We start from the raw sequence: 56,775 nt of genomic DNA, 5'->3' as shown, positions 1-56,775 counted from the left end.
GGTCGTGCGCTTCAGTCGGTCGGCGATGGCCGGGTCGAGGGACGTCACTCCCCCATCATCCCAGCCGGGTCACGCAGGCGCTGGAGCGGTGGTCGTGCGGTTCGCCGAGGTGCCGATCGCTAGCCCTGCTGCGCGGTCCAAGAGGCGTGCAGGCCGGCGTACACGCTGCCGGCCTGCCGGGCCAGCTCGGCGTGCGGACCGCGCTGGACGATGCGGCCCTCGTCGACCACGACGACCTCGTCGGCCGCCTCGGCCGTGGAGAGGCGATGCGCGATGGTGACGCTGGTGCGACCCCGCATGAGGCGCTCCAGAGCCCGGCCGATCCGCATCTCCAGCTCGGGATCGACCGCGCTGGTCGCCTCGTCGAGGACGAGGAGGTCGGGGTCGGCGAGCTGGGCCCGGATCAGCGCGACGAGCTGGCGCTCCCCCGCGCTCAGCGACTCACCGCGCTGGCCGACCTCCGTGGCCAGGCCCGCGGGCAGGCCGGCGAGCCAGTCGCCGAGGCCGAGCTCGTCGGCCGCCGCCGTGATCGCGGCGTCGGTGGCGTCGATCCGGCCGTAGCGGGCGTTCGCCGCGAGGGTGTCGTCGAACAGGAAGCCCTCCTGCGGGACGAGGACGACGCTGCGGCGCAGGCTGTCCTCGCGGACCTCGCGCAGGTCGACGCCGTCGAGCCGGACGGTGCCGGTCGTGGGGTCCATGAGGCGGGTCAGCAGCTTGGCCAGCGTCGACTTGCCCGAACCGGTCTCGCCGACGACGGCCACCCGGCGACCGGCCGGGATGTCGAGGTCGATGTCGCGGAGGACCGGCGTACCGCCGGGGTAGGCGAACGCCACACCCTCGAAACGTACGTCGACCGGGCCGTCCGGCAGGCTCGTGCCGGACTCGCCCGGGTCGACCAGGTCGGCCGGCGTCTCGAGGATCCCGATGACGCGGCGCCAGCTGGCCAGGGCGTTCTGGGCGTCGGTGAGGATCTGGGTGCCCAGCTGGACCGGGTTGACGAAGAGGCTGACCAGGAACGCGAACGCGAGGATCGTGCCGACGCTCATCGGGCGCGGCGTGAGGCCGCTGTGGTCGGACAGCCACACGCCGCCGAGCACCACGCCGATGTTGGCCAGCCCTCCGCAGAGCCCGCCGAGGCTGAAGCTGACCACGCTGTAGCGCTGCGCCCGCGTCTGGGCGTCGCGCGCCGCGTTGACCGCCTCGTCGATGCGCACCTGGGTGCGCTCCTCGATCGCGTAGGCCTTGACGACGGCAGCCCCGACGACGGGCTCGGAGATGACACCGAGCATCGCGCCGACCCGGGCCCGCACCTCGGCGTACGCCACCGAAAGGCGCTTCTGGAACCACTGGAGGCTGAGGAACAGCGGCAGGAACGCGAGCCACACCACGAGCGCCAGCACCCAGCTGTAGACCGCCATCACCACGGTGGCCACCAGGATCTGGCCGATCGAGATGACCAGCAGGAGGCCACCGTTGACCAGGAACTGGCTGATCTGGTCGACGTCGCTGGTGACCCGGGAGACCAGGGCGCCGCGGCGCTCGGTGTTCTGGGTGAGCAGCGGCAGGTCGTGCACGTGCCGGAACGCGGTGGTCCGCAGCGTCGCCAGACCGCGCTCGCTGGCGACGTACAGGCGCGCGGTCATCAGGTAGTTGGCATAGCTGGTGAGCAGGAGCGCAACCAGGCAGATCGCAGCCGCGGCCGCGGCGATCGCCATCGGGTGCGGGGCGTCCACCGCCCGGTCGAGGGTCTGCTGGACGGCGATGGGTACGACGACCTGGCCGATGCTCGCGATCACCGCGAACAGCGTCGTCAGGCGCAGGCCCACCGACAGCTCGGGCGAGTGCCGGAAGCCGCGGCGGATGGTGTCGAGCGCGCCCAGCTCGGCGCCGCTCTCGATGGTCCCGGCGCTCATGCGCGCACCGCCTCGGGCTCGCCGGCCTCGTAGGCGTTGACCAGACGGAAGTAGTCCGGGCTGCGCTCGAGCAGCTCGGCGTGCGTGCCGCGAGCGGCGATCCGGCCGTCGGCCAGGTGGACGACCTCGTCGGCCAGCCCGATGGTCGCCTTGCGGTAGGCGACCACCACCATCGTCGTCGCGTCGGCGATCGAGCCGTGGCGCGACCTGATCGCGGCCAGGATCCGCTGCTCCACCTCCGGGTCCACGGCACTCGTCGCGTCGTCGAGGACCAGCAGCCGCGGTCGGCGTACGAGCGCGCGAGCCAGGGAGAGGCGTTGTCGCTGGCCCCCGCTCAGGCTGGTGCCGCGCTCCCCCAGCCGGGTGTCGAGACCATCGGGGAGCGCTCGCACGAACTGCGCGGCCTGGGCCGTCTCCAGCGCCGTCCAGACCTCATCGTCGGTGAACGCACCGCCAAGGGTGACGTTGCCGCGCACGGTGTCGTCGAAGAGGAACGCGGTCTGCGGGACGACGGCGACCGACCCGGCGAGCTCGCCCGCCGCCAGCTCGCGCAGGTCCACGCCGTCGACGGTGATGCGGCCCTGGCCGGGGTCGACCAGGCGGGCCAGCAGCGTGGTCAGCGTCGACTTGCCGGAGGCCGTCGCACCCACCAGCGCGGTCGTGCGGCCCGGCGCGACGTCGAAGCTGACACCGTCGAGGACCGGCTGGTCGGGCAGGTAGGAGAAGGCGACCCCATCGACCGCCAGCGCCACTCCGCGGTCGCTGTCGGTCAGGCGCCGGTCGCCGTACGGCAGGCGGCCGGAGGCCTCCAGGACGCGCGAGACCCGCCCCCAGCCGACGACGCTGCGCGGGAACTGGCCGAGCAGCCAGCCGATCGAGCGGATGGGCATCGAGACGACCGTCAGCAGGTAAGCGACCTCGACGACGTCGCCCGGCTGGACCTGGCCGTGCGTGGCACGCATGACGCCCAGCAGCAGCACCGCGAGCACGCCGATGTCGGGCAGTGCGGCGAGCGCGGGATCGAAGGCGGCCTGGAGCCGGCCGGCCCGGATGTTGACCTCGGCCAGCTCGTCGGCGACACGTCGGAAGCGCCGCGTCTCCTCGGCCTCACGGCCGAGCGTCTTGACCACCATGGCGCCGTCGAACGACTCGTGGGCGACCTCCGAGAGGCGGCCGCGCAGCTGTTGGGCCTGCATCATCAGTGGGCTGGTGAAGCGGCGGAAGACGATGTTGGCGGCGGCGACGGCCGGGAAGACAAGGACACCGACCACGGCGAGCACGGCGTCCGCGAGGAACATCTGGACCACGGCGATCACCATCATCACCAGCGTGCCGACCGCCATCGGCAGCGGCGCGATCGGCGACCACGCCGCCTCGACGTCGGAGTTGGCGTTGGACAGCAGCTCGCCGGTCGGGTGGCGCTGGTGCCACTCCATCGGCAGCTCGAGGTAGCGGCGCGTGACGTCTCGCCGCGAGTGCGCCTGCATCCGGTACTGCATGACGCCGGCGCCGATCCGTCGCGCGATCACGCCGACCGCGCGCAGCACGGCGACCCCGCCGAAGAGCGCGACCACGGCCCAGCGCAGCCCGGGCCCGACGTGCCCGTCGCTGAACCACGGGATCAGGACGTGGTCGGTCGACCAGCCCAGCACCCAGGCGTCGGCCGCCGCCAGGGCGCCGAAGAGGGCGGCACCGAACGTCGAGACGGCGAACATCCACGGCTCACGCCGGATCGCCACCCACAGGACCGCGAGGCCTTCGCTCGTCGTACCTCTCGGCCTGCCTGTGCTCACTTCTGCCCGCAACCGTCCGTCGGAGCGGGCTATTCCCTCTGTACGGCGTACGAGCCCGGTGCCATGCTGCGAGACATGGTCGTGGCGGTGCTCGTGCTCCTGGTCGTCCAGTCCCTGCTCGGCGTTCTCGCGCTCCTGAGATGGCGTCGCGCGCTGCGCACGGGCGCGTCGTTCCCGTGGCCGCTGGTCGCATCGCATGTCCTCGTCGCGGACATCGCCACGGCGCTGTGGATCGCACGGCTCGTCACCGACGCGGGCGGCTGGGGCTGGGCCTCCTTCGGGGTGCTGCTGGTCGGCAACGGTCTCGGCGACCTGGTGCTGGCCGGCCGCTGGCGCCTCGACGCGGCTGTCGGCGGCCGCTGGCTCACCGGCTGGGTCTCCGGCGCCAAGGGCCTGCTCGACCCCCGTCGCCGCGTCGGCGCGCTGCACGCCACCGGCGCCGGGGTGGTCACCGTCCTGGTGCTCGTCGCCTGCATCCTGGGCTGACGCTCCCTGACCGATCGAACGCTGACCGGGTGGGCTGGGTGTCACCAGGTGACACCGAACCCACCCGATGACGGGATCGAGCCGTAGCGGTCGCGTAGACGAAGCGGCGCACCGCTCCAACGTACGCCGCTCGCGCGTGCCGAGCTCGCCGTCGGTCGCGAACTTGTGCGGCTTGGCTCCTGGCGCCTGGTCGGCTCAATAGTCGTAGGCGACCGACGATGCGTAGAGACTGCGGACGTCGCCGGCCGACCGCACGGCGGCACGCACGTGCGGCTCGGTGAGGTCGAGGACCCGACCGTCCGCGACAGCCTCGATGCGATGGAAGATCGCGCCGTGCTCCTCGGCGTACGCAGCAAGACCGCGGAGCTTCGGGAGGGCGTCGTCGAGGTGGGTGCCATGCGGGTCGACGATCGACGGCACGATGGCGCCGTCGACCTCACCGAAGAAGACGAAGTCGGGGCACATCCGGCGCCAGGTCCCCTGCTGGTCGCGATACGCGATGGCCAGGCACGCGAACGAGGCTGGCCCGCGCGGGGACCGGCGCCTAGCGTTCCTGGCACGTGACAACGCCGCTCGGGAGGATGCACGATGGAGAACGTGAACACCGCGATCAGTGTCGCCGTTGGCGCACTCAGCATCATCGCCGCGCTCGGCGCGATGTTCAGGTGGTTCAAGGTGTCACTGCTCGAGTCGCTCGACGCACAGATCGACGCGAAGCTCGATGGCAGATTCGAGACGATCGACCGCAGGTTCGACGCCGTGGACGCTCGCTTCGACGCCGTGGACGCTCGCTTCGATGCGATGGACATGCGCTTCGAACGGCTCGAGTCGCGAGTCGATCACGGGTTCGAGATGACCAACCTCCGGTTGGAGCATCTCGAGGGCGACATGGTGCTGGTCAAGAAGCATCTGCTGGGCAGCGCCGCCTGAGCAGTCGGTCAGACGATGGCGCCATCGTCGGGCATTGCGGTCCTCGACGGCAGCGGCTGGACCACGCGCACGCTCATCGGGAACGTCGCCGTCGCGCCCTCGAGCAGGACCAGGAAGGCGTCGGCACCGTCGCGATAGACCTCGCGTGCCTGCAGCGCCCACGGATCGGGCGGGTTGAAGCGGAACGCGATCGCCCGGGCCGCCTCCAGCGCGTCGTCGCGCGAGACGTGGATTCGACGCTCGACGTGGACGATGGTCGGCGGCTTGGCCTGTCCGCCGTTGGAGTACTCCACGACGACCTGCCAGTCGCCGCCCTCCTCGGGGGTCGTGGGCTCGCCGTACACCTGGTAGTCAGCCACGTCGCCACCCTGCCCCGCGGCGGGGCTGCCTCAAACGCCCTGTTGCCCCGTCAGCCACTCGGCGAAGGTCTGGCGCCCGGTGACGACGTGACCGGTCGGCAGCAGGTCGCCGCGCGCCATCTGGCCGCCGGCCCTTCCGGGGAGTCGCAGCGGTACGACGCGGCGGGACTCGCCCCGCGCGGCCACGACCTGGCGCGCGAGGTCGGGCATCTGGTGGACCTCGGGGCCGGCCATCTCGTCGGTCATGCCGAGCGGGCGGCCCAGGGCGAGGTCGACCAGGTGCGCGGCGACCTCGGCGGCGGCGACGGTCTGGCTCTGCATCTTCGGGATGACGGCGACCGGGCCCTTCATCCGCTCGAGGAGCTGGCCCGGGAACTCGTGGAACTGCGTCGCGCGGAGCACCGTGGTGGGGATCGGCCCCGCCATCGCGAGCTGCTCCTGACGCACCTTGCCGGCGTAGTACCCGAAGGAGACCCGGTCGGCGCCGACGATCGAGAGCACCACGTGGTGGCCCACGTCCGCGCGCTCCTCGGCCTCCAGCAGGTTGCGGGTCGCGGCCTCGAAGAACGCGACGGACTTCTTCGCGGCGGTCGCGACCACGTTGGAGCAGTCGATGACCGCGTGCACGCCGTCGAGTGCGTCATCGAGACCGGCGCCAGTCGTCAGGTCCTGGCCGGTGCTGCGGCTGAGCACGACCGCCTCGAACCGCTGACGGCGCAGCTCCTCGACGACGAGCCTGCCTACGACGCCGGTGCCACCGGCCACTGCTACGCGCATGGGAGGAACCTATCGCCGCGAGCTTCGTAGCCGGACGGACCCGTTGGGAGCAGTGTGAATCGTGTGACCCACGAGGCGCCGGTTCAGGATCGTGGCGCGCAACGGGTACGTCCGGCTACGACGTCAGCGGACGGGATGGCCCGCGGCGGAGAGCCCGGCCTTGACCTCACCGATGCGCAGGGTGCCGAAGTGGAAGACCGAGGCGGCCAGCACGGCGTCGGCGCCGGCATCGACCGCCGGGGCGAAGTGCTCGACGGCACCGGCACCACCGGACGCGATGACGGGGATCTTCACCGCGGCGCGGACCTGGCGGATCATCTCCAGGTCGAAGCCGTCGCGGGTGCCGTCGGCGTCCATCGAGTTGAGCAGGATCTCCCCCGCGCCGAGCTCGGCCGCGCGGACCGCCCACTCGATCGCGTCGATGCCCGTCGACCTCCGACCGCCGTGGGTGGTGACCTCGTAGCCGGAGTCGGTGCGGACGTCACCGGAGACGCGGCGCGCGTCGAGCGAGAGCACCAGCACCTGGTTGCCGAAGCGCTCGGCGATCTCGCTGATCAGCTCCGGCCTGGCGATCGCGGCGGTGTTCACGCCGACCTTGTCGGCGCCGGCCCGCAGCATGGTGTCGACGTCGGAGACGGCGCGGATGCCGCCACCGACCGTGAGCGGGATGAAGACCTCCTCGGCGACCTTGCTGACGACCTCGAGGGTCGTCGAGCGGCCGTCGGAGGAGGCCGAGATGTCGAGGAAGGTCAGCTCGTCGGCGCCCTCCGCGTCATAGGTACGCGCGAGCTCCACCGGGTCACCCGCGTCGCGCAGCTCCTTGAAGTTGATGCCCTTGACCACGCGGCCGGCATCGACGTCGAGGCACGGGATGACGCGTACGGCGAGGCTCATGCGCGTCGGTGGGGGTGACCGGCCGGCAGCGTCACCTCGAGGGCGTCCTCGAGGGTGAACTGCCCGGTGTAGAGCGCGGTGCCGGCGATGGCGCCCTCGACGCCGATCTCGACGAGCGTCATCAGCGCGCGGATGTCGTCGAGCGTGGTCACGCCACCGGAGGCGATGAGCGGCTTGTCGGTGGCGGCCGCGACGTCGCGGAGCAGCTGCAGGTTCGGGCCCTGCAGCATGCCGTCCTTGTTGACGTCGGTGACGACGTACCGGGCGCAGCCCTCGGAGTCGAGGCGGGCCAGCGTCTCGTACAGGTCGCCGCCGTCGCGGGTCCAGCCGCGGGCGGCCAGCGTCGTGCCGCGTACGTCGAGCCCGATGGCGACCCGGTCGCCCCACGTCGCGATCGCCTTCGCGCACCACTCCGGCTGCTCCAGCGCGGCGGTGCCGATGTTGACGCGGCGGCAGCCGGTCGCCATCGCGGCCTCGAGCGACTCGTCGTCGCGGATGCCGCCGCTCATCTCGACCTTCATGTCCAGCTTGCCGACGATCTCGGCCTGCAGCTCGCGGTTGGTGCCGACGCCGAACGCGGCGTCCAGGTCGACGAGGTGCAGCCACTCGGCGCCGGCCTCCTGCCAGCGCAGCGCCGCCTCGATCGGGTCGCCGAAGACCTTCTCGGACCCGTCCACGCCCTGGACGAGCTGGACGGCACGGCCGCCCTTGATGTCGACGGCCGGCAGCAGCTCGAGGTAGTCAGACAAGAGAATCCACCCAGTTCTTGAGGAGTACGGCGCCCGCGTCCCCGGACTTCTCCGGGTGGAACTGCGTGGCGCACAGGGGTCCGTTCTGCACGGCCGCGACGAAGCGGTCGCCGCCGTGCTCAGCCCACACGACGCGGGGCTGGTAGGCATCGGGGGTGCGGTCGTTGGTGACCAGCTCCCACTCGCGCACGCCGTAGGAGTGCACGAAGTAGAAGCGCTCGCCCTCGACGCCGTCAAACAGCCAGGTGCCGTCCGGGACCTCGACGGTGTTCCAGCCCATGTGCGGGACGATCGGGGCCTGGAGCCGCTCGACCGTGCCGGGCCACTCGCCACAGCCCTCGGTCTCGACGCCGTGCTCGATGCCGCGCCCGAACAGGATCTGCATGCCCACGCAGATGCCCATCACGGGACGGCCGCCGGAGAGGCGACGGGCGATGATCCGCTCGCCGCGGATCTCGCGCAGACCCTTCATGCAGGCCTCGTAGGCACCGACACCCGGCACCAGGAGGCCGTCGGCGTTCATGGCCGCATCCAGGTCGGCGGTCAGCTCGACGCTCGCGCCGGCGCGCTCGACGGCGCGGACGGCGGAGCGGACGTTGCCGGAACCGTAGTCCAGGACAACGACGGATGGCTTCGACAAGATCGACCTCCGGCGCTTACAGGGCGCCCTTGGTCGACGGGATGCCCGTCTCCCTCGGGTCGATCGCGACCGCGTCGCGGAACGCGCGCGCGAAGGCCTTGAACTGCGTCTCCACGATGTGGTGCGGCTCGCGGCCGGCCAGCACGCGGACGTGCAGCGCGATGTGGGCGTGGAACGCGATGGTCTCGAAGACGTGCTTGGTCAGGGAGCCGAGGTAGGACACCCCGGAGCCGCCGAGCTGGACGTACTGCTGTCCCTCGGGCTCGCCGGTGTGCACGCAGTAGGGGCGGCCCGACACGTCGACGACGGCCTGGACGAGCGCCTCGTCGAGCGGGACGGTCGCGTCGCCGAAGCGGCGTACGCCGGCCTTGTCGCCGAGCGCCTCGCGCAGGGCCTGGCCGAGCACGATCGCGGTGTCCTCGACGGTGTGGTGGGCGTCGATGTGCGTGTCGCCGTCGGTCTGGACGGTGAGGTCGAGCAGCGCGTGCCGCGCGAAGGCGGTGAGCATGTGGTCGTAGAAGCCGACGCCCGTGGAGATGTCGTGCTTGCCGCTGCCGTCGAGGTTGACCTCGACGACGACCTTGGACTCGCTGGTCTGGCGCTCGATGCGAGCAGTCCTGGCGGTCATGCGCGTTCTCCGTTCACTTCGGTGAGGGCAGTCTTGAAGGCTGCCATCTCTTCGGGGGTGCCGACCGAGACCCGCAGCCAGCCGTCGGGTCCGGTCTCCCGGATCAGCACGCCGCGGTCCAGCAGACCCTGCCAGACAGCATGCCGGTCGGCGAATCGCCCGAACAAGCAGAAATTGGCGTCCGAGTCGGCCACCTCGTAGCCCTGGCCGCGCAGCCAGGCGACGAGGTCGTCGCGCTCGACACGCAAGGCGTCGACGTTGGCGAGCAGCTCGTCGGCGTGCCGGAGCGCGGCCAGCGCGGTCGCCTGGGTGACGGCGGAGAGGTGGTAGGGCAGGCGGACGATCCGGATCGCGTCGCAGATCGCCTGGTCGGCGGCGAGGTAGCCCAGCCGCAGGCCGGCGGCCGCGAAGGCCTTGCTCATGGTGCGGCTGACGATCAGGTTGCGCTGGGTCGGCAGCATCTCGATCGCGCTGGGCGTGCCGGTGCGGCGGAACTCGCCGTACGCCTCGTCGACGACCACGACGCCCTGCTCCCCCACCGCCTCGCAGAGCGCGGTGATGGCCTCGGGCGGCAGCGCGGTGCCGGTGGGGTTGTTCGGGCTCGGCAGCAGCACGACCGACGGCCGCACCTCCTCGACCAGGGCGCGCGCCTTGTCGAGGTCGAGCGAGAAGTCGGTCTCACGGGCGCCCGCGACCCACTCGGTGTGGGTGTTGCGGGCGTACTCGGGATACATGGAGTACGTCGGAGCGAAGCTGATGGCCGTGCGTCCCGGTCCGCCGAACGCCTGCAGGATCTGCTGCATGACCTCGTTGGAGCCGTTCGCGGCCCAGATCTGGTCAGACGTCAGGCTGACGGCGGGGACGTCGCGGTGGAGGTACGCCGCCAGCCCGGTGCGCAGCTCGGCGAACTCGCGGTCGGGGTAGCGGTTGAGGTCCTTCGCCGCTGCGGCGACCGCGGTCGCGATGTCCTCGAGGCACGCCTCGGACGGGCCGTAGGGATTCTCGTTGACGTTCAGCAGGAACGGAACATCGATCTGCGGGGCGCCGTACGGCTCGATGCCGGCCAGCTCGGGCCGGATCGGGGGGAAGGTCATCAGCGGGTCCTGACGGTGATCGCGGCGCCGTGGCCGGGCAGGTCCTCGGCCTCGGCCAGCGTCACGACGTGACCGGCGACGGCCTCGAGACCCTCGCGGCTGTAGTCGATGACGTGCACGGACTTGGTGAACGCGCGCACCGACAGGCCGCTGCTGTGGCAGGCGCAGCCGGCCGTCGGCAGGACGTGGTTGGAGCCGGCGCAGTAGTCGCCGAGGCTGACCGGGGCGTAGGGGCCGACGAAGATCGCGCCGGCGTTGCGGACCTTCGCGGCGTCCTCGGCGGCGTTGGCCGTGTGGATCTCGAGGTGCTCGGCGGCGTACGCGTTGACGACCTCGAGGCCCTGCTCGATGTCGCGCACGAAGACGATGCCGGACTGCTTGCCGCTCAGCGAGGTGGTGATCCGCTCGGTGTGCTTGGTGGCCGCGACCTGCTCGTCGAGCTCGGCGTCGACGGCGTCCGCGAGGGCCTCGCTCGTGGTGACCAGGACCGAGGCGGCCAGCGGGTCGTGCTCGGCCTGGGAGATCAGGTCGGCAGCGACGTACGCCGGGTCGGCGGTCTCGTCGGCCAGGATCGCGATCTCCGTCGGGCCGGCCTCGGAGTCGATGCCGACCTGACCCTTGAGCAGGCGCTTGGCGGTGACGACGTAGATGTTGCCGGGTCCGGTCACCATGTCGACCTTCGCGCACTCACCGACGCCGTAGGCGAACATCGCGATCGCCTGGGCACCGCCGACGGCGTACACCTCCTCGACGCCGAGCAGCGCGCACGCCGCCAGGATCGTCGGGTGGACCGAGCCGCCGAACTCCTTCTGGGGCGGGCTGGCCAGGGCGATCGACTCGACGCCGGCCGTCTGGGCGGGCACGACGTTCATCAGGACGCTGGAGACGAGCGGGGCGAGACCGCCGGGCACGTAGAGGCCGACGCGGCCGACCGGCACCTTGCGGTGGGTCACCCGCGCGCCCGGCGCGAGGTCGGTGACGACGTCGTGCTCGAGCTCGGCGGCACAGGTCAGCCGGAGGCGGCGGATCGACTCCTCCAGGCCCGCGCGGATGTCGGGATCGAGCTGCTCGAGCGCCTGCTGCAGGGTCGCGGGCGCGACCCGGATGTCGTCGACCCGGACGCCGTCGAACTTCTCGCCGTACTCGATCAGCGCCTCGACGCCGCGCTCACGGACGCCCTCGCAGATCGCGTGGACCGCCGGCACCGCTGCCTCGATGTCGAAGTCGGCGCGGGGCACGGCCGCGCGGTGGTCCGCGCCGGCGGGCGCGTCGCGCAGGTCGATGCGACGGATGAGGGCCATGGCCCCGATTCTACGGTCGCCCGTCGCGGCGACTCGCGCGCATTACCTCTGGCGGACGGATCGTCGCGGACTACGTTGGAGGCGTGACCACCGAGATCCCGATGTTCCCGCTGAACACGGTGCTGTTCCCGGGCGTCACGCTGCCACTACGCGTCTTCGAGGACCGCTACCGCGCGCTCGTCGAGCACCTCCTCGAGATCGACGACCCGGCCGAGCGCGTGTTCGGCTCGGTCGGCATCCGCGAGGGGTACGAGGTCGGCGACCACGGGGCGCAGTCGCTGTTCCGCGTCGGCGTACGCCTGCAGCTCACGGAGGTCGAGAGACGGCGCGACGGGACGTACGACGTCGTCGCGGTCGGTCGTGACCGCATCCGGCTCGACCGCCTCGACCCGAGCGACGCCTACCCGCGCGGCTCGGTCGACGTGCTGCCCGAGCTCGACCGACCGGTGACCCAGCACGTGGTCGACAAGGCCCGCGCGACGTTCTCGGCGTACCGCCTGGTGATGGCCGACATCGCCGCCGATCCCTACGACGGCGACCTGCCGCAGGACCCGACGTACCTCTCCTGGACACTCGCCGCCTGCGCTCCCCTGCCGATGGCCGAGCGTCAGTCGCTGCTCGAGGCCGACGACCCCGAGGAGCGACTGATCCTGGTCACCGACCTGCTCAGGTCCGAGCTGCGGGCCATGAACGTCATCCCGTCGCTGCCCGCGACCGAGGTCGCACGGACGGCGTGGTCGCCGAACTGAGCGCTCAGTCGGCGGAGACGCGCAGCTGGAGGTGACCCCAGCCGTCCTCGGACCAGACGGCGAGACCGACGGCCAGGAGGTGGCGGAGGTTGTCGGCGACGCGCTCGTCCTCGCCGCGCATGCCGTCGCGCAACGCGGCCTTCACGAGCCCGGAGTGCAGGTCGACGTACAGCGCCTCGGCGACGTGGTGCCCGTCGAGGTCGACGACGTCCTTGAACCGGTCGGAGTCGGTCAGGCCGCCGCTGCCCGTCAGCATCCGACGGGCGTCGGGCGTGAGGCCCGAAGGTCAACCCGTCCTGGGAGGCGGAGACCAGCCCCTCCGGCACGTGCACACCGCGGGTCAGCCGCTGGTAGTAGCCGAGCACCCGCTTCGCGGAGGAGGGCGACGGGATCAGCCTTGCTGCTAGGGGCAGCTCGTCGGGAGTCCGGGGCAGCTCGTCCTTGGTCGGGCCGATCGCGGCTACGACCTGTGACTGGAGGAGGTCGAGGAACACCTTCTGCAGGGGCGCGCCGAACATCTGCCGGTAGAACCGCGTCACCATCGCCACCCGGCGCGCACCCTGGAGCGACATGCCCACTCGGAAGCCCCGCATGAACTGGCTGCGCATCTTGTCGAGGTCACCGGCCGCGGCACGCATGTCGACCGCAACGGCGGCCGTCGAGCCCGACGGCAGCCCACCGAGCAGGTCGTTGACGGCGGACGAACTGGTGTCGTGCCGCCTCGTGGACCGGATCGCTGCATCGAGGCGGGCGGAGCCGCCGTCGGCGTGGAGCGAGAGGCCGACGTACGGCATGTCGGAGAGCATCTTCTTGACGAAGGCGGCCGGCACGTCCTCCTCGCTGATCATCTGCCCCAGCAACGGGAACAGCTCCTTGAGCGAGGCATAGCCGGTCACGATGCCGGTGCCCCCCGCGGCCGCGACGGCGTCCTGGTACGCCGAGCTGTCGGCGAGGCTGCCCGACTTCGTCTGCGCGACCACCGCGTCGGCGTACGACTGCTTCTCGGCGAACACGATCCAACCGTCGTGGACGTCCCAGGCCCCGAAGTCGGGACCACCGCACTTCTTGAGCGCGGCCATGCCGCGGTCGGCCTTGCCGTCGTCGGTCGACTGGAGCACGACGATCGGCTGCGGTGCCTTGTTGATGCTGACCGCCGCGATCGCGGCTCGGCTGCCGAGCCACGGCGCCAGGTCGTGGTCGAAGTCGACCTTCCCCGCGCACGGGCCGTCCTGGAGGATCAGGTTCGCGATCAGCTCACGCACGTCACCGACCGACCCGAGGTCCTTCTGCTCGCTGATCGGGAACTTCTTGATCAGTGAGCGGGCCGCCAGCTTCTGCTTGCCGCTCGGGCTCAGGTCGACCGCGAGGTAGCCCAGCGTCGAGGAGGGCAGTGCCACGGCCGGCTGCTCACCGGTGTGGAAGTACCACCGGGCACCGACGGCACCGGCGACGGCCGCACCGACCAGCACGACTCCCCCGGTCGCCAGCGCAACGCGCTTCTTCCAGCGCGGCTTGCGGGCGACGGAAGGCATCGGCGGCATGGGCGGCACCACGGGCGCCCCGGACTCGTCCGACATGGTGGTTTCTCCTCGCAACGGTCCGACCGAACGCGCCGATGCTGCACCACAACCCCGACGGCCGTCCGCCGAATCGGGGAATTCGTCTAGACCGGAGGCTTCGCGCGCTCGCCCGAGATCGTGAGCATCACGCCGAGGAAGCCGAGTAGGCAGCCGACCGGCCAGACGAGGTACGGCGTCCATCCCGCGACTGCCAGGTGCCCCTTGAGGTGCTTGCCGAGGTGCGCCTTGTCGGCCCACCGCTGCGGGTCGGGAGGGCTCATCGCCACGCCCACCCACCACATCAACCACGCACCGAGGGCGGCGGCGGCGACCGCCGTCCCGAGCGTGATGAAGGGGCGATTGCGGCCCAGGACCGCGATGACGATGCCGACGAGCAGTGCCAGGCCGAGGCCGACCAGGACGTACTCGAAGGTGCCGGAGGCGACATGGGTCTGACCGGGGTCCAGAGGGGTGGCGTACCAGGAGTAGCTGAGGTCGCGACGCTGGAAGATCTCGCCAGCCGGAGCGGGCGACCACCAGCGCCACCAGAGCCAGCCGCCCAGGGAGGCCGCGCCGGCGGCGAGGGCGAGCAGGGAGGCCACCAGCAGGCCGATGGAGGCGCCGGCAGGCAGGCGCGGGCGATAGCGGCGCCCCGGGGGCGCGGTCGGCGTCGTCATCGTCACCCGGCCAAGCATCCAGGACCGAGCAACTGCTTGAGGTCGGCGAACAGAGAGGGAGACGGCGTGACCCTCAGCCGGTCGTCGAGCTTCATCACCCGGGTGGCGTCGCGCATCAGCAGCTTGAGCCGGACCTCGTTCATGCCGGGGTGGGTCGCGAGCACCTCGCGGAGCTGCTGGATCACCGGGCCGGTGCACCGGGTGGCGGGCAGGCTGATCGTCACCGGGCCGTCGGAGCTGGCCTCGATGTCGGGGACGGTGACCTCCTGTCCCCGCAGCTGGACCGACTCGCGCTCCTTGTCGAGCTGGCCACGCACCCGCAGGATCGCGTCCTCGGTGAGATACGGCGCCGCGAGTCGGTAGGAGCTCGGGAACAGCAGCACCTCGACGGCACCCTCGAGGTCCTCGAGGGTGATGCTCGCCCAGGGGTCGCCGTTCTTGGTGACCTTGCGCTGCACGCTGGTGACCAGGCCGGCGACGGTGACCGTGGTGTTCTGCGGGATCGCCTCGTCGGCGATCAGCTGGCCGATGGTGTGGTCGGTGCCGTTGGACAGCACGTGCTCGAGGCCGAGCAGCGGGTGGTCGGAGACGTAGAGCCCCAGCATCTCGCGCTCGTAGCCGAGCAGCTTCATCTTCTCCCACTCGTCGATCTCGGGGATCGTGACGTGGGTGCCGAAGGCCCCCTCCTCCCCGTCGTCGCCGAGGCCGGCGAACAGCGAGTCCTGCCCGATCGCCTCGTTGCGCTTGATGTCGACGTACTGGTCGACGGCCGTCTCGTGGATCGCTACCAGCGCCGAGCGGTGGTGCTTCATGTCGTCGAACGCGCCGGCCTTGATCAGCGAGTCGATGACCCGCTTGTTGCAGACCTGCGGCGGCACCTTGTCGAGGAAGTCGTTGAAGTCGCTGTAGCGGCCCTTGCCCATGCGGCCCTCGACGATGCCGTCGACGACGTTGGAGCCGACGTTGCGCACGGCGGTCAGGCCGAAGCGGATGTCGTTGCCGACGGCGGTGAAGTTGTGGGCCGACTCGTTGACGTCGGGCGGCAGGACGGCGATCTTCATCCGGCGACACTCGTTGAGGTAGATCGCCATCTTGTCCTTGTTGTCCTTGACCGAGGTCAGGAGCGCGGCCATGTACTCCGTGGGGTAGTTGGCCTTGAGGTAGGCGGTCCAGTAGGTGATGACGCCGTACGCCGCCGAGTGCGACTTGTTGAAGGCGTAGTCGGCGAACGGGAGCAGGATCTCCCAGAGCGTCTTGACGGCTTCCTTGGGGTAGCCCCGCTCGAGCATCCCGGCCTCGAAGGCGGCGAACTGCTTGTTCAGCTCGTCGATCTTCTTCTTGCCCATGGCGCGGCGCATGTTGTCGGCAGCGCCCAGCGAGAAGCCGGCGAGCACCTGCGCGATCGCCATGACCTGCTCCTGGTAGACGATCAGGCCATAGGTCTCGCCGAGGACCTCCTTGAGCGGCTCCTCCAGCGCCGGGTGGATGTAGTCGATCTCCTGGCGGCCGTTCTTGCGCAGCGCGTAGTTCGTGTGCGAGTCGGCACCCATCGGACCCGGGCGGTAGAGCGCGGAGACGGCGGTGATGTCCGCGAAGCAGTCGGGCTGCATCAGGCGCAGCAGGGACTGCATGCCGGAGCCATCGAGCTGGAAGACGCCCAGCGTGGTGCCGCGACCCATCAGGTCGTACGTCGCCCGGTCGTCGAAGGGGAGCTCCTCCAGGACCAGGTCCTCGCCGCGGTTGGCGCGGATGTTGTCGAGCGCGTCCTCGAGCGTGTGCAGGTTGGACAGACCGAGGAAGTCCATCTTGACCAGCCCGAGCTCCTCGCACTTCGGGTACTCGAACTGGGTGACGACCTGCCCGTCCTGCTTGGGCTCCATCAGCGGGACGATGTCGATCAGCGGCTCGCTGGCCATGATCACGCCGGCCGCGTGGATGCCGGTCTGGCGGATCTGGCCCTCGAGGCCGGTGGCCACCTCGTAGATGCGGCGTACCTCGGGGTCCTCGGCGTACAGCGCCCGGAACTCGCCACCGTCGGAGTAGCGCTTGTGGTCGGGGTTGAACAGCTCCTTGAGCGGGACGCCCTTGCCCATCACGTCGGGCGGCAGCACCTTGGTGATCTTGTCGCCGATGGCGAAGCCGTGATCGAGGATGCGGGCGGCGTCCTTGATCGCCTGCTTGGACTTGATCCGGCCGAACGTCGCGATCTGGGCGACCTTCTCGGCGCCGTACTTCTCGGTGACGTACTTGATGACCTCGCCGCGGCGGTGGTCGTCGAAGTCGATGTCGAAGTCGGGCATCGAGGGACGTTCCGGGTTGAGGAACCGCTCGAAGAACAGGCCGTGCTCCAGCGGGCACAGGTCGGTGATGCGCAGGGCGTACGCCGCGATGGAGCCCGCACCGGAGCCACGACCCGGTCCCACGCGGATGCCGTTGTCCTTGGACCACTGGATGAAGTCGGCGACCACGAGGAAGTACCCGCAGTAGCCCTTCTGGGTGATGACGTCGAGCTCGAACTCGGCGCGGTCCTTGACCTCCTGGGTCAGCGCCTCACCCGGATAGCGCGACTCCAGGCCCCGGAAGACCTCCTTGCGCAGCCAGGACTCCTCCGTCTCGGAGTCGGGGATGTCGGCCTTGGCCATGTAGCCGCCGGTCGACTCGAAGAACTCGACCTCGCACCGCTCGGCGATCTCGAGGGTGTTGTCGCAGGCAGCCATCAGGTCCTGGCGACCCCACAGCTCGCGCATCTCCTCGGCCGACTTGATGTAGTAGCCGGTCCCCTCGAAGGCGAACCGCTTGCCGCCCTGGGAGTACGGCGGCTCGGTCAGCCGGCTGCCCGACTGGACGCAGAGCAGGGCCTCGTGGGCGCTGGCGTCCTCGGGGTTGTTGTAGTGGGAGTCGTTGGTCGCGATCGGCTTGAGGTTGAGCTCGCGACCGAGGCGCAGCAGGTCGTCACGGACCCGCTTCTCGATGTTGATGCCGTGGTCCATCAGCTCGAGGTAGACGTTGTCGTGCCCGAAGATCTCGCGCAGCTCGCCGGCCTCGCGGACGGCCTCGTCCCACTGGCCGAGCCGCAGCCGGGTCTGGATCGCGCCGGACGGGCAGCCGGTGGAGACGATGATCCCCTCGCTGTGCTGGGCGAGGATCTCCTTGTCCATCCGGGGCTTGTAGAAGTAGCCCTCCATGCTCGCCCGGCTGCTGAGCCGGAACAGGTTGTGCATGCCGGTGGTGTTCTGGGCCCACATGGTCATGTGGGTGTAGGCGCCACCACCGGAGACGTCGTCGCCGCCCTCCTCGTCCGAGCCGCCCTTGCCCCAGCGCACGCGCTTGCGCTCGCCGCGCGGGGTGCCGGGGCTGATGTAGGCCTCGATGCCGATGATCGGCTTGACGTCGTACTTCTTGGCCTTGGAGTAGAAGTCGTAGGCACCGTGCAGGTTGCCGTGATCGGTCATCGCGATCGACTTCATGCCGAGGTCGCTGACGCGGCTGAACAGGCCGTCGAGCAGCGAGGCCCCATCGAGCATCGAGTACTCGGTGTGGACGTGCAGGTGGGCGAAGTCCCCGGTTGAACCGGCCATCGGTGCTACGGCGCTCCTCGCGGTCAGGCGGGCGGGTGGTTGATCGGGGAAGAGCATCAGACTACCGGCCCCGAGCGACCCATCCTGACAGGCTCCACCGACAGCGAGCGGCCGACCGGTACGGTCCCGGGGTGGCCCGCCGACGTACCTCCCGCTCCCGCGCCACACGAACCCCTCGCGCCCCGCGGCCGTTGCCGTTCGTCGGGCCCGGCGAGCGGCTGTGGGTCCTCGACGTGCCGTACGGCGAGTCCGTCGACGGCGCCACCTGGCACCCGGCGGTCAAGAGCCACCTGTACGTCGGGGCGCGACTGCCCCCGCACCTCGAGCCGTACCGCCCGGGGCCCTACACGCTCGGCCGGTTCGTCGAGAACGAGCTCAACCCGGGCGCTCGCACGACCAACCCTGTCGCCACCGACGCGCTCGAGCCACGGCAGCTCCAGTTCGAGGGTGCCGACGCCATCGCCGCCCGCGCCGAGGCCGGTGGACGGATGTTCCTGCTCGCCGACGAGCCCGGCGTCGGCAAGACGATCACGGCGGTGCTGGCCGCGACCGCGGTCGGCTCGCTACGGGGCGCATCGCGGGTGCTCGTGGTCGCCGACCGGCCCGCCGCCATCACCATCGGCCACTGGTGCCGCACCATCACCGCGCTCGGCGACGGTGGGCTCGACTGGTGCGTGATCACCTGGGACCGCCTGGAGAAAGTCGCCGGCCACCCGTGGGACATCGTCATCGCCGACGAGGCCCACGCGCTGCGGCGTACGACGACGAAGCGGTTCAAGCACTGGGCCAAGGTCTCGGGGCAGGGACTCCCCCACGACCGCGCGCCGTTCATCATCGCGACCACGGCCACCCCGGGGCACACTCCCTTGGAGCTGCCGTACCTCGCGCCGGCGTACGCCCAGGTCGTGGGCGAGCCGGTCCGCTCGTGGATCACGGCCTCGACGCCCGCCGCCACCTTCGCGGACGCGCTGGAGCGCCACGGTGTCGCCATCGAGCGCGGTGGGCGGTACGGCGCGACCTGGACCGACGACCCCGGCCGCCGGGCGGCCGACCTCAAGCTGGTCCGCGGCTGGTTGGCTGAGGAGGATCCGCCCGCGATGCTGCACCGCCCCGCGCCGTGGGGCCCCGTGCCCATCTCGGGCATGCCGGTCACGCTGACGGCGGCCGAGCGAGCGGCGTACGACGCGGAGTGGGGCGAGTTCTGCCGCGAGATGGACATCGCCCGGCGCGGACGCAACACCGCGAAGGGTCGCGCGGCGCTGCTGCGGTTCCGGCAGAAGGCCGGCCTGATCCGGGTCGACTCGACGGTCGCCTGGATCGGTCAGCAGGTCGACGCCGGACGCCAGGTGGCGTGCTCGGTCGAGTTCGTGGGGACCGCCGCCGACCCGATCGCCGACCGGCTGCGCGACTCGGGCCTGTCCGTGGCCACGATCTACGGTCGCGACCGGTTCGACGTCGAGGCCGAGCGGCTGCGCTTCCAGACCGGGGCCGCGCCCGTCTGCGTGTTCACCACCGTCGCCTCGATCAGCCTGCACGCGGGCGAGACGCTCCCCGACGGCCGCGTCGCGACGACCGCGCCGCGCGTCGGCGTGTTCCACCAGGCGCGCTTCTCCGGGATCGCCGGGCGGCAGGTCACCGGCCGCACCCACCGCGACCACCAGGTCTCCCCCTGGCACATCGCCTACGCCGAGGGCACCGTGGAGGAGCAGGTCGGCCGCGCGATGGTCGAGCGCATCGCTGCCGCCACCGACGCCGTCGGCGGCGACACCGCCGGCCTCGCCGAGGTCGCCGAGCTGCTCGGCGCCGACTGGCTGCCGGGGGCCTCCCTCACCGACGCCTGAGCGGCGGTGTTGGAATCACCGGTTCACCGGTGATTCCTGAACTTCCACCCCAACGCATCCCCCTGGAAGTTCAGGAACCGGTGAGAGCTGGTTACTGGTGGGACTAATGGGAGTTGCGGACGACCTCGAGGGCGTGCGCGAGATCGTCGGGGTACGTCGACTCGTAGGTGACGTAGTCGCCGGTCTCCGGGTGCTCGAAGCCGAGCTTGACCGCGTGCAGCCACTGCCGCTCGAGCTTGAGCCTGCGGGCGAGCACCGGGTCCGCCCCGTAGGTGATGTCGCCGACGCACGGGTGCTTGAGGGCGCTCATGTGGACGCGGATCTGGTGGGTGCGGCCGGTCTCGAGGTGGATCTCGAGCAGGCTCGCGTAACGGTGTGCCTCGAGCGTCTCGTAATGGGTGACGCTGTGGCGACCGTCCTCCATCACCGCGAACTTGTAGTCGAACTTGGGGTGCCGACCGATGGGCGCGTCGACGGTGCCCTCGAGTGGGTCGGGATGCCCCTGGACCAGCGCGTTGTAGGTCTTGTCGACCGTGCGGTGGCGGAAGGCGTTCTTGAGCACGGAGTAGGCGTGCTCGGACTTGGCGATCACCATCACGCCCGACGTACCGACGTCGAGGCGCTGGACGATGCCCTCCCGCTCCTTGGCACCGCTGGTCGAGATGCGGAAACCAGCGGCGGCGAGATGCCCGACGACGGTCGGGCCGCGCCAACCGGGGCTCGGATGTACGGCGACGCCGACGGGCTTGTCGATCACCACGATGGCGTCGTCGTCGTGGATGATCTTGATCCCCTCGACGATCTCGGGGACGACCTGGAGCGGGTCGACGACCTGCGGGATCGCGACGTCGAGGTCGGCTCCGGGGAAGACCCGCTCGCTCTTGGTGGTCACGGTGCTGCCGTTGAGGGTGACCCGACCGTCGGCGATCAGCTCGGCGGCGCGGGTGCGCGAGACGCCGAACAGCTGCGCCATGGCGACGTCGATGCGCTCGCCGTCGAGGCTGTCGGGGACGGGCAGGCTGCGGTGGTCGACGGCGGTCACTTCGAGGAGTCCTCTTCCGGGGTACGGCGACCCTCGATGGTGATGCCGCGCAGGATCTGGACCAGCAGCAGCACGGCACCGATGTTGATGCCCATGTCGGCGACGTTGAAGACCGGCCAGTGGGGCAGCTCCAGGAAGTCGACCACGTGACCCCTGAGGGCGCCCGGATCGCGGAAGACACGGTCGGTCAGGTTGCCGTCGATGCCGGCGAGGAGCAGGCCGAGGGCCACCGCCCAGACCGGATCGGCCAGACGTTTGCTGAACCAGAGCACGACGATCGTGGCGACGATGGCAAGGCAGCTCAGCGCGAAGGTCGCGCCGGTCCCCAGGCTGAAGGCGGCGCCCGCGTTGTGCAGCAGCTGCAGCTGCAGCAGGCTGCCGATCAGGTGGTGGTGCTCGCCGGTCTCCAGCTTGGTGACCGCGAGGTGCTTGGTCACCTGGTCGACGGCGTACCAGAGCAGTGCGACGACTGCGAAGAGCAGCCAGGCCCGCTTTCGTGTTCCTCGCGCTTCTTCCATGGTGCGCCGAGTTTCCCACACGGTCGGAGCGGTGCGGTCATCCTCGAAGGCGTCGCGCCGCCGCGAGGACCAGGCCCCACAGACCCGAAGCCACCGTCACGACGAGCAGCGCCGCCATGCCGAAGACCATCGCGCCACCGACGCCCTGCATCGCGCCGAAGAGCAGCCGCGAGAGCAGCGATGCGTGCCGCGCCAGACCGTGCAGGATCCCCCACAGACCACCGGCCGCGACTGCGATCGAGACGATGACCACGGTCGCGATCTCCACACCGCCGGGACGGCGGTCGAGCTCGACCACGGCGGACGTCGTCGCCGTCAGCGACGCTCCTCGCGCTTCTTGCAGGTCATGCAGAGCGTGGCGCGCGGGAAGGCCAGCAGCCGGTTCTTGCCGATCGGCTCGCCGCACTCCTCGCAGATGCCGTAGGTGCCGTTGTCGATCCGGGCCAACGCCCGCTCGATCTGGGTGACCTTCTCGCGCTCGTGGTTGAGGACCGTGAGCTCGTGGTCGCGCTCGAAGCTGGTGGCGCCGACGTCGGCCTGGTCCTGGCCCGCACCGTCACCGGCGTCGTGCAATAGGCCCGTCAGATCGGCCATCTGAGCCTCGATGACCTGCTCGCTGTGGGCGCGCTGCTCGTGGAGCTCGGTGATGATCTCCTTGAGCTCGGCCTTCGACCAGGCCTCCTCGCCAGCCAGCCGCGGAAGGGTCGCGGGGGTCGACTTCTTGGCGGGAGCCGTCTTCCTGGCCGGCGCGGCCTCCTTGGCAGCGGGCGCGGCCTTCTTCGCCGGAGCGGCCTTCTTCGCAGCAGGCGCGGCCTTCTTGGCCGGAGCGGCCTTCTTCGCAGCAGGCGCGGCCTTCTTGGCCGGAGCAGCCTTCTTCGCAGCAGGCGCGGCCTTCTTCGCAGCAGGCGCGGCCTTCTTCGCGGCAGGCGCGGCCTTCTTGGCAGGCGCAGCCTTCTTCGCCGGAGCGGCCTTCTTCGCAGCAGGCGCGGCTTTCTTCGCCGGCTCCTCGGCCTTGGCCCTCGTGGGGCGCAGGACTCGACGGGCAGCGGACGCGGCCGATCCGGCCAACGACTTCTTGGTGTTGCGGGCCATGCCTTGCTCTCCTCGCAAGCGACGAGCCCGTCAGCGGTGGCCGACGGGCTGCACCGGAGGTTAACGGGTCTGCGGGTCGCCGCCAAGGAGAAACCCCGTAAATAGGCACCGACCGTCCCCGAAAGATCGGGGACGGTCGGCGTACAGCAGAGGTACGAGCCTCAGGCGTTGTTCTCCTCGCCCAGGATCGAACGCAGACGCTTCGGGGCCGGAGCCTCGTCGGCCGCCGGCGCGACGGTGTCGCCGGGGACCTGCAGCGCGTCGAGCTGCTGGGTGAAGTAGCTCTTGAGGCGGGAGCGGTACTCGCGCTCGAACGAGCGGAGGTTCTCCACCTCGGCCGAGAGCTTGTCGCGCTCCTTCTCGAGGTCGCCGAACAGCTGCGTACGACGCTCGGCGGTCTCGCCGTCGAGGCCCTCGGCGCGGGTACGCGCGTCGGTCTCGAGGCGGTCGGCCTTGCCCTTGGCCTCGTTCTCGAGGCGCTCGGCCTTGGTACGGGCCTCGCCGACGATGCGGTCGGCCTCGTTCTTGGCCTCCTCGACGAGCTCGTCCGCGTTACGCGTGGCGATCTCGAGCAGGCGGGCAGCGGCGTTGGACGCCTGGGGCACGGTCTCGACACGGATCGTCTCGACACCACCCGCAGCGGCCGGGGCGGCGACCGGAGCGGCCACGGGAGCGACGACGGGCGCCGGCTCCTCGACCTTGGTCTCGACCGGGGCCACGACGGGCGGCTCGGGCTCGGCGACCGGCGCAGCGGTCGGAGCCGAGTAGTTGTCGAACGAGCCGGCAGAGCCCGACTGGGCAGCAGCGAGCTTCGCGCGCAGGTCGTCGTTCTCCTGGGTGAGGCGGGCCAGCTCGGCCTCCACCTCGTCCAGGAACTGGTCGACCTCACCCATGTCGTAGCCCTCACGGAGCCGGACCGGCGTAAAGCGCTTGTTGCTCACGTCCTCGGGCGTCAGCGGCATGACCTCACCTATCTTCGAGCCGGGAAAGACTTGTCAGTCACGAACCTTAGCGCCTGTCACATCAGTATCGAGAGTCCTCACATCCCGAGACGTTCCGAAGGCGGCTCTCGGCCGGCCATCCGGGCCTCGCCGGACGCTCACGCCAGCAGCGTCTGGCGGTTCACGGCGAGGACGACGTACGCCAGGACCATGACGATCACGAAGGCCAGGTCGAGCGAGATCCCGCCGATGCGCACCGGCTTGATCACCTTGCGCAGACCGAGCAGCGGAGGGTCGGTCGCGGAGTAGGCACCCTCGAGCAGGACCAGCAGCGGCCCCTTCGGCTCCCACGAGCGGGCGAACTGGAGCATCCAGTCGGTGACCAGCCGGATCCAGAGCAGACCGATGAAGAGGTACACCACACCCTCGATGACCTGACCCACGACGTTCACGACACCAATCCTAGGGAGAAGCCGAAAGCCGTGTCGCGACAGCGACACGGCTCTCCACGATGACGAGGTCGGGTCACCCGAACCGCGTGACCCGACGCTCGGCTACGACTGGTTGAAGAAACCCGAGTCGGCGATGCGAGCCTTGTCCTCCTGCGCGACCGTGACGTTCGGCGGCGAGAGCAGGAACACCTTGTTCGTGACGCGCTCGATGGTGCCGCGCGTGGCGAAGATCAGGCCGGCGGCGAAGTCGACCAGACGCTTGGCGTCGGCATCGTCCATCTCGCCGAGGTTCATGATGACCGGGGTGCCGTCGCGGTAGGACTCGCCGACGGCGCGCGCCTCGTTGTAGGTGCGCGGGTGGAGGGTCGTGATCCGGGAGAGCTCGGCGACGACCGACTGGGCCTGGGCCGGCGCCGGAGCGGTCGCCACGGGACGACGACGCTCGCTGATGTCGGCGACGTTGGCCTCACGCACGGGACGCGGCGCGCGGACGGGCGCCTGGGCACCCTCGTCGTCGTACTCGTCGTAGCTGGTGTCCTCGAGCAGGCCGAGGTACTCACCGATCCTGCGCATCGCACCGCTCATGGCACTTGCCTCCTCTGGGCTCCGGTCGGAGCCATTGGTCGTGTTTCGGACATTACTTGACAGGGGGCCTCGAACCGAGGACCGCGGACCCGACGCGCACGTGTGTCGCGCCGGCTGCGATCGCCTGCTCCAGGTCGCCGCTCATCCCGGCCGACAAGACGTCGGCCTCGGGGTGGTTGGTGAGGAATCCCGCGCGGATCCGCGCGAGGCGCGCGAACGCCTCAGCGGGGTCGGAACCGAGCGGTGCGACAGCCATCAGGCCGCGCAACCGGACGCCGTCGGTGGCGGTCGCGGCCGCGGCCAGGTCGGCCAGCTCGTCGGGATGTACGCCGGCACGGTGGTCGGCGCCGGGCGGGTCCAGGCTCACCTGGAGGAGCACGTCGACGAGGCGTCCGACCTCCGCCGCTCCCCGGGCGAGTCGCGGCAGCAGGGCCTCGCGGTCCACGGACTCCACGACGTCGGCGTACCTCGCGACGGCGGCCGCCTTGTTGGTCTGCAGGCCGCCGATGAAGTGCCAGCTCAGGCCCAGGTCGGCGGTCTCGGCCTGCTTGGCCTCGGCCTCCTGGTGGCGGTTCTCCCCCACGTCGCTGACACCGAGCTCGGCGAGGAGGCGTACGTCGGAGGCCGGGAAGAACTTGGTGACGACGGTCAGGTGCACGTCGGCGGCAGGGCGCCCGGCGGCTGCGCAGGCAGCGGCGATACGGGCGTGGGTCTGCTCCAGGCCGGCGCGGAGCTCGTCGAGGCGGCTCACGGGATCCACACCAGTCCCGCGAACCTGCCGGCGGCGGCGCCGTCGCGACGGAAGGAGTGCAGACGGGTGTCCTCCAGGGTGCAGCCGGGGACCTGCTCGGCCTCGATGCCGAGGGCGGCGAGCTGTGCCGCGACGCCGGCGCCCAGGTCGAGGGCGGGCGTGCCCCAGGAGGTCTCGGCACGGGTCTGCGGGACGAGCGCGGCGACCTCGTCGCGCATGGCCTCGGGCACCTCGTAGCAGTGGCCGCAGATGTGCGGTCCGATCCATGCGCGGATGTCGGTGGCGCCGAGAGCGCGCATGCGCTCCACGGTGCGGGTGACGACGTCGAGCTCGACGCCGCGGCGGCCCGCATGGGCAGCTCCGATGACGCCGGCATCGGCGTCGCCGAGCAGCACCGGGATGCAGTCGGCGACCCGGATCATCAGCGCGACGCCGGGGCGATCGGTAACGAGGGCATCGGCATCTCCCCTGTTCCCCTCGGGCGTGTCCTCGAGCGTGATCACGTCGGCCCCGTGGACCTGGGTCAGCCGAGCAAGGGGTACGCCGATCTCGGCGACCAGCGCGGCGACGCCGGTGTCGAACGCGTCGCCGCCCTCCTGCAGGTCGAGCGATGCGTCAGAGAACGCGACATCGACCCGGGCACCCTCACGGGTGCCCGGGTCGACGGTTGCACGGAACGCGAACATCAGGCCCTTGGTCGGAGCGGGACGACCTACTTGAGGAAGTCGGGGACGTCCAGGTCGTCGTCGAAGTCCATCGACGGCGCGGGACGGGCCGCGGCGGGCTCCGGCTGGGACGGCTGGAACTGCTGGTAGGGCTGCGACGTCTGGACCGTGGCCTGCGACGCGGGCGCCGAGGCAGTGACCGGGGCCGAGTCCTCGCGGCGGGTGGCGGCCGCGGCCGCGGCGGACGACGTCTCCTCCTGGCCGGGGCGACGCAGCGCGGTGGCACCGTCGCGACGCTTGGGCATGCCGCCGTCGAAGCCGGCGGCGATGACGGTCACACGGACCTCGTCGCCGAGGGCGTCGTCGATGATCGTGCCGAAGATGATGTTCGCCTCGGGGTGGACCGCGTCGGCGACCATGGCGGCCGCCTCGTTGATCTCGAAGATGCCGAGGTCGGAGCCACCGGCGATCGAGAGCAGCACACCGTGCGCACCCTCGATGCTCGCCTCGAGCAGCGGCGAGGAGACGGCCATCTCGGCAGCGGCCAGCGCACGGTCGTCGCCGCGGGCCGAGCCGATGCCCATCAGCGCCGAGCCGGCGTTGGACATGACGGCCTTGACGTCGGCGAAGTCGACGTTGATCAGACCCGGGGTCGTGATCAGGTCGGTGATGCCGGAGACACCCTGCAGCAGGACCTGGTCGGCCTGGCGGAAGGCGTCCATGACCGAGACGCTGCGGTCGGAGATCTGCAGCAGCCGGTCGTTGGGGATGACGATGAGGGTGTCGACCTCCTCGCGGAGCCGCTCGATGCCGTCGTCGGCCGACTTCTTGCGGCGCGCACCCTCGAACTGGAACGGGCGGGTGACCACACCGATGGTCAGCGCGCCGAGCGAGCGGGCGATGCGGGCGACGACGGGAGCGCCACCGGTGCCGGTGCCACCACCCTCACCCGCGGTCACGAAGACCATGTCGGCGCCCTTGAGCACCTCCTCGATCTCCTCGGCGTGGTCCTCGGCCGCCTTGGCCCCGACGTCGGGGTTGGCGCCGGCACCCAGGCCGCGGGTCAGCTCACGACCGATGTCGAGCTTGACGTCGGCATCGCTCATGAGGAGCGCCTGCGCGTCGGTGTTGATGGCGATGAACTCGACGCCCTTGAGCCCGACCTCGATCATCCGGTTGACGGCGTTGACGCCGCCGCCGCCGATGCCCACCACCTTGATGATGGCCAGGTAGTTCTGTGCTGCTCCCACGGTGGACCACTCCTCGTTTCCGTGTGACTGATGTGCGTTCGCGTGCTGTGCAGGAAGACCTGCTTGAAGTTCCGTGTCTCCGAGGCCTCAACCGTGACCCTCAGCCTGAGGGTTATAGTTATGTCAACCTCTTCGTGGTCATGACAGTAGGCAGCCCGGCGTACCGAATGCGGCAGACACGCCGCCACCCTGCAGGTTTCCCAAGGGATGCAGCCGAACCTGCACTCCCCTGGCGCTGCAACCCCTGGGAAGCGCAGGTTTCCCTGCATCCCTTGGGAAACCTGCAGCACCTCGCAGGCTCAGCGGGTGGTGGGCAGCCCGGGCACGGAGACGTCGAAGGACCGCGCCTTGGTCTTGAGCAGGTCGAGCAGGACCTGGGCCTTGGCGTCGGACTCGTCCGCACTCCCCCAGCGCACACGACGGCCGTCGCGCAGGACCAGGTCGATCTGGTCGATGGTGTCGACGCTGATGTGGTCGACGAGCTTGGCGATCTCGGGCGGCAGGGCCGCGGCGACCTTGGCACCTTCGCGCAGCGCGCTGGCATCGGCGGTCGGGCCGGTCTCGATGGTCGGCAGCCGGCCGGGGGTCTTCAGGCGCGGCATGAAAGGTACGCCGGAGGCGTCGACCTGGACGAAGTAGCTGTCACGCGCGAGCACCGCGACCGGCGTACGCTCCACGACCTCGATCCGGATCTTGTGGGGCCAGGAGCGGGAGACGTCGGCCGACTTCACGATCGGCATCGCCTCGACGCGCAGCTCGATCGCGTGCAGGTCGGTGCGGGCGAGGGTCTCCCCCATCGGCACCTGCGCCCGCTTGAGGACCTGCTCGGTCTTGAGCTGCTGCATCCCGACGACCTGGACGCCCTCGACCCGCAGCCACGGGGAGAAGTAGACGGCGTAGATCGCCAGACCCCCGAGCGCGAGGGCCAGCAGCACGACCAGGAGGTAGCGCCAGGTCAGCCAGCGTCGACCCCATTGCCGGCGCGCGAACCGGCGCCGGGTCCGGGCCTGCGGGTCAGCCACGCGCCCGCTCCAGCGCCTCGACGACCTGCGGTGCGAGCGCGGTCACGTCACCGGCACCGAGGGTGAGCACGACGTCGCCGGGCCCGGCGAGACCCGCGAGGAGAGGTACGACGGCGGCGCGGTCCGGCTCGAAGCGGACCTTCCCGGCGGGCAGGGTGACCGCGTCGGCGACGAGCGCGCCGGTGACCTCGGGGTCGGCGTCCTCGCGGGCGAGGTAGACGTCCATCACCACGACGTGGTCGGCGGCCGAGAGCTCCCGGCCCATCTCGGCGCCGAAGAGGCGGGTGCGCGAGACCAGGTGGGGCTGGAAGCAGACGATCAGGCGGCCGCCCTCGGCGACCAGCGACCGGGCGGCCTCGAGGTCGCCCCGGATCTCGCTGGGGTGGTGGGCGTAGGAGTCGTAGACCCGCACGCCGTCGACCGCCCCGATCGACTCCATCCGGCGCTTGGCGCCCTGGTGGCGCGCGAGCCCACGGATCAGCGCGGCAGGCTCACCGCCGAGCTCGAGCCCGACAGCCAGCGCGAACAGCGCGTCCTGGGCGTAGTGGCGGCCGGGCACGGCCAGCTCGACCTCGCCGAGGTCGACGCCGCGCGCGGTCACGTGGAAGCGGGTGCGCCCACCCTCGATCACCAGGTCGCTGCCGCGCACCAGGGCGTCCCGGTCGAAGCCGGCAGTCACGGTCGCGAGGTCGGGGCGCTCGGCGATGGTGGTGCCGGCGCGCGCCGCGAACTCGGCGAAGGCGGCCTCGTAGGCCTCCTCGGTGCCCCAGTGGTCGAGGTGGTCGGCATCGACGTTGGTGATCACACCCAGCTCGGGGGTGTAGACGAGGAACGCGCCGTCGGACTCGTCGGCCTCGACGACCGCCACCGGGCCGGAGCCCAGGCGGGCGTTGGTGCCGAGCGTGGCGACCTCGGCGCCGATCGCGAAGGTCGGGTCCAGCCCTGCCTCCTGCAGCGCCACCGTCGTCATCGCGGTCGTGGTGGTCTTGCCGTGGGTGCCGGCGATCGCGACGACGCGACGGCCGACGAGCACCGACTGCAGGCCGGCCGAGCGCGGCCAGAGTCGCAGCCCGCGGGCCTGCGCCGCGACGATCTCGGGGTTGTCCTCGCGAGCGGCGGTCGTCGCGATCACGGTGTCGGCGTCGCCGAGCTGGTCGGCGGCGTGCCCGACGTACACCTCGATGCCCTCGGCGCGCAGCGCCTGGACGACGGCCGAGTCGGCACCGTCGCTGCCGGTCACGGGTACGCCGGACTGGTGCATCAGCCGCGCGATGCCGGAGAGCCCGGCGCCGCCGATGCCGATGAAGTGCACCCGGCCGAGCTGGTCGGCGGGCAGGATCTCGGCGGGGACCGGGATCTTCACCTGGCGACCTCGAGGATGATCCGCGCCAGGCGTTCGTCGGCGTCACGGTGCACCAGGCCCGAGGCGGCGGCACTCATCGCGGCCAGCCGGGCCGGGTCGTTGGCCAGCTCGGGAACGATGTCGGCGACGTAGTCGGCGTCGAAGTCGGCGTCGGCGCGCAGCAGCGCTCCCCCGGCGTCGACGACGGGCTTGGCGTTGAGGGCCTGCTCGCCGTTGCCGATGGCGAGCGGCACGAAGATGGCGGGTACGCCGACCGCGGCGGCCTCGCTGACGCTGGAGGCACCTGCGCGGCAGACCATCAGGTCGGCGGCGGCCAGGGCGTAGTCCATCCGGTCGACGTACGGGACCACGACGTACGGGACGCCGCTGCGGACCGGCTCGACCCACTCGGGGTCCTCGGTGCCCTTGGGCCCCACGACGTGCAGGACCTGTACGCCGGCCGCGCCCAGTGCCGCCGAGGCGCCGGCGATCGCCCGGTTGAGGCGCCACGCGCCCTGGGAGCCGCCGGTGACGACGAGCGTCGGGCGCTCGATGTCCAGGCCGAAGAACGCGCGGGCCTCGTCGCGCAGCGCTGCGCGGTCGAGGGTCGAGACCATCCGGCGGATCGGCAGGCCGACGTACTCGGCGTTGCGCAGCGGGGTGTCCGGGAAGCTGACCGCGACCCGGTCGGCCAGGCGCGCGCCGACCTTGTTGGCGATGCCCGGCAGGGCGTTCTGCTCGTGGACGACCAGGGGCAGCTTGCGCCGCCGCGCGGCGACGTACGCCGGCATGGAGACGTACCCGCCGTAGCCGACGACGACGTCGGGCTGGATCCGGTCGATGATGTCGAGGGTGGCCTTGACCGCACCGCGCAGGCGCGCCGGGACGCGGGCCAGGTCGGCGTTGGGGCGGCGCGGCAGCGGGACCGGCGGGACCAGCTCGAGCGGGTAGCCCGCGGCCGGGACGACGGTGTTCTCCAGGCCGCGCGGAGTGCCCAGGCAGGTGATCTCGACCGACGGGTCGAGGCGACGCAGGGCGTCGGCGGTCGCGAGCAGCGGCGACGTGTGACCGGCGGTTCCACCGCCGGCGAGCAGCACCTTCACGGGGTTCAGCGTCCCTTCGCCTTGTCCCGGCGCTTCATGGCCAGCGCGCGTGCAGCGGCCGGCTCGCGCCGGGCGAATCCGATCACCAGACCGAGTGCGGTCAGGGTCGGGACAAGGCTAGAACCGCCGTACGAGACGAGCGGGAGCGGGATGCCGATGACGGGCAGCAGGGCGAGCACCATGCCGACGTTGATGATCATCTGGCCGAGCAGCCAGATCGCGATGCCGAAGCTGGCGTAGCGGATGAACGGGTCGGTGGTCTCGCGCGCGATCCGCACGATGGCGTAGGCGATGACCAGGAACAGCGCGACGACCAGCATCGTGCCGACCAGGCCCAGCTCCTCGCCGAGCACCGCGAAGATGTAGTCGGTGTGCGCCTCGGGCAGCGATCCCCACTTCTGCTGGCTGGCGCCGATGCCCTCGCCGAAGACGCCGCCGCTCGCGAGCGCGAACAGGCCGTGGACCGCCTGCCAGCCAGTGGAGTGGTACGCCGCCATCGGGTCCATGAAGTTGGTCAGGCGGGCCATGCGCACGGGGTCGATGGCGACCAGCAGGCCGGCGAGCAGGGCGACCGCACCGAGGCCGAGGCCGAACAGGCGCCGCGGTGCACCGACGACCCAGAGCATGCCCATCAGGATCGCGAAGAAGACGAGCGCGGTGCCGAGGTCGTCGCCGGCGAGCACCAGCAGCAGCGCGAGGCCCATGCCCGGGACGACCGGGATGAGCATCTCGTTGAGCCGGCCGAGGCGGCGCTCCTTGTTGGCGAAGATGTGGGCCGCCCAGATGATCAGCGCGAACTTGGCGATCTCGGAGGGCTGGATCTGGACCGGGCCGAGGACCAGCCAGTTGGTGTTGCCGTTGACGTCGCGGCCGAGGAACACCGTGGCGAAGAGCAGCGCGAGCGAGAGGGCGAAGCCCGGGTAGACCAGGCTGCGCAGCCACTTCTGGGACACCCGCGAGGCGAAGAAACCGCACGGGATCGCCAGGATCACCCACATCAGCTGGCGCTCGACGACGGCGTAGGAGTTGCCGTTGTTGAGGCGGTAGGAGTAGACGCTCGAGGCGCTCAGCACCATGATCAGGCCGATGGTCAGCAGCAGCGCGACCGAGCCGAGGAGCAGGTAGTAGGTCGTCAGCGGGCGGTCGAGCGCGTCCTTGGCGGCCTGCACCCAGGCGGGCCGGGCCACGGAGATCCGCGGCAGCTTGAGGCCGAGCTTGAAGCGGGGCTGGCGCTCGGGCGAGACGGTGGTGATGGCGACCCCTCCGTTCGCGTTGCTGTCAGGCTGACGTGTCCAGGTGGCGGTGGACCGCCGTCGCGAAGGCGTCGCCCCGCGCCTTGTAGTCGGTGAACTGGTCCATCGACGCGCAGCCCGGCGCGAGGAGCACCGTGTCACCGGGGCGAGCGGCCTGGGCCGCAGCCTCGACGACGCGGGCCATCAGCCGGTCGGCCGGTGGGACAGCTTCGTCTACGGATCCAGTCTCGCCGCTGTCCACCAGGATGATCGGGACATCCGGAGCGTGTCGCGAAAGCGCCTCGGCGATCAGGTCGCGGTCGGTGCCGATCAGGATCGCGGCCCGGATCCGGTCCTTGGCCTGCTCGACGAGCTCGTCGAACTGCGCTCCCTTGGCCAGCCCGCCGGCGATCCAGACGACGGGCTCGAAGGCCAGCAGGGAGGACTTCGCGGCGTGCGGATTGGTCGCCTTGGAGTCGTCGATCCAGGTGATCTCGTCGCGCACCGCGACGGTGGCGATGCGGTGGCCGTCGGGACGGAACGCCTTCAGCCCGTCGCGTACGGCGGCCTGGCTGATGCCGTGCGCCCGCGCGAGCGCGGCGGCGGCCAGGGCATTGGCCACGAAGTGCGGCGCGAGCGAGTAGAGGTCGGCGATCGTGCACAGCTCGGCCGCGCTGGTCTGGCGCTCGTCGATGAACGCCCGGTCGACCAGGATGTCCTCGACCACGCCGACCATGCCGACGCCCGGCGTACCGAGGGTGAAGCCGATCGCGCGCGCGCCTTCGACGACGTCGGCCTCCTCGACGAGCTCGCGGGTGGCGAGGTCCTCGACGTTGTAGACGCAGGCCCGCTGGACACCGGTGTAGATGCGGCCCTTGTCGGCGGCGTACGCCGTCATGCCCGCCTCGCCCGGCCCGTACCAGTCGAGGTGGTCCTCGGCGAGGTTCAGGACGGCGGCCGACTCGGCGGCCATCGAGTCGGTGTAGTGCAGCTGGAAGCTGGAGAGCTCGGCGACGATGACGTCGTAGGGCTCGGGGTCCATCACGGCCTCGGTGATCGGCAGGCCGACGTTGCCGGCGGCGACGGCACGCAGACCGGCCTCACGCAGGATCGTCTCGAGCATCTGCACGGTCGTGGTCTTGCCGTTGGTGCCGGTCACGCACAGCCACGGCGCGGGGTCGCTCCCCCGCAGGCGCCAGGCCAGCTCGACCTCGCCCCAGACGGGTACGCCGCGCTCCTGCGCCTGGACCACGAGCGCGGAGGTCGGCGGGAAGCCGGGCGAGACGACGAGGACGTCGACGTCGTCGGGCAGCGTGTCGGTGGCGCCGGCACCGGTCGTGAAGACGGCGCCGAGGGTCTCCAGCAGGTCGGCGCGCTCCTGGATCGGAGCGCCGATCGCGTTGGTCAGGACGGTGACGTCGGCGCCGAGGAACAGCAGGTTGTCGGCGGCGGCGGCACCGCTGGCGCCGAAGCCCGCCACGACGGCATGCACGCCGTCCCAGGAGTCGTCGCGCCCCAGGCCGGTCGGATCGATCCCGCTCACAGCTTGGCGACCCACTCGGCGTAGAAGACACCGACGCCGCCCGCGACGCAGAGGATGGTGATGATCCAGAACCGGATCACGACCGTGACCTGCTCCCACCCGAGCATCTCGAAGTGGTGGTGGATCGGCGCCATCCGGAAGATGCGCTTGCCCTTGGTCATCTTGAAGTAGCTGACCTGCATCATCACCGACAGCGTCTCGATCACGAACAGGCCGCCGAGGACGACCAGCAGGAGCTCGGTGCGGGTCAGGATCGCGAAGCCGGCCAGCGCGCTGCCGAGCGCGAGCGAGCCGGTGTCGCCCATGAAGATCTTGGCCGGCGAGGCGTTCCACCACAGGAAGCCGATGCAGGCGCCGGTGATCGCCGCGGCGATGATCGCCAGGTCGAGCGGATCGCGCACGTCGTAGCAGCTGGGCCCCGGCCGGCTCTGGCAGAACTGGTTGTTCTGCCAGATGTTGATGATCGTGTAGGCACCGAACACCATCGCGCTCGCCCCGGCGGCCAGGCCGTCCAGGCCGTCGGTCAGGTTGACGGCGTTGGAGAAGCCGGCGACGTAGAGCCAGATCAGAGCCATCGTGATGACCATCGGCAGCGCCAGCCAGCTGATGTCGCGCAGGAACGAGACGTGCTCGGAGGCCGGCGTACGACCGTGGGCGTCCTCGAGCCACGGCGAGAGCGCCAGGCCCCCGAAGACCAGCGCGATGATCGTCTGGCCGATCATCTTGGCGCGGCTGCGCAGCCCGAGGTTGCGCTGCTTGTAGATCTTGATGAAGTCGTCGAGGAAGCCCACCAGGCCCATGCCGACGAACAGGAACAGCAGCAGCAGCGCGGAGGCGCTCGGCTCGGTCCAGGTGATCAGCTTGGCGGCGGCGTACCCGAGGACGGCCGCGAGGATGATCGCGACGCCGCCCATCGTGGGCGTCCCGCGCTTGGTGTGGTGGCTGGTCGGGCCGTCCTCACGGATCTCCTGGCCGTAGCCCAGCCGGGTGAAGTAGGTGATCGCCGTGCGGGTGCCGATCAGCGAGATCAGCAGGGCGATGCCTCCGCCGAGCAGGATCGCCTTCACCTGGGGTGCTCCTCTGACTGGTCGGTCTGATCGGCCAGCAGCTGCTCGGCGATCTGTTCCAGGGCGGCGCCGCGCGAGGCCTTCACCAGCACCACGTCTCCCGGTCCGGCATTCTGCCGCAACCACGCCACGGCGTCCTCGCGGCCCGGAACCGTGGTCACCTCGATCGTGGCGGGATTCACGTGCTCACGCGCACCGGCGGCGATCGGGCTCGCCTGGTCCCCCACCACGACAAGTACGTCGACCCCCAGCTCGGCCGCCGCGGCGCCGACCTTGCGGTGGCCGGCGTCGTGCTGGTCGCCGAGCTCGAACATCGGTCCGAGCACCGCGATCGTGCGGCGGGCCGACCGCTCGCCGATGGCGGTGACGGCCTCGAGGGCGGCCCGCATCGACTCGGGGTTGGCGTTGTAGGAGTCGTTGAGGACCACCAGGCCGTCGGGTCGCTCGGACAGCTCCATCCGCCAGCGGGACGCCGGGGTGACCGTGCTCAGCGCTGCCGCCACCTCGGCCGGGTCGTCGCCGATCGCGATCGCCATCGCCGCTGCCGCCGTCGCGTTGAGGACCTGGTGCCTACCGATCTGCTGGAGCCGCACCGGGAACCACCCGTCGAGGTGGCCGAGCTCGAACGCCGGGCGCCCGAGCTCGTCCAGCTCGACGTTGCGCCAGCGGACGTCACCGTCGCTGCCGAAGGAGGTGGACCCGGCAGGCGCCTTGGCGGCCACGTTCGGGTCGTCGGCGTTGTGAACGGTCGTGCCGCCCTCACGGATGCCGGCGAAGATCTCGGACTTGGCCAGCGCGATCTGCTCCTGCCCGCCGAACTCCCCCACGTGGGCGGTCCCGACGTTGAGGAACGCGGCGACGTTCGGGGGCGCGATGGCGCAGAGCTGGGCGATGTGGCCGATGCCGCGCGCGCCCATCTCGACGACCAGGAACTCGGTGTCGGCGGTGGCGCGCAGGACCGTGAGGGGTACGCCGAGCTCGTTGTTGTTGTTGCCCGCGGTGGCCACGACCGCGCCGTCACCGTGGATCGCGCGGAGCACACCGGCGAGGTAGTCCTTGGTGCCGGTCTTGCCCTGCGAGCCGGTCATCGCCAACACGGGCACGCCGAGGGCATCGACCACGTGGCGCGCCAGCAGGCCGAGCGCGACGGTCGGGTCGTCCACCACGATCGTGGGTGCGTCGGTGGGACGGGAGCCGAGCACGGCGTACGCACCGCTCGCGAAGTCGTGACCGTCGACCCGCTCCCCCACGATGGCGACGTACAGGCCGCTCTCGACCGGGCTCCTGCTGTCGACGTACGCCACCCCCGAGACGACTCGGTCGGGGTCGCCGTGCAGCTCGCCGCCGACGACGTCGGCGATCTCGGCGAGGGTCATCGGGATCATCGCAGCGTCCTGAGCACGTCGCGCACGACCTCGCGGTCGTCGAAGGGATGCACCACGCCGTTGATCTCCTGACCGGTCTCGTGGCCCTTGCCCGCGACGACGATCACGTCACCGGGACCCGCGTCGCGTAGGGCCGTCGCGATCGCCTCGCGCCGGTCGCCGACCTCGGTCACGGTCGCCTCACCACGAGCACCGGCCAGGACCTCGGCCCGGATCGTCGCCGGGTCCTCGGTGCGGGGGTTGTCGTCGGTGACGACGACGAGGTCGGCCAGCCGGGCCGCGATCTCACCCATGATCGGGCGCTTTCCCCGGTCGCGGTCGCCACCCGCGCCGAGCACGACGACCAGCCGGCCAGAGGTGACCGGGCGGAGCGTGCGCAGCACCGCCTCCACGGCGTCGGGCTTGTGGGCGTAGTCGACGAAGACCTCGAACCCGCGAGCGGTCTCGATGCGCTCCAGCCTTCCGGGCACGCCCGCCCCCACAGCGATGCCGCGCGCGACTGCGGCCGCGTCGAACCCGGTCTCGGCACCCGCGGCGATGGCAGCGAGGGCATTGACGACGTTGAAGTCGCCCGGCAGGGGTACGCCGGCGGCGATCCGTTCGCCGTCCGGGGTGATCACCGTGAAGTCGGTGCGATCGGGCCGCGGCGCCAGGTCGACGGCTCGCCAGTCGGCATCGGTCGCCAGCGAGAGGGTGCGGATCGGGATCGAGCACTCGGCGGCGAGCCGTCGCCCGTGCTCGTCGTCGACGAACACCAGGCCCAGCGCAGCGCGCTCGGGGGTGAACAGCGAGGCCTTGGCCTGGAAGTAGTCCTCGACGTCGGCGTGGAAGTCGAGGTGGTCGCGGCCCAGGTTGAGGAAGACCGCGACGTCGAACACCACGCCGTCGACCCGGCCCATCACCAGCGCGTGGCTGGAGACCTCCATCGCGCACGCCTCGACACCGCGCTCGAGCATCGCCGCGAACAGGCCGTGCAGGTCGGGCGCCTCAGGGGTGGTCAGCGCGGTCTTCACCTCGACGCCGGCGATCCGGGTGCCGACCGTGCCGATGACCGCGGAGCTGACCCCGGCGGCCCGCAGGCCCTCGTCCAGCAGCCGGGTCGTCGTGGTCTTGCCCTGGGTGCCGGTGACACCGATCATCCGCATCCGTTGCGCCGGGTGGCCATACACCTCCGCCGAGACGGCGCCGAGCGCCGCGCGCACGGAGGCCACCTCGAGCACGGGCAGACCGGCCTCCTCGGCCGCAGCGCGGCCCTCGGCGTCCGTGAGCACGGCAACGGCCCCGGCGGCGCTCGCCTGGGGGACGAACATGGCGCCGTGGACGGTCGCGCCGGGCAGAGCGACGTACAGGTCACCGGGCTGCACCCGGCGCGAGTCCAGGCAGATGCCCGTGACCGGCACCGCCAGCCCCTCCAGCGACACCGGCTGCGGCCGACGCGGCCGGGTGGGGACGGGCTCGGCGCTCACCACGTCGTGCGTACGTCGGACGGCTTGGCGCCGGTGTGCGGCACGCCGTAGCGACGAAGGGCGTAGGCCATCAGCTGCGAGAACACCGGACCGGCGGTCGAGCCACCGCCGCTGCCCGCACGCGGGGACTTGATGACGACGTAGATCGTGAACCGCGGGTCGTCGGCCGGCGCGAAGCCGGCGAACGAGACCGTGGTGCGGTCGTAGCGACCCGACGGACCGACCTCCTGCGCCGTACCGGTCTTGCCGGCCACGACGTATCCGGGGACCTGCGCCTTGGGCGCGACGCCGATCGGCGCCGGCTTGACGACCTGCTCCATCATCTGGGTCATCTGGTTGGCCGCGCGTGTGCCGATGACACGACGCTCGGTCGCGTCGTCGCTGCCGATCTGGTCGCCCTTGTCGTCGGTGGCCGAGCCCAGGACGAGCGAGGGATCGACGCGTACGCCGCCGTTGGCGATCGTGTTGACGCCGGTGATCTCCTGCAGCGCGTTGACGGACAGCGACTGGCCGAAGGCGATGCGGTCCTTGATGCCCGCGGTCCAGTCGGCAAGCGGCGGCAGGATGCCGGCCGACTCGGCGCTGAGGCCGACGTTGGCGGGTTTGCCCAGGCCGAACTCGGTCAGGTAGCGGCGCATCTGCGCGGCCGGGAAGCTCTGCTGCGCGAGCACCGTGCCGATGTTGGAGGACTGGGCGATGACGCCCGCGAGGGTCAGGTCGATCTTGCCGTGCGGGAACCAGTCGTGGATGACCCGGTCCTCGACCGGCAGCTCACCCGGGACCCGCAGCCTGGTGTGCATCGTCGCCTTGCCGGCATCGATCAGCGAGCTCAGCGTGAGCGTCTTCTCCACCGAGCCCGGCTCGTAGACGTCGGTCAGCGCGGCCGACCGGTAGAGCTTACGGCTCGACTCGCGGGGGACGCTCGCGTCGTACGTCGGGTAGTCGGCCAGTGCCAGCAGCTGGCCGGTCTTGGTGTCCATCACGATCGCGATGCCGGACTTGGCGGCCGCGCCGCGGACCGCCTTCTTCAGCACGCTCTGGGCGTACCACTGCATGCCCGAGTCGATCGTGGTCCTCAGGTTCTTGCCGTCGACGGCCGGGACCTCGGTGTTGTCACCGAGCGGGATGGTGTTGCCGGCGCCGACCTCGTAGTGCGCCGAGCCGTCCTTGCCCGAGAGGTAGTTGTTGAAGTTGGCCTCGAGCCCGGCGAGCGGGTGCGCGGCGCCGTTGTCGAGCGGGGTGCCGAGGAAGCCGACCAGGTTGGCGCCGACGTCGCGCTGCGGGTAGATGCGCAGCGGGTCGTTGTTGGTGAACAGGCCGCCCATGTTGGCGCTGTCGGCGTCACCGACGACGGAGGTGGCCTCGGCCGCGGGGACCTGGCGGGCGATGTACTCGAACCGGGTGTTCTTGGCGCGCAGCTTGTTCAGCGTGGAGAAGTAGTCGACGTGCAGCCGGCGGGTCAGGAACGAGGCGAGCTTGCCGGCGTTCTTGGCCGTCATCGTGGGGTCGGCGACGATCATCTTGCCGGCCACCGACTGCGCGAACGGCTGGCCGTTGCGGTCGGTGATCTGGCCACGCGTCGCCGGCAGCACGATCGGCTCGCTGCCGTCGCGGGCCGCCATGTTGGCGTAGCCGCTCGGGTCCACCGCCTGCAGCTGGATCAGGCGGGCACCGAAGATCGAGAGCACGATCGCGATGAAGATGAAACCCGCGCGCAGCCGCGGGTGCGGTGCGCCTCGCTGCATGGACCCGCCTCCGGACGGGGTGCTCTTCCGGCTCACTCCCCCAACCTAGGTGGTCGGCTCAGCGAGTTCGGGTGGGCGCGCCGGACGCGCGGTTCTTCGCCGCCTTGTTCGTCGACTTCTTCGTGCCCGTCGCCGTGGACTCGGCCGTCGTGGTCGTCGTCGCGGTCCCGGTGGCCGTGGTGGTGGTCGGGGCCGCCTTCACCGGCGCCGGGTCGAAGGCGCCGGGACGGACCGGACGCGGCGGAGCCAGCGGCAGGCCGGTACCGATCGCCGGACCCGGGTGACCGGTGATCCTCCCCGTCGACAGGTCGATCACCCCGGACGGGCTCTCGGGGATGATCATCCCCATCCGCTGCGCGGCCACGGCGATCCGCTGCGGGTCGCGCAGCTGGTCGAGCTGCATCTGCAGCGCCTCGCCCTGCGCGTCCAGGTCGCGTGCCTGCTGGGTCAGCCTGGTCTCGCGGAACGCCGCCTCCTGCATGGAGGTGTTGAAGAACAGCAGGCCGAGCACACCGACCAGCAGGATCGCGCTGATCAGCACCACGAACGGCACGCGCGGCGCACGCTGCGTGGCAGGACGAGGTACGACGAACAGGCGGGCACGCTCGGCGGCCGCCTGGGCCAGCCGAGGCGCGATGCGCGGCAACCGGTTGAGGTTCGGTGCGGTGCTGCTCATCAGGCGACTCCCTTTCGACGGGGCTTGACGGGAAGGTTCGGTGCGGGACGGACGCGCTCGATGGCACGCAGCCGCACGCTGGCGGCTCGGGGGTTCTCTTCGATCTCCTGCTCGGAGGCCTGCTCGGCGCCGCGGGTGACCAGGCGCAGCGCCGGCTCCTGGCCCTCGGGGACGAACGGCAGGTCGTCGGGGACGTGGCTGGCGGTCGCGGCCGTGAAGACGCGCTTGACGAGGCGGTCCTCGAGCGAGTGGTAGCTCTCCACGACGACCCGTCCACCGACGGCGATGGCGTCGACCGCTGCCGGCATCGCCCGCTCCAGCACGCGGAGCTCGTCGTTGACCTCCATGCGCAGGGCCTGGAAGGTCCGCTTGGCGGGGTGGCCTCCCGTACGCCGGGCGGGGGCCGGGATGGCGTCGTACAACAGCTCCACGAGCCGGCCGCTGTCGGTGAACGGCGCCTTGGCCCGCTCGCGCACGATCGCGTCGACGATGCGACGGGCGTTGCGCTCCTCGCCGTACTCCTTGAAGATCCGGACCAGGTCGCGCGGCTCGTAGGTGTTGAGGATCTCGGCGGCGGTGATGCCGGAGTCGCCCATCCGCATGTCCAGCGGCGCGTCGACGGAGTACGCGAAGCCGCGCTCGCGCAGGTCGAGCTGCATCGAGGACACACCCAGGTCGAAGAGGAAGGCGTCCACCTCGGCCAGTCCCTGGTCGCGCAGCACGTCGGGGATCTCGTCGTACACCGCCTGGACGCCGATGAAGCGGTCGCCGAACGGCGCGAGCCGCTCGCGGCTCAGCTCGAGGGCCCGCGGGTCGCGGTCGATGCCGATCACGCGCGCCCGCGGGCAGCGGGTCAGCACCGCCTCGGTGTGACCACCGAGGCCGAGCGTGCAGTCGACCAGCACCGTCCGGTCCCGGTCCGCCCGGGTGAGCGCGGGGTCGAGGAGCGCCACGATGCGGTCGACCATGACCGGCACGTGCTGCGCTTTCGCCATCTGGCTCTCGACCCCTTGAAGCGTTGTGCTGCGTGAAAAGAACTGCTGCGGATCCGTAGGGTCAGACCCCCGCCCGCTCTCGAGGCTCGATCGGTGCCTGGGGCCGGGGAAGGTGTCCCAGGTACCGGGGTGCGTCTCGCCTGGGGCCGGGGAAGGTGTCCCAGGTGAGTGCCGCGTTGAGTGAGAGCGGGCCGAGATCTGGCCCTGCGGATCCGCTGTGAACTTCTGAAGGTGGATCTCGAGACGTCGCTGTGCGACCTGCTCGATCACGGTGAGCTAGTCGTCGTCCTCGTCGAGGTCGGCGAACTCCTCGAGGGCCGCCTGCTGGAACTCGCGCCACTTGACGGGGTTCCAGATCTCCAGGCGATCCCGTACGCCGATCACGACGACCTCGCGCTCGAGGCCGGCGTACTCGCGCAGGTTGGCCGGTACGCCGATCCGGCCCTGCTTGTCCGGGACGGCCTCCTCGCCGCCGGCGAACAGGACGCGTGCGTAGTGCCGTGCGGCCCGGTTGGTCATCGGCCGGGCGGCTGCCCGCTCGGCCTCCTCAGCGAAGACGTCGGACGGCCAGACGACGAGGCAGTTCTCCTGTCCCTGCGTCACCACGAGGCCCTCCGCGAGTCGATCCCTGAACTTCGCCGGGAGGAAGAGGCGCCCCTTGTCGTCGAGCTTCGGGGTGTAGGTGCCCATGAAGAGCATCCGGCACCCCCCTGCTAGTTCGACCTCAGGCTCCGCTTTCCTCCACTTTCCACCACAGTACTCCACTTTCCCCCACCGTCAACCACCTTCCTCCCCGTGTCTCCACCGCGCACCCCACCCCGGTTGCTCCACCTGCGCACCACGGCGGTGCCGTACGGTTGCGGCGTGGAAATCGCTGATGTCTCGGCCGTCGCTGCGGTGGCGCAGAAGATCCGCGCGAACGTGGAGCGGGTCATCGAGGGCAAGAGCGAGGTGGTCACCGCTGCGCTGGTCGTCCTGCTCGCCGAGGGCCACCTCCTCCTCGAGGACGTGCCCGGCGTCGGCAAGACCCAGCTGAGCAAGGCGCTGGCCCGCTCGATCGACGCCAGCGTGCGGCGGATCCAGTTCACGCCGGACCTGCTGCCCTCCGACGTCACCGGCGTCTCGATCTACAACCAGGCCACGCGTCAGTTCGAGTTCCGCCCGGGCGGCGTGTTCGCCAACATCGTGATCGGCGACGAGATCAACCGCGCCTCCCCCAAGACCCAGTCGGCCCTGCTGGAGTGCATGGAGGAGCACCAGGTCACCGTCGACAACCAGACCTACCCGCTGGACTCGCCGTTCATGGTGATCGCCACCCAGAACCCCGTCGAGATGGAGGGCACCTACGCGCTGCCCGAGGCACAGCGCGACCGCTTCATGGCGCGCGTGTCGATCGGCTACCCCGTCCAGGCCGCCGAGCTCGCGATGATCGCGCACCACGCCGGCGCCAACCCGCTCGACGACCTCTCCCCCGTCACGGACGCGGCCGAGATGCGCAAGGTGATCGAGTCCGTGGCCCAGGTGCACCTCTCCCCGCCGGTGCAGGAGTACGCCGTCGCGCTCACCGCCGCCACGCGCAGCACCCCCGAGCTGCTGCTCGGCGCCTCGCCGCGCGCCACGCTGCACCTGGTCCGGGCCGCCAAGGCGTACGCCGCCCTGCAGCGCCGCGACTTCGTCCTGCCCGACGACGTGCGCGCCCTGGTCCAGCCCGTGCTGGCACACCGGCTTCTGCCGGCGGCCGCGTCGGCCGGCTCGGCCAACCGCGCGGTCGCGGGGATCCTCGAGCGGATCACCGCCTCGATCCCGGTCCCCGCGTAGGACGCCCGAGTTGCCCGGCCTGACGTTGCGCGGGCGCGCGTTCGTCGCCGCCGGCGCGACCGTGGTGCTCTGCTCCTTCCTGCTCGGCCAGTCGGCGCTGCTGCGGATCGGCGTGCTGCTCGCCTGCCTGCCGCTGCTGGCCTGGCTGCTGCTCGGCTGGCGGCGTCAGTCGGCCACCGTGACGCGCTCCCTGCCGGACGCGGTGGTGGCTGCCGGGAGCAGTGCCGAGGTGGCGCTGGACATCACCGCTCGGGGCGCCTCGGCACTCACCACGCTGCTGGCCGAGGAGGTGCTGCCCTACGCCCTCGGCGCGCGACCGCGGTTCGTGATCGACCGGCCGGGCCGCGGCTCGACCCACCACTTCACCTACTCCGTGCGGCCCGACCAACGCGGCGTCTTCGCCCTCGGCCCGCTGACCACGCGAGCGACCGACCCGTTCGGGCTGGTCGAGGTCCGGCGTACGTCGGCCGGGGCCGGGACCCTGACGGTGACCCCGCGGGTCGTCGACCTGCCGCCGATCGACATCGGCCGCGGGCGGACCGGCAACGGCGACCGCCGGCTCCCCCACGCGGCCGCAGGATCACCCGACGACGTGATGGTGCGCGACTACCGGCGCGGCGACGACCTGCGCCGGGTCCACTGGCCCTCCTCCGCGCGGACCGGCGGACTCATGGTGCGCCGCGAGGAGCAGCCGTGGGAGGCACGCGCCACCGTGCTGCTCGACGACCGCGCGTCTGCGCACCGCGGCGTCGGTGCGGCCGGGAGCCTCGAGCTCGCCGTCGTCGTCGCGGCGTCGGTGGCCGCCCACCTCGATGCCCATGGCTTCACCGTGCGGCTGGCGTGGTCCGACGGCCTGTGCTCGGCCGGCGCCGAGCCGCTGTCCACAATCCTCGAGCGGCTGGCCGTCGTCTCGTTGTCCGATCGCCCCGATCTCGATGCCGCGTGGGCGTCCGAGGGCGGCGTGGTGGTGGGGGTGCTCGGTGGGCTGCTCGACACGGACGGCCCTGCCTTGACGCGGGTACGCCGGGCCGCCGGCTCGGCGCTCGCGATGACGCTCGACGTCGAGCAGTGGGCGGGCACGGCGGCCGCCGGGTCGACCGCCGCCACGCTGCGCTCGCTCGGCTGGCGCGCCGCGACGATCGGGCGCGGCGACCCGCTGGACCATGCCTGGAGGTCCCTGTCGGTGGGCGGGTTCGGTCGATGAGCCCGTCGCTGCGCCACCGACTGGCGCTGAGCGTGACCGGCGCGCTGACCACCTGGGCCGCGCTGACGGCGTGGCGCGGCTTCATCACCTACCCGTCGGCGTACCTCCTCGCCTGCCTCGCCCTCGGCCTGGTGCTGGCAGTGGTCGGCAGCCTGCTGCTCGAGCGGCTGCCGTCGTCCGTGGTGCTCGGTGTCGAGGGGGCGGTGGCCGTGCTGGCCGTCGTCCTCGCGGCCGGAGGGCCGCACGCGCTCGGCCCGGCGCTCGCCCACGGCCTGGACGCGACGCGGCAGTTCCGCGCGCCGCTGAGCCCGACGCTGCCCGACCTCACTCCCCTGCTGGTGCTCGGCGGCGCGGCCTGCCTGTGGCTGACCCAGGTGTGCGTCCTGCACGTACGCCGCCCGCCGCTGGCCGGCCTGGTCCTGCTCGGCGTGGTCGCGCTGCCGGCCGGCATCGACGGCGTCGGAGCGAGCGCGCTGTCGTTCGCGCTCGGGTCCGCGGGATACCTCGTCCTGCTGCTGATGGACGCCGACGAGCGGCGCCACGAGTGGGGACGTACGCCGATCGCCGCGCCGGCGCCACTCGCGGCCGCCGGTCGCACGGCGCAGGCGGCGGCGCCGATCGGAGTCGGGGCGATCGTGCTGGCGCTGCTGGTCGCCGCGGTGGTGCCGGTCCCGTCGCGGAGCATCCTGGAGGGCTTCGGGTCGGGCAGCAGCCGGATCACCATGCACCGGCCGGTGGTCGACATGCGCCACGACCTCCTCAAGCGCAGCCACACCCCGCTGGTCGAGATCACGACCGACGAGCCCGACCCGTCCTACCTCCGGATCGCCGCGCTCAACCGCTTCACCGGGCTGATCTGGTCCAGCGGCGACCGGCTCCACCTCGACGACCACACGGCCGACGGCGCCGTGCCGCTCTCGCCCGGGCTGTCCCCGGCCGTGCCGCGCACGGCGTACGAGGTGCAGGCGCGGGTGCTGCCGGCCTTCGACTCGACCTGGCTGCCGACGGCGTACCCGATCTCCCGGATCAACGCCGATGGCGACTGGCGCTACGACCCGGCGATCATGGACTTCATCGCCGCCGGCGACACCAACGCCGCGGGCTCGGCGTACTCCATGACCGCGGAGCGGCTCGACTACGGCCTGGACGGCCGGTTCTTCGGCGACTCCTCGCCGGCGGACGTGCGACCGGACAGCCTCGCCGTGCCCTCGACCGTGCCGACGTCGGTGCGGAGCCTGGCCTTCCAGGTGACCGCGCGCGGGCGCGACGACTACGAGAAGGCGCGGCTGCTGCAGGCGTACTTCCGCGACAGCGGGCTGTTCCGCTACAGCCTGACCGATGCGCCGCGGGGGCAGGCGGGCCAGACCCTGGCGACCTTCCTGAGCCCGAGCGGCCGCGTGGGCTACTGCGAGCAGTTCGCCTCGGCGATGGCGGTCATGGCGCGGGTAGCGGGCATCCCGGCGCGCGTCGCCGTGGGCTTCCTGCGTCCGCACCCGGTCGGCAAGGACACGTGGGTCTACACCTCCGACGACCTGCACGCGTGGCCCGAGCTCTACTTCAAGGGCGCGGGATGGGTGCGGTTCGAGCCGACACCGGCGTCCATCGCGAGGTCGGCGCCGGACTACTCCACGCTGCCGGTCGCTCCCCATCGATCCGGGGGCGGCCAACCGTCCGCGCTACCCACCGACACCGCATCGGCACAGCCGACGCCGACCTCGGCTCCCGCCTCGCCGTCGGCCGCGCCGTCCTCACCCAGGCCGTCCGGCACGCCGACCGCTCGGCCGAGCGAGGGCGGTGCGACGCCCAGCGGGTCCGCGGCGTCCGATGCCGACGCCGGGCCCAACCTGCTGGTGCGCGGGGTGCTGCTGCTCCTGCTGCTGGCGGCGCTCGGAGCGCTCGCCGTCGTGCCTTCGGTCGTACGCCGGCGCCAGCGGGTCGCGCGCCTGGCCGGCGGGCCAGAGGACGTGTGGGCGGAGCTCGCCGCGACCTGTGCCGACCTGGGCATCCCCTGGCGCGGCGGCCGGTCCCCGCGCGAGACCGGCGAGCTGCTTGAGCGGGCGGTCGGCACCGACGCGCCGAGCGGTCACGAGTGGACCGCCGCGCCGTCGCTGGCGACGATCGTCACGGCGCTCGAGGAGCTCCGCTACGGCCGGGGCGGGACGGTGCCGCCGGACCTCGGCGACGAGGCGGCCGAGGTGGTCGCGGCACTGACCGCTGCCGCCGACCCGCGAGCGTCACGGCTGGCGCGGTGGCTGCCGCGCAGCCTGCTGCGGCGCTGACGAACGCGCCTACCAGCCACCCATGTCGCGACGGCGGCGCCAGCGGGTGCGCAGGGTGTCCATGAAGGAGTGGTTGCGCTTGACCGGTCGCGAGGCGCTGCGCGAGCGACGGCCGCCGTCGATCACCGAGAAGCCGGAGGGGTGGGTGTGGCGCTGCCGCGCCGAGGCCTCGTCGAAGGCCGGCACGATCCGGTGGCCGCGCAGGGCGCTCAGGCCGATGGTCGCGGCGGCGAGCATCACGATGAAGCCGAGGATGCCGATCTGCCAGTAGCGCGTGATCACGCCCGTCATCAGCACCGCGATGCCGGCGGCGAAGCACAGGCCGGCGATGATCGCGCTGCGGCGGGCCGCGTTGCGCAGCGTCGTCCCGCGCAGGGTGGAGGCGAGCTTGGGGTCCTCCTCGATGAGGGCGCGCTCCATCTGCTCGAGCAGTCGAAGCTCCTCTTCCGAGAGTGGCACCGGTACCTCCGCCTGTGATCAAACCGACTTGTCAGGCAAGTCTAGGCGGGGTCCCTGGAGTGCGGTAGGGAGCGCTGAGATTTTGCCCGGCGCAGGCTCGCCGAAGGTACGCCGCCACAGACCTGCACCACCCCCGGTCGACTCCGTGCGTCATCGAGATGCAGGTTGTGGCTGGGTCTCTGCCCAGAAGTCGACCGCAACCTGCATCTCGGCGAGCTAACGACCGCCACGTGAGCCCGGCGGGCTCCCGAGCAGCGTCGCCGGACGTACGACGGAGCTCCCGAACCGATCACCCGCCCGGTCCATCGCGCGGTCGACCTCGGGCCATCCGGGGTCACGCTCGCCGAACGCGAGCTGCCGACCGAGCTCAGGCCGCCGGCGCTGCAGACCCTCGACCCGGACCCCGACCAGCCGCACCGCGAGTCGCCGCGACTCGGCCCGCGAGTCCAGCAACCGCTCGAGGAGCGCGAGCGCAGCGGCGTACACCTCCTGGGTCACGTCGGTCGGCTCGCCCAACGACCTCGACCGCGACACGGTCGTGAAGTCGCTGAACCGGACGGTGATCGCCACCACCCGGCCGACCTTCTCCGCCGCCCGCACCCGCGCGCAGACCCGCGAGGCGAGCCGCAGCAGCTCGCGCGCCAGCTGGCCGCGATCGCGTACGTCGACCGCCAGCGTGTGCTGCGACCCCATGCTCCCCTCGGGCTCACCCTCCCCGAACCCGAACGTCCCCGCACGCCCCGGCGTCAGGTAGTCACGGTCGGTGCCCCACGCGAGGTGGTGCAGCGTGGTCCCGAGGTGGGTGCCGACCCGACGCCGGAGGTCGTCCACGGGCACTGCCGCGACCGACCCCACGGTCGTCAGCCCGAGCCGGTGCAGGCGGTCACGGGTGGCCGGGCCGACGCCGTACAGCTCCCCCACGTCCAGCGGATGGATCTCGGCCACGAACCGCTCCGGCGAGAGCACGCAGACCCCGTCGGGCTTGGCCCGTCGGCTGCCGAGCTTGGCCACCGACACCGTCGCGCCGATCCCGACCGAGCAGGTGATGCCGTGCTCGGCGTACACCCGGGAGCGGATCAGCGACGCGATCCGCTCGGGCGGGCCGAACAGACGCTCCGCACCGCTGACGTCGAGGAACGCCTCGTCCAGGGAGACCACCTCGACCACCGGCGTCACCGAGCGGAACGTCTCCATGATCGCCTTCGAGGTCGGCGTCAGCAGGCCGAAGTCGGGCGCCATGAAGATCGCCCGCGGGCACAGCCGCTCGGCCTCGCGGCCCGACATCCCCGATCGCACCCCGAAGTCGCGCGCGGGGTAGTTCGCCGAGAGCACGACCCCTCGGTGCCCGCCGCCGATGATCACCGGTCGCTCGTGCAGCTCGGGCCGGTCACGGATCATCACCGACGCGTAGAACGCGTCCATGTCGACGTGGAGCAGGTGCAGCGGCATCACGCCGCCGCCGGAGCAGGGCTAGCGCGCCAGGACGTGCAGCTGCGTGGCGAGCGGGAGGTACTCCTCGCGAGGGGCAGCCGCGCGCTCGAGCTCGACCAGCGACGCGACACCGCCGGGCTCCTGGTCGATGAGTGCGCCGGGCACGAGGTCGGTGAAGACGCGTACGCCGTGCACCGACTCGACCGCGAAGCCGGCCTGGGCCAGCAGCGCGGTGACCTCGTCTCGCGTGAAGCGGCGACGGCCGCGGACCGGGTCGCCGGCGCCGAGGTCGGCCAGCACCGCCCGCGCCTGCTGGAACTGGCCGGCCATCGCCTTGGCCAGGACGGTCGCGTGGGTCTGGGCGACCAGCAGGCTGAGCACGCCTCCGGGACGCAGCACCTCGCGGATCGCGGCGAGTGCTGCGACCGGGTCGACGACCTCGAGCACACCGTGGCAGAGCACCAGGTCAGCGCTCGCGGGACCCACGATCGAGACCAGCTGGTCGACATCGCCCTGGTGGCCGGTGACGCTGACGCCGGCCTCACGGGCCCGGCGACCGAGCGCGGCGAGGGCGTCGGGACTGGGGTCGACCACCGCGACGCGGTGCCCGAGCTCGGCCAGCCGGACGGCAGAACCGCCCGTGCCACCGCCGATGTCGACGACCTCCGCCGTCGTGCCGGCGAGCGCCTGCTCGAGTCCGTCCCAGACGACCACGGTGCGCGGGCCTGCTGCCGATGCCATGCCCAGAACACTAGGGGATCACGTGATGCTCAGCCGACGGCGCGACCGGCGAGACGCTCACCGATCGGCACGTGCGGGGTCAGCCCGAGCGACTGCTCGATCACGGCGAGGAACCGGTCGGCGTCGCGCACCAGGTCGTCGGCCTCGCGCTCGGTGACGGCGTACGTCGATCCTGCCTCCGCCGCGGCCCGCTTGGGGGCGCCCGCGGCGAAGAACCGTGCCCACTCCTCGAGCTCGGGCGCGACCGTCATCAGCAGCACCCAGGCGTTGCGCTGCGGTCGGCGCTTGGCGGGCTCTGGTCGGGCTCGGGCCGCGAGCAGGGCGGCGGCGGCCCGGAGCGCGGAGACGTGGGCGCAGGCGTAGCGGGTCGCGACGTCGCGGGCAGCGACCGCCTCGCTCAGCGATTCCGCCGAACGCATGAGGTAGGAATGGGTGGTCGCCGGCAGCATCATGGGCTCGCCTCTCCTGGATCCTGTTCGAACGTTTGTTCGAACAGTGCCAAGGTACATCTCCCCTCCGACACACCGTCAAGGTCTGCGGGTCGCCCACCTGCGCCGGTCTAGCCTTCACCGGTGCGGATGACTCGATGGGGGGCGGTTCTCGCCCTGCTCACCGGGCTCCTCGCCACCCTCCTCACCGCCTGCGACGCGACCACCGACGACGCGGGCCATCCCGTCCGGGTGATGGTCGTGGGCGACTCGATCTCGCAGGGCCGCCCCGGCGACGCGACCTGGCGATACTGGTTCTGCCAGGCTTTCGCCCACCAGCACGTCCCGCTCAAGATGGTCGGTCCCACCATCGGCCAGCGCAACGGCGCGATGGACTACGAGCTGCCCTGGGACAACGAGGCGCACGCGGCCAAGGGCGGCTCCCGGATCGAGTACCACCTGACGCGGATCGTGCAGGAGATGCGGACCTACCGCCCCGACGTCGTGGCCATCGAGATCGGCTTCAACAACGCGCGGGAGGAGAACGGTCCGCAGGTCGCGGCCGGGACGATGCAGCTGATCGACAGGATCTGGTCGGTCGACCCCGACACGAAGATCGTCTACGGCGAGATCCCGCTGCGCGACTGGTACCCCTCCGGCACGCCGGTCAAGGACCGCAACCGGCACGCGGAGGTCGCGTCCCGGATCGTGGCCGAGAAGCTCGCCGGCGACGACCGCGTCGCGATCGCCCACGTCGTCACCGCTCCCGACCGGCCCTGGGACCCCCGCCTGTACTCCACCGACGGCACCCACCCGACCGCGACCGGGCAGACCCTGGTCGCGCAGAGGTACGCCGAGGCGTTCCACGACCTGGGGATCCTCCCCGAGCAGCCGCAGATCTTCCACGAGCGCACGTGGAACCCGCAGCCCCAGGCCGCCGTCTCGCGCGCGTCCACCGGTGGCCTGCACGTCGACTGGCACGCGGTCGTCGCCGACGACTGGACGACCAGCGTGCGGATCACCGTCACCGACGCGAGCGGATCGACCGTGGCCGACCACACCTACCCGACCGACCCCCAGCGGTGGACCGACCCGACGAGTGCGACGTACGTCGTGCCGCCGGGGACCTACCGCGTCGTGCTGACGCCGATCCGGGGCTGGATGACGGGTGCTCCGGGACCGGCGGTCACGATCGTGCTGAAGGGCTGACCTCGGCGCGTCGCCAGCTCGAGGCCCGCAGGAACCGGCTGGTGGTCGGGTGCCAGAGGAACACCAGCGTCGCCGACGACAGCAGGGCCGCGAAGATCAGCGCCCAGACCACCGACGTGGGGGGCGCCGTACGCATCATCGCGAGAGCGCCGAGGACGAGACCGAGGTCGAGCACCGTCATCGAGTAGCGGGCGACGGCCTGCCCCTGGCGCAGCATCGAGAGCAGGATCAGCGCCGTGATCGCGATGACGGCGTAGAGGACGACGACGACCGGCACGAACGAGATCGGCCGGATGTTGCTGTCGTCGGGGTGCAGCGGAGCCCAGGAGTCGGCGATGTCGTGGCGGTCGAGCACCACGAACACCGAGACGACCAGACCGCCGAACACCAGCACCCAGGTCAGCCAGCTGGCTACCTGGACGGCCTGCGGCCGGGTGGTGCGCTCAGTCATCGTTCCTCCAGAACAGTGCAGGTCGCTACAGATAGGGTCTGGCCCATGTCCGCTGAGCACCCCTCGATCACGCGCTTCCGGGAGGCGCACGAGGAGCGGGGCGGTACCGGCCAGATCGTCATTCTGCCCGACGCCGCCCACACCGCGGCGCTCGCCGCGGCGGCGCTCGGGTGTGAGGTCGGCGCCATCGCGAACAGCCTGCTGTTCGACGCCGGCGGCGAACCGGTGCTGATCCTGACCTCCGGAGCGCACCGCGTCGACACCGCCAAGGTCGGTGCCGAGCTCGGCACCACCCTGCGCCGCGCGACCCCGGACTTCGTCAAGGAGCACACCGGCCAGGCCATCGGCGGGGTCTCGCCGATCGGGCACCCGGCCGCGGTGCCGACGTACCTCGATCGCTGGCTCGAGCGCCACGACGTCGTGTGGGCGGCCGCCGGCCACGCGGCCGCGGTCTTCTCGACGTCGTACGCCGAGCTGCAGCGACTCACCGGGGCAACGCCCCTCGACGTGGAGTAGGTCCGAGAAACCATGGATGTCGTCGTCATCGGCGGCGGGCTCGGCGGTCTCGCCAGCGCCGCACGCCTCGCCAAGCTCGGCCACCAGGTCACCCTGCTGGAGGCCTCCGACGGCGTCGGCGGCGCGCTGCGCCCCGTCCGCCAGGACGGCTTCACCTGGGACGCCGGGCCCACCTCGACGCTGCTCCCCGCCACGCTGCGCGACCTGTTCCGCAAGAGCGGGAAGCCGCTCGAGGCGGAGCTCGGCGAGGAGCTGATCCCGCTCGAGGTGATCCGCGAGCACCGCTTCGAGGACCTCACCTCGGTGTCCCTGCCCGGCGGCTCGCGCGCGCTGCAGGCCCAGGCGTGGGACGCCGTCGCCCCCGGCCTCGGCGAGCGCTGGAACCGCCACGTCGACCGCTACGAGCCCCTGTGGGAGATCCTGCGGCGCGAGTACGTCGAGAAGCCGTGGGACCCGGCCACCAAGGGCGCCGTGCCGCGCGACCTGGCCAAGGCGTTCGGCCTGCGCGACACCTTGTACCGCCTGCTGCGCGCCGACTTCCGCGACGAGCGCCAGGCGCTGGTGGCGGGCTACCCGATCACGATGCAGGGCCAGGAGCTGCGCAACGTGCCGGCCTGGGTGGGCGTCTCGCTCTACCTGGAGCAGTGCTTCGGTGGCTGGCAGGTCCCCGGCGGCTTCGCGCGCCTGGTCGAGCTGCTGGAGAAGCGGCTGGCCACCCGGCGCGTCACCGTCGTCACCGGCTCGACCGTCCAGGACCTGGTCGTCCGCGAGGGTCGCGTCGCCGCCGTCGCGACCGCCGAGGGCGAGCACCGCGCCGACGCCGTGGTCGTCGCCGTCGACCCGCGACGCCTGCCCACGCTGGCGGCGTACGTCGAGCGCACCATGCCCGCGATCCCGCCGGTCATCTGCCACGTCGGCATCGAGGGCGACGTCGACCTGCCCGCCGAGACCGTGCTGCACGCCGACCCGATGTTCGCCGTACGCCGGGGCGTCGGCGCTCCCGACGGCATGACCGCCCTGAGCATCCACGCGCGCGGCAAGGTCGCCGAGGACCTCCTGGACGGGCTCGCCCGCCACAAGATCGACCTGCGCGAGCAGGTGGTCACCCGCATCGACCTCTCGCCCCGCGAGCTGGTCCAGCAGTGGGGCGGCTCGCCCCTGGGCGTGCTGTGGCAGGGCCGGCGCACCGTCTACGACAAGCTCGGCCCGGCCACGCCCATCCCCGGCGTGTACGTCGCCGGCGCCCACGGCGCTCCGGGTGCCGGCGTACCTTTCGTGGCTCAGTCGGCCGCGCTGGTCGCCCAGCTGATCGGCGGCTGAACCCGGGCGCAGGTTTCCCAAGGTATGCAGCCGAACCTGCACTCCCCTGGCGTTGCAACCATCGGGAAGCGCAGGTTTCCCTGCATACCTTGGGAAACCTGCAGCAGGCTCAGGCCGTGGTGATCTTCAGCTTCTCGAAGATCTCCAGCGTCGCCTTGGAGCGGTTGAGCGTGTAGAAGTGCAGGCCCGGCGCACCCCCGGCGAGCAGGTCGTCGCAGAGCTGCGCGGCGAGCTCGATGCCCTGGGCACGGATCGCGGCCGGGTCGTCACCGGCTGAGGAGATCGCGTCGATCACGTCCTGCGGCACGGAGGTGCCGATCAGCTCGCCCTGCCGCTGGATCGCCGAGAGGTTCAGGATCGGCATGATGCCCGGCAGGACCGGGATGTCGACGCCACGCGCACGGACCCGCTCGACGAGGTCGAAGTAGTCCTGGGCCTTGAAGAACATCTGGGAGACCGCGAACTCAGCACCGGCCCGGGCCTTGGCGACCAGGACGTCGGCGTCGGCGTCGAGCGACTCGGCGCCGGGGTGGCCCTCGGGGAAGGCGGCGACGCCGACGCGGAAGTCACGGCCGTGGGCCAGCTCGACGAGCTCGAGCGCGTAGTTCAGGCCGCCGTCGGTCGGCGTCCAGTCGGCGCGCGGACCCTCCTTCGGGTCGCCGCGCAGCGCGAGGACGTGAGCGACGCCGGCGGCGGCGTACGCGTCGAGGATCTCGACCAGCTCGTCCTTCGTGTGGCCCACACAGGTCAGGTGCGCCATCGGGATCAGCGAGGTCTCGCTGGCGATCCGGCCGGTGATCGCGATCGTCTTGTCGCGGTTGGCGCCGCCGGCGCCGTACGTCACGGAGACGAAGGTCGGGGCGTACGGCTCGAGCGCGCGGATGGCGTCCCACAGCTGCGCCTCGCCGGCCTCGTCCTTGGGCGGGAAGAACTCGAAGGAGAACGACCGCTCCCCGCTGCGGATCAGCTCGCCGAGGGAACGCCCACGCCCAGTAGTCATGGGCGCGAGTTTAGGAGTACGCCGCTGCGACGGCCGGGCGCGGGTTACGTACGCTGAGACCGCTCACCCTCACCACACGCAAGGGGCCCCACCACCGATGGCAGCTCGGATGCCGGACGTCGGCGACCACGTCGGCCGCTACCGCCTGACCGGCGTGCTCGGCCGTGGCGGCATGGGCACCGTGTTCGAGGCGCAGGACGACGCCCTCGAGCGCAGGGTCGCGCTCAAGGTGATCAATCCCGCCATCGCGGCCGAGCCGGAGTACCGCGAACGCTTCCGCCGTGAGGCGATCGCGATGTCGCGCCTGGACAGTCCCCACGTGCTGACCGTCCACGACCACGGCGAGCAGGACGGCACGCCGTACCTCGTGACGCAGCTGGTCACCGGCGGCGACCTCGAGGCGGAGGTACGCCGCGGCCCGCTCGCGCCCGGGCGCGCGCTGGAGCTCACCCGGCAGGTCCTCGACGGGCTCGCCGACGCGCACGCCGCCGGCATCGTGCACCGCGACATCAAGCCGAGCAACGTGCTGCTCGGCGGCGACAAGGCCTACCTCTGCGACTTCGGCATCGCCACCTCCCCCGACGCCGCGCTCACCCGTACCGGCGTGCTGATGGGCTCGATCGCCTACATGGCTCCCGAGCGCCACTCCGGCGAGAACGCGACGAACGCCGGCCCCGCCGGCGACATCTACGCCGTCGGCTGCCTGCTCTGGGCGATGCTCACCGGGACCCCGCCGTACGCCGGCTCCGACGTCGAGGTCGCGATGGGCCACCTGCACGGGGCACTCCCGCAGCTGCCCGAGCGGGACGCGTTCACCGCCGGCATCAACGAGGTGCTGCTGCGTGCGCTCGCCAAGGACCCCGCGCGGCGCTACGCCACCGCCCGCGCGATGCGCGCGGCCGCAGCCGGCCTGCTGTCCCAGGCGCCGGCCGCGATCGTCCTGCCCGACGTCACGTCGGTCCGCCAGCCGCTGACCGTGCCGCCGGCGGCCCCGCCCGCCGAGGAGCGCCGACGCCGACCGCTGCCGGCCGCGCTGATGGCGAGCCTCGCGGTCCTCGGCGTGATCCTCGGTGTGGTCGGCATCGTCCTCGCCGCGCAGCGGCCCAGCGTGGTCACCGCACTCACCGGTGAGCACGACACGTCATCGGCCGGCGGCACCTCGTCGGCGGCCTCCGCACCGACCTCACCGACCTCGCCGGGCGGCAAGCGCGCGCGGCACCACAAGCACGCACGACCCGGTGCAGCGACGAGCGTTGCGACCGTGCCGCCCGCGACCGCGGTCCTGCCGCACCTACCGGCCCCGCCGAAGCTCCGCGAGAGCTGGTCCCCCTATCCCCAGGCCACCTCGCGGCCGACCGCGGCCAGCTCCCCTGCGGCACCGACGACATCGTCGGCTCCCCCGCCGCCGGCGTACACCTGCTGGAACGGGACGCCCGCGGCCGGTCCCGGCTCCTGCGGCTACCCCCACGGGCTGGTCGGCCTGAGGTGGATGACGCCGAACCGCCAGATCGGCTGCAAGCCGACTCAGATGAGCTCGACCGACCAGGACCTCGAGGACTGGATCTGCCGCTACGACGGCGGCCGCAGCTGGGTCACCATCATCCGGTGGAAGTCCTGGCAGGGCGCCGCCGACATGTACGCGCCGCCCGGAGGGTGGCAGCCGTGGACCTGCGGCACCGCCCGCTGCGGGCTGTCCTACCAAGGGCCGCTGCAGAAGATGTCCAGCTACATCCGGGTGTACCAGGTCCAGAACTACTGGAGCGTCGCGATCCGCGCCCGCACAGCGACGATGCGCAACAGGGGGCGCGAGCTGATCGGCGCCCTGCGCGGCCCGGGAGAGATCCAGGGCAAGCCCACCGGTTAGTCTCGACGCGTGGCTGACGCGTGGGACCCGACGGACTTCCGCGCGGCCGTGCAGGCCGAGCTCGACACCTTCCTCGACGAGCAGGCCGAGCGCCTCGCGCCGCTCGGATCCGATGCGGACCGGCTCCTCGCCGAGGCACGCGCCGTGGTCTCGGGCGGCAAGCGCTTCCGGGCCGCCTTCTGCTTCTGGGGGTACGCCGCGGTGGCCGGCGTACCTCGTGGCGAGGACGCTCGCGCGGTGATGCGCGCGGCCGCCGCGCTGGAGCTGCTGCACGCCTCGGCACTGGCCCACGACGACCTGATGGACGCCTCCGACACCCGACGCGGCCGGCCCGCGACCCACCGCGGCTTCGAGGCCGAGCACCGGGGCGACGGCTGGCGCGGGGACGCGGAGCAGTACGGCGCCGCGGCCGCGATCCTGCTCGGCGACCTGCTGCTCTCCTGGGCCGATGAGCTCGTCCGCCGATGTGGCCTGGGCTGGGACGTGGTCGGGCCGGCGCTCGACGTCTTCGACCTGTGCCGCTCGGAGGTGATCGCCGGCCAGTTCCTCGACGTCTCCGTGCAGGCGCGGGGCTCCGCGACGCCGGAGGAGGCGATGACGGTGCTGCGCTACAAGTCGGCGAAGTACTCCATCGAGCGCCCGCTGCACATCGGCGCCGCACTCGCCGGAGCCTCCGCGCTCGACCTCGAGGCGCTCACCCACTTCGGCCTGCCGCTGGGCGAGGCCTTCCAGCTGCGTGACGACCTGCTCGGCGTGTACGGCGACCCCGCGACCACCGGCAAGCCCGCCGGCGACGACCTGGTCGAGGGCAAGCGGACCCTGCTGGTCGCACATGCGCTGACCTCGCTGGGCGCGGCCGACGCCGCACGCCTGGATGCCGCGCTCGGCACCGCGCTCTCCGACACCGAGGTCGCCTCGCTCCGCGAGCTGATCGACGCCTCCGGTGCCCACGCGTTGGTCGAGTCGACCATCACCGCGCTGGCGGACGAGTCGCTGGCCGCACTGGCCGCGGGTCGGCGTACGGGCTGGGACGCGGCTGCCTGCGAGGCCCTCACCGCGCTCGCCTCAGCCGCCACCCAGCGCACCGCCTGAGGCATCAGCCGCTGGTCGAGTAGCCGCGAGCGCTAGCGAGGGGCGTATCAGTGATTGGCTTGGTGGGCCTGGTCGCGGTCTGACTCACGCGCGTATCTGACGCCGCTGGCTGTCTTGGTTTCG

The 56,775-nt window shown here is 71.6% G+C and carries 54 protein-coding genes (1 of these 54 only partly in view); 12 read left to right on the top strand and 42 right to left on the bottom strand.

The annotated features are described in order from the left end of the window. The 3 genes from hisI to ACYVJ3_RS14720 all read right to left on the bottom strand — a co-directional run. A protein-coding gene (gene hisI, locus ACYVJ3_RS14730; RefSeq protein ID WP_460853806.1) for a phosphoribosyl-AMP cyclohydrolase crosses the window boundary here: on the bottom strand, positions 1-48 show its beginning. The gene continues 294 nt to the left of window position 1, outside the view; the window shows 48 of its 342 coding nt (coding positions 1-48); its start codon is at positions 46-48; its stop codon lies off the left edge, out of view. Between the two features lie 71 nt (positions 49-119). Beyond that, positions 120-1,913, bottom strand: a complete 1,794-nt coding sequence (locus ACYVJ3_RS14725) for an ABC transporter ATP-binding protein (RefSeq protein WP_460853805.1) — start codon at positions 1,911-1,913, stop codon at positions 120-122. Continuing rightward, positions 1,910-3,706, bottom strand: a complete 1,797-nt coding sequence (locus ACYVJ3_RS14720) for an ABC transporter ATP-binding protein (RefSeq protein WP_460853804.1) — start codon at positions 3,704-3,706, stop codon at positions 1,910-1,912. Before ACYVJ3_RS14720 ends, ACYVJ3_RS14725 begins: the two co-directional genes overlap by 4 nt. A 63-nt stretch (positions 3,707-3,769) precedes the next feature. Between ACYVJ3_RS14720 and ACYVJ3_RS14715 the strand changes: the two genes are divergently transcribed. Continuing rightward, positions 3,770-4,192: a hypothetical protein gene (locus ACYVJ3_RS14715; protein ID WP_460853803.1), complete on the top strand. Its 423-nt coding sequence runs from the start codon at positions 3,770-3,772 to the stop codon at positions 4,190-4,192. Positions 4,193-4,387: 195 nt separating this feature from the next. Here ACYVJ3_RS14715 and ACYVJ3_RS14710 read toward each other — a convergent pair whose 3' ends face one another. Continuing rightward, complete coding sequence (locus tag ACYVJ3_RS14710; protein WP_460853802.1) at positions 4,388-4,657, bottom strand: hypothetical protein; 270 nt, start codon at positions 4,655-4,657, stop codon at positions 4,388-4,390. A gap of 132 nt (positions 4,658-4,789) precedes the next feature. Here ACYVJ3_RS14710 and ACYVJ3_RS14705 point away from each other — a divergent pair, with 132 nt between their 5' ends. Beyond that, complete coding sequence (locus ACYVJ3_RS14705; RefSeq protein ID WP_460853801.1) at positions 4,790-5,122, top strand: hypothetical protein; 333 nt, start codon at positions 4,790-4,792, stop codon at positions 5,120-5,122. A gap of 8 nt (positions 5,123-5,130) precedes the next feature. On the opposite strand, the gene ACYVJ3_RS14700 is transcribed toward ACYVJ3_RS14705, so the two are convergent. The 8 genes from ACYVJ3_RS14700 to hisD form a co-directional block, all read right to left on the bottom strand. Next, complete coding sequence (locus ACYVJ3_RS14700; protein WP_460853800.1) at positions 5,131-5,481, bottom strand: hypothetical protein; 351 nt, start codon at positions 5,479-5,481, stop codon at positions 5,131-5,133. Between the two features lie 30 nt (positions 5,482-5,511). Then, positions 5,512-6,258, bottom strand: coding sequence for an SDR family oxidoreductase (locus ACYVJ3_RS14695; RefSeq protein ID WP_460853799.1), 747 nt, complete (start codon positions 6,256-6,258; stop codon positions 5,512-5,514). A 123-nt stretch (positions 6,259-6,381) separates the two neighbouring features. After that, on the bottom strand, positions 6,382-7,152 hold the full coding sequence (gene hisF, locus ACYVJ3_RS14690) for an imidazole glycerol phosphate synthase subunit HisF (protein ID WP_460853798.1): 771 nt from the start codon (positions 7,150-7,152) through the stop codon (positions 6,382-6,384). Beyond that, positions 7,149-7,901, bottom strand: coding sequence for a bifunctional 1-(5-phosphoribosyl)-5-((5-phosphoribosylamino)methylideneamino)imidazole-4-carboxamide isomerase/phosphoribosylanthranilate isomerase PriA (gene priA, locus ACYVJ3_RS14685; protein WP_460853797.1), 753 nt, complete (start codon positions 7,899-7,901; stop codon positions 7,149-7,151). Before priA ends, hisF begins: the two co-directional genes overlap by 4 nt. After that, on the bottom strand, positions 7,894-8,541 hold the full coding sequence (gene hisH, locus ACYVJ3_RS14680; protein ID WP_460853796.1) for an imidazole glycerol phosphate synthase subunit HisH: 648 nt from the start codon (positions 8,539-8,541) through the stop codon (positions 7,894-7,896). Before hisH ends, priA begins: the two co-directional genes overlap by 8 nt. Positions 8,542-8,557: 16 nt before the next feature. Beyond that, complete coding sequence (gene hisB / locus ACYVJ3_RS14675) at positions 8,558-9,169, bottom strand: imidazoleglycerol-phosphate dehydratase HisB (protein ID WP_460853795.1); 612 nt, start codon at positions 9,167-9,169, stop codon at positions 8,558-8,560. Continuing rightward, positions 9,166-10,263 (bottom strand): histidinol-phosphate transaminase, encoded by a 1,098-nt coding sequence (locus ACYVJ3_RS14670; RefSeq protein WP_460853794.1) that lies wholly within the window; start codon positions 10,261-10,263, stop codon positions 9,166-9,168. The genes hisB and ACYVJ3_RS14670 overlap by 4 nt, the downstream gene beginning before the upstream one ends. Continuing rightward, entirely contained in the window at positions 10,263-11,564 is a 1,302-nt protein-coding gene (hisD, locus tag ACYVJ3_RS14665) for a histidinol dehydrogenase (RefSeq protein ID WP_460853793.1), read from the bottom strand. Before hisD ends, ACYVJ3_RS14670 begins: the two co-directional genes overlap by 1 nt. Positions 11,565-11,647: 83 nt before the next feature. Between hisD and ACYVJ3_RS14660 the strand changes: the two genes are divergently transcribed. Next, positions 11,648-12,313: an LON peptidase substrate-binding domain-containing protein gene (locus tag ACYVJ3_RS14660; RefSeq protein WP_460853792.1), complete on the top strand. Its 666-nt coding sequence runs from the start codon at positions 11,648-11,650 to the stop codon at positions 12,311-12,313. 1,663 nt (positions 12,314-13,976) lie between these two features. Here ACYVJ3_RS14660 and ACYVJ3_RS14655 read toward each other — a convergent pair. Further along, positions 13,977-14,555, bottom strand: coding sequence for a hypothetical protein (locus ACYVJ3_RS14655; protein WP_460853791.1), 579 nt, complete (start codon positions 14,553-14,555; stop codon positions 13,977-13,979). Further along, the gene (dnaE, locus tag ACYVJ3_RS14650) at positions 14,552-18,127 is read right to left on the bottom strand and encodes a DNA polymerase III subunit alpha (protein WP_460853790.1); all 3,576 of its coding nucleotides are present in this window, start codon (positions 18,125-18,127) and stop codon (positions 14,552-14,554) included. The genes ACYVJ3_RS14655 and dnaE overlap by 4 nt, the downstream gene beginning before the upstream one ends. Positions 18,128-18,258: 131 nt before the next feature. On the opposite strand from dnaE, the gene ACYVJ3_RS14645 reads away from it, so the two are divergent. Then, positions 18,259-19,968 (top strand): DEAD/DEAH box helicase, encoded by a 1,710-nt coding sequence (locus ACYVJ3_RS14645; protein ID WP_460853789.1) that lies wholly within the window; start codon positions 18,259-18,261, stop codon positions 19,966-19,968. A gap of 103 nt (positions 19,969-20,071) precedes the next feature. On the opposite strand, the gene ACYVJ3_RS14640 is transcribed toward ACYVJ3_RS14645, so the two are convergent. The 22 genes from ACYVJ3_RS14640 to mraZ all read right to left on the bottom strand — a co-directional run bounded on the left by ACYVJ3_RS14640 (position 20,072) and on the right by mraZ (position 41,530). Then, positions 20,072-21,010 (bottom strand): RluA family pseudouridine synthase, encoded by a 939-nt coding sequence (locus ACYVJ3_RS14640; protein ID WP_460853788.1) that lies wholly within the window; start codon positions 21,008-21,010, stop codon positions 20,072-20,074. Next, positions 21,007-21,528 (bottom strand): signal peptidase II, encoded by a 522-nt coding sequence (gene lspA / locus ACYVJ3_RS14635; protein ID WP_460853787.1) that lies wholly within the window; start codon positions 21,526-21,528, stop codon positions 21,007-21,009. Before lspA ends, ACYVJ3_RS14640 begins: the two co-directional genes overlap by 4 nt. Positions 21,529-21,565: 37 nt before the next feature. Continuing rightward, positions 21,566-21,826: a hypothetical protein gene (locus ACYVJ3_RS14630; protein ID WP_460853786.1), complete on the bottom strand. Its 261-nt coding sequence runs from the start codon at positions 21,824-21,826 to the stop codon at positions 21,566-21,568. A 17-nt stretch (positions 21,827-21,843) separates the two neighbouring features. Next, positions 21,844-22,620, bottom strand: coding sequence for a TraR/DksA family transcriptional regulator (locus ACYVJ3_RS14625; protein WP_460853785.1), 777 nt, complete (start codon positions 22,618-22,620; stop codon positions 21,844-21,846). A 161-nt stretch (positions 22,621-22,781) separates the two neighbouring features. After that, on the bottom strand, positions 22,782-23,582 hold the full coding sequence (locus ACYVJ3_RS14620) for a DivIVA domain-containing protein (RefSeq protein ID WP_460853784.1): 801 nt from the start codon (positions 23,580-23,582) through the stop codon (positions 22,782-22,784). Between the two features lie 137 nt (positions 23,583-23,719). Further along, a complete protein-coding gene (locus ACYVJ3_RS14615) occupies positions 23,720-24,013 on the bottom strand; it encodes a YggT family protein (protein WP_460853783.1) in 294 nt (97 codons plus the stop codon). Between the two features lie 102 nt (positions 24,014-24,115). Continuing rightward, on the bottom strand, positions 24,116-24,598 hold the full coding sequence (locus ACYVJ3_RS14610) for a cell division protein SepF (RefSeq protein WP_460853782.1): 483 nt from the start codon (positions 24,596-24,598) through the stop codon (positions 24,116-24,118). Between the two features lie 52 nt (positions 24,599-24,650). Next, positions 24,651-25,349, bottom strand: a complete 699-nt coding sequence (locus ACYVJ3_RS14605) for a YggS family pyridoxal phosphate-dependent enzyme (protein WP_460853781.1) — start codon at positions 25,347-25,349, stop codon at positions 24,651-24,653. Next, positions 25,346-26,035 carry a peptidoglycan editing factor PgeF gene (pgeF, locus tag ACYVJ3_RS14600; protein WP_460853779.1) on the bottom strand — a complete coding sequence of 230 codons (690 nt, stop codon included), beginning with the start codon at positions 26,033-26,035 and terminating at the stop codon, positions 25,346-25,348. Before pgeF ends, ACYVJ3_RS14605 begins: the two co-directional genes overlap by 4 nt. Positions 26,036-26,061: 26 nt before the next feature. After that, positions 26,062-27,264, bottom strand: coding sequence for a cell division protein FtsZ (ftsZ, locus tag ACYVJ3_RS14595; protein WP_460853778.1), 1,203 nt, complete (start codon positions 27,262-27,264; stop codon positions 26,062-26,064). A gap of 299 nt (positions 27,265-27,563) precedes the next feature. Beyond that, positions 27,564-28,286, bottom strand: coding sequence for a cell division protein FtsQ/DivIB (locus tag ACYVJ3_RS14590; RefSeq protein ID WP_460853777.1), 723 nt, complete (start codon positions 28,284-28,286; stop codon positions 27,564-27,566). Next, entirely contained in the window at positions 28,279-29,649 is a 1,371-nt protein-coding gene (murC, locus tag ACYVJ3_RS14585) for a UDP-N-acetylmuramate--L-alanine ligase (RefSeq protein ID WP_460853776.1), read from the bottom strand. The genes ACYVJ3_RS14590 and murC overlap by 8 nt, the downstream gene beginning before the upstream one ends. Next, complete coding sequence (gene murG, locus ACYVJ3_RS14580; RefSeq protein ID WP_460853774.1) at positions 29,646-30,731, bottom strand: undecaprenyldiphospho-muramoylpentapeptide beta-N-acetylglucosaminyltransferase; 1,086 nt, start codon at positions 30,729-30,731, stop codon at positions 29,646-29,648. Before murG ends, murC begins: the two co-directional genes overlap by 4 nt. Positions 30,732-30,736: 5 nt before the next feature. Further along, positions 30,737-31,918, bottom strand: a complete 1,182-nt coding sequence (gene ftsW, locus ACYVJ3_RS14575) for a putative lipid II flippase FtsW (RefSeq protein WP_460853773.1) — start codon at positions 31,916-31,918, stop codon at positions 30,737-30,739. 91 nt (positions 31,919-32,009) lie between these two features. Then, complete coding sequence (gene murD / locus ACYVJ3_RS14570; RefSeq protein WP_460853772.1) at positions 32,010-33,506, bottom strand: UDP-N-acetylmuramoyl-L-alanine--D-glutamate ligase; 1,497 nt, start codon at positions 33,504-33,506, stop codon at positions 32,010-32,012. Further along, on the bottom strand, positions 33,503-34,573 hold the full coding sequence (gene mraY, locus ACYVJ3_RS14565) for a phospho-N-acetylmuramoyl-pentapeptide-transferase (protein WP_460853771.1): 1,071 nt from the start codon (positions 34,571-34,573) through the stop codon (positions 33,503-33,505). The genes murD and mraY overlap by 4 nt, the downstream gene beginning before the upstream one ends. Continuing rightward, the gene (locus ACYVJ3_RS14560; RefSeq protein ID WP_460853770.1) at positions 34,570-35,958 is read right to left on the bottom strand and encodes a UDP-N-acetylmuramoyl-tripeptide--D-alanyl-D-alanine ligase; all 1,389 of its coding nucleotides are present in this window, start codon (positions 35,956-35,958) and stop codon (positions 34,570-34,572) included. Before ACYVJ3_RS14560 ends, mraY begins: the two co-directional genes overlap by 4 nt. Beyond that, entirely contained in the window at positions 35,955-37,424 is a 1,470-nt protein-coding gene (locus ACYVJ3_RS14555) for a UDP-N-acetylmuramoyl-L-alanyl-D-glutamate--2,6-diaminopimelate ligase (RefSeq protein ID WP_460853769.1), read from the bottom strand. Before ACYVJ3_RS14555 ends, ACYVJ3_RS14560 begins: the two co-directional genes overlap by 4 nt. Continuing rightward, the gene (locus tag ACYVJ3_RS14550) at positions 37,421-39,205 is read right to left on the bottom strand and encodes a peptidoglycan D,D-transpeptidase FtsI family protein (RefSeq protein ID WP_460853768.1); all 1,785 of its coding nucleotides are present in this window, start codon (positions 39,203-39,205) and stop codon (positions 37,421-37,423) included. Before ACYVJ3_RS14550 ends, ACYVJ3_RS14555 begins: the two co-directional genes overlap by 4 nt. A 22-nt stretch (positions 39,206-39,227) precedes the next feature. Continuing rightward, the gene (locus ACYVJ3_RS14545; protein ID WP_460853767.1) at positions 39,228-39,845 is read right to left on the bottom strand and encodes a hypothetical protein; all 618 of its coding nucleotides are present in this window, start codon (positions 39,843-39,845) and stop codon (positions 39,228-39,230) included. Next, positions 39,845-40,840, bottom strand: coding sequence for a 16S rRNA (cytosine(1402)-N(4))-methyltransferase RsmH (gene rsmH, locus ACYVJ3_RS14540; protein WP_460853766.1), 996 nt, complete (start codon positions 40,838-40,840; stop codon positions 39,845-39,847). The genes ACYVJ3_RS14545 and rsmH overlap by 1 nt, the downstream gene beginning before the upstream one ends. Before the next feature lie 276 nt (positions 40,841-41,116). Beyond that, on the bottom strand, positions 41,117-41,530 hold the full coding sequence (mraZ, locus tag ACYVJ3_RS14535; RefSeq protein ID WP_460853765.1) for a division/cell wall cluster transcriptional repressor MraZ: 414 nt from the start codon (positions 41,528-41,530) through the stop codon (positions 41,117-41,119). A 174-nt stretch (positions 41,531-41,704) separates the two neighbouring features. Here mraZ and ACYVJ3_RS14530 point away from each other — a divergent pair, with 174 nt between their 5' ends. Genes ACYVJ3_RS14530 through ACYVJ3_RS14520 form a run of 3 tightly spaced genes read left to right on the top strand, consistent with a single transcriptional unit; the run spans position 41,705 to position 46,141 of the window. Further along, positions 41,705-42,658 carry an AAA family ATPase gene (locus ACYVJ3_RS14530; RefSeq protein ID WP_460853764.1) on the top strand — a complete coding sequence of 318 codons (954 nt, stop codon included), beginning with the start codon at positions 41,705-41,707 and terminating at the stop codon, positions 42,656-42,658. 10 nt (positions 42,659-42,668) lie between these two features. Further along, a complete protein-coding gene (locus tag ACYVJ3_RS14525; RefSeq protein WP_460853763.1) occupies positions 42,669-43,862 on the top strand; it encodes a DUF58 domain-containing protein in 1,194 nt (397 codons plus the stop codon). Next, a complete protein-coding gene (locus ACYVJ3_RS14520) occupies positions 43,859-46,141 on the top strand; it encodes a transglutaminase family protein (protein WP_460853762.1) in 2,283 nt (760 codons plus the stop codon). The genes ACYVJ3_RS14525 and ACYVJ3_RS14520 overlap by 4 nt, the downstream gene beginning before the upstream one ends. Positions 46,142-46,150: 9 nt before the next feature. On the opposite strand, the gene ACYVJ3_RS14515 is transcribed toward ACYVJ3_RS14520, so the two are convergent. The 4 genes from ACYVJ3_RS14515 to ACYVJ3_RS14500 form a co-directional block, all read right to left on the bottom strand. After that, positions 46,151-46,600 carry a DUF3040 domain-containing protein gene (locus ACYVJ3_RS14515; protein ID WP_460853760.1) on the bottom strand — a complete coding sequence of 150 codons (450 nt, stop codon included), beginning with the start codon at positions 46,598-46,600 and terminating at the stop codon, positions 46,151-46,153. A 216-nt stretch (positions 46,601-46,816) separates the two neighbouring features. Continuing rightward, complete coding sequence (dinB, locus tag ACYVJ3_RS14510; protein WP_460853759.1) at positions 46,817-48,049, bottom strand: DNA polymerase IV; 1,233 nt, start codon at positions 48,047-48,049, stop codon at positions 46,817-46,819. Between the two features lie 21 nt (positions 48,050-48,070). Continuing rightward, complete coding sequence (locus ACYVJ3_RS14505) at positions 48,071-48,772, bottom strand: methyltransferase domain-containing protein (protein WP_460853758.1); 702 nt, start codon at positions 48,770-48,772, stop codon at positions 48,071-48,073. Between the two features lie 29 nt (positions 48,773-48,801). Further along, complete coding sequence (locus tag ACYVJ3_RS14500) at positions 48,802-49,224, bottom strand: SAV_6107 family HEPN domain-containing protein (RefSeq protein WP_460853757.1); 423 nt, start codon at positions 49,222-49,224, stop codon at positions 48,802-48,804. Between the two features lie 126 nt (positions 49,225-49,350). Here ACYVJ3_RS14500 and ACYVJ3_RS14495 point away from each other — a divergent pair, with 126 nt between their 5' ends. Next, positions 49,351-50,409: an SGNH/GDSL hydrolase family protein gene (locus tag ACYVJ3_RS14495; protein WP_460853756.1), complete on the top strand. Its 1,059-nt coding sequence runs from the start codon at positions 49,351-49,353 to the stop codon at positions 50,407-50,409. Here ACYVJ3_RS14495 and ACYVJ3_RS14490 read toward each other — a convergent pair. Further along, a complete protein-coding gene (locus tag ACYVJ3_RS14490) occupies positions 50,387-50,860 on the bottom strand; it encodes a hypothetical protein (RefSeq protein WP_460853755.1) in 474 nt (157 codons plus the stop codon). The genes ACYVJ3_RS14495 and ACYVJ3_RS14490 overlap by 23 nt on opposite strands. A gap of 45 nt (positions 50,861-50,905) precedes the next feature. Here ACYVJ3_RS14490 and ACYVJ3_RS14485 point away from each other — a divergent pair, with 45 nt between their 5' ends. Beyond that, the gene (locus ACYVJ3_RS14485; protein WP_460853754.1) at positions 50,906-51,376 is read left to right on the top strand and encodes a YbaK/EbsC family protein; all 471 of its coding nucleotides are present in this window, start codon (positions 50,906-50,908) and stop codon (positions 51,374-51,376) included. Positions 51,377-51,388: 12 nt separating this feature from the next. Further along, positions 51,389-52,696, top strand: coding sequence for a phytoene desaturase family protein (locus tag ACYVJ3_RS14480; protein WP_460853753.1), 1,308 nt, complete (start codon positions 51,389-51,391; stop codon positions 52,694-52,696). Between the two features lie 109 nt (positions 52,697-52,805). On the opposite strand, the gene metF is transcribed toward ACYVJ3_RS14480, so the two are convergent. Further along, positions 52,806-53,696 (bottom strand): methylenetetrahydrofolate reductase [NAD(P)H], encoded by an 891-nt coding sequence (gene metF / locus ACYVJ3_RS14475; RefSeq protein WP_460853752.1) that lies wholly within the window; start codon positions 53,694-53,696, stop codon positions 52,806-52,808. Positions 53,697-53,793: 97 nt separating this feature from the next. Here metF and ACYVJ3_RS14470 point away from each other — a divergent pair, with 97 nt between their 5' ends. Further along, on the top strand, positions 53,794-55,560 hold the full coding sequence (locus tag ACYVJ3_RS14470) for a serine/threonine-protein kinase (RefSeq protein WP_460853751.1): 1,767 nt from the start codon (positions 53,794-53,796) through the stop codon (positions 55,558-55,560). A 9-nt stretch (positions 55,561-55,569) separates the two neighbouring features. Then, on the top strand, positions 55,570-56,652 hold the full coding sequence (locus ACYVJ3_RS14465; RefSeq protein ID WP_460853750.1) for a polyprenyl synthetase family protein: 1,083 nt from the start codon (positions 55,570-55,572) through the stop codon (positions 56,650-56,652). Positions 56,653-56,775: the final 123 nt, after the last annotated feature.

The sequence above is a fragment of the Nocardioides montaniterrae genome, assembly GCF_054782655.1.
The sequence above is the reverse complement of the archived record's forward strand: the minus strand, read 5'-3'. Positions and strand labels throughout refer to the sequence as shown.

Bases quoted from the DNA above. Each gene is read 5' to 3' on its own strand.
- ACYVJ3_RS14480 (WP_460853753.1), top strand. From the start codon at position 51,389: ATGGATGTCGTCGTCATCGGCGGCGGGCTCGGCGGTCTCGCCAGCGCC.
- ACYVJ3_RS14490 (WP_460853755.1), bottom strand. From the start codon at position 50,860: ATGACTGAGCGCACCACCCGGCCGCAGGCCGTCCAGGTAGCCAGCTGG.
- ACYVJ3_RS14505 (WP_460853758.1), bottom strand. From the start codon at position 48,772: ATGGCATCGGCAGCAGGCCCGCGCACCGTGGTCGTCTGGGACGGACTC.
- ACYVJ3_RS14715 (WP_460853803.1), top strand. From the start codon at position 3,770: ATGCTGCGAGACATGGTCGTGGCGGTGCTCGTGCTCCTGGTCGTCCAG.
- ACYVJ3_RS14725 (WP_460853805.1), bottom strand. From the start codon at position 1,913: ATGAGCGCCGGGACCATCGAGAGCGGCGCCGAGCTGGGCGCGCTCGAC.
- ACYVJ3_RS14470 (WP_460853751.1), top strand. From the start codon at position 53,794: ATGGCAGCTCGGATGCCGGACGTCGGCGACCACGTCGGCCGCTACCGC.
- pgeF (WP_460853779.1), bottom strand. From the start codon at position 26,035: ATGTTCGCGTTCCGTGCAACCGTCGACCCGGGCACCCGTGAGGGTGCC.
- hisD (WP_460853793.1), bottom strand. From the start codon at position 11,564: ATGGCCCTCATCCGTCGCATCGACCTGCGCGACGCGCCCGCCGGCGCG.
- ACYVJ3_RS14500 (WP_460853757.1), bottom strand. From the start codon at position 49,224: ATGATGCTGCCGGCGACCACCCATTCCTACCTCATGCGTTCGGCGGAA.
- ACYVJ3_RS14695 (WP_460853799.1), bottom strand. From the start codon at position 6,258: ATGCGCGTAGCAGTGGCCGGTGGCACCGGCGTCGTAGGCAGGCTCGTC.
- dinB (WP_460853759.1), bottom strand. From the start codon at position 48,049: ATGCCGCTGCACCTGCTCCACGTCGACATGGACGCGTTCTACGCGTCG.
- ACYVJ3_RS14495 (WP_460853756.1), top strand. From the start codon at position 49,351: ATGACTCGATGGGGGGCGGTTCTCGCCCTGCTCACCGGGCTCCTCGCC.
- rsmH (WP_460853766.1), bottom strand. From the start codon at position 40,840: ATGGCGAAAGCGCAGCACGTGCCGGTCATGGTCGACCGCATCGTGGCG.
- ACYVJ3_RS14670 (WP_460853794.1), bottom strand. From the start codon at position 10,263: ATGACCTTCCCCCCGATCCGGCCCGAGCTGGCCGGCATCGAGCCGTAC.
- ACYVJ3_RS14610 (WP_460853782.1), bottom strand. From the start codon at position 24,598: ATGAGCGGTGCGATGCGCAGGATCGGTGAGTACCTCGGCCTGCTCGAG.
- hisB (WP_460853795.1), bottom strand. From the start codon at position 9,169: ATGACCGCCAGGACTGCTCGCATCGAGCGCCAGACCAGCGAGTCCAAG.
- ACYVJ3_RS14620 (WP_460853784.1), bottom strand. From the start codon at position 23,582: ATGCCGCTGACGCCCGAGGACGTGAGCAACAAGCGCTTTACGCCGGTC.
- ACYVJ3_RS14520 (WP_460853762.1), top strand. From the start codon at position 43,859: ATGAGCCCGTCGCTGCGCCACCGACTGGCGCTGAGCGTGACCGGCGCG.
- ACYVJ3_RS14485 (WP_460853754.1), top strand. From the start codon at position 50,906: ATGTCCGCTGAGCACCCCTCGATCACGCGCTTCCGGGAGGCGCACGAG.
- dnaE (WP_460853790.1), bottom strand. From the start codon at position 18,127: ATGGCCGGTTCAACCGGGGACTTCGCCCACCTGCACGTCCACACCGAG.
- lspA (WP_460853787.1), bottom strand. From the start codon at position 21,528: ATGGAAGAAGCGCGAGGAACACGAAAGCGGGCCTGGCTGCTCTTCGCA.
- ACYVJ3_RS14625 (WP_460853785.1), bottom strand. From the start codon at position 22,620: ATGGCCCGCAACACCAAGAAGTCGTTGGCCGGATCGGCCGCGTCCGCT.
- ACYVJ3_RS14545 (WP_460853767.1), bottom strand. From the start codon at position 39,845: ATGAGCAGCACCGCACCGAACCTCAACCGGTTGCCGCGCATCGCGCCT.
- metF (WP_460853752.1), bottom strand. From the start codon at position 53,696: ATGACTACTGGGCGTGGGCGTTCCCTCGGCGAGCTGATCCGCAGCGGG.
- ACYVJ3_RS14560 (WP_460853770.1), bottom strand. From the start codon at position 35,958: ATGATCCCGATGACCCTCGCCGAGATCGCCGACGTCGTCGGCGGCGAG.
- ACYVJ3_RS14710 (WP_460853802.1), bottom strand. From the start codon at position 4,657: ATGTGCCCCGACTTCGTCTTCTTCGGTGAGGTCGACGGCGCCATCGTG.
- hisF (WP_460853798.1), bottom strand. From the start codon at position 7,152: ATGAGCCTCGCCGTACGCGTCATCCCGTGCCTCGACGTCGATGCCGGC.
- mraZ (WP_460853765.1), bottom strand. From the start codon at position 41,530: ATGGGCACCTACACCCCGAAGCTCGACGACAAGGGGCGCCTCTTCCTC.